Source organism: Streptomyces sp. NPDC041968, from assembly GCF_055589025.1.
Window position 1 is genome coordinate 482,762 of record NZ_JBVJCB010000003.1, and the last position, 56,015, is coordinate 538,776.

At 71.1% G+C, this 56,015-nt stretch carries 51 protein-coding genes, 1 tRNA gene and 1 pseudogene (2 of these 53 running past the window's edge); 31 read left to right on the plus strand and 22 right to left on the minus strand.

Features of this window, described 5'->3' with window-relative positions:
- From ACZ6EG_RS10300 to ACZ6EG_RS10320, 5 genes are all read right to left on the minus strand, one after another.
- Positions 1-767: the 5' end (the start) of a relaxase/mobilization nuclease domain-containing protein gene (locus ACZ6EG_RS10300; RefSeq protein ID WP_469603296.1), read on the minus strand. Its footprint begins 970 nt before the window's first position; 767 of the gene's 1,737 nt are visible here — the first part of the coding sequence; it begins with the start codon at positions 765-767; the stop codon falls past the left edge of the window.
- Positions 764-1,156: a plasmid mobilization protein gene (locus ACZ6EG_RS10305; RefSeq protein ID WP_469603299.1), complete on the minus strand. Its 393-nt coding sequence runs from the start codon at positions 1,154-1,156 to the stop codon at positions 764-766. The genes ACZ6EG_RS10300 and ACZ6EG_RS10305 overlap by 4 nt, the downstream gene beginning before the upstream one ends.
- Positions 1,157-1,474: 318 nt before the next feature.
- Complete coding sequence (locus tag ACZ6EG_RS10310; protein ID WP_469603546.1) at positions 1,475-2,761, minus strand: hypothetical protein; 1,287 nt, start codon at positions 2,759-2,761, stop codon at positions 1,475-1,477.
- Positions 2,762-2,960: 199 nt separating this feature from the next.
- Positions 2,961-3,662 carry an ATP-binding protein gene (locus tag ACZ6EG_RS10315; protein WP_469603548.1) on the minus strand — a complete coding sequence of 234 codons (702 nt, stop codon included), beginning with the start codon at positions 3,660-3,662 and terminating at the stop codon, positions 2,961-2,963.
- Positions 3,659-4,591, minus strand: coding sequence for a hypothetical protein (locus ACZ6EG_RS10320; protein WP_469603302.1), 933 nt, complete (start codon positions 4,589-4,591; stop codon positions 3,659-3,661). The genes ACZ6EG_RS10315 and ACZ6EG_RS10320 overlap by 4 nt, the downstream gene beginning before the upstream one ends.
- A 510-nt stretch (positions 4,592-5,101) precedes the next feature.
- On the opposite strand from ACZ6EG_RS10320, the pseudogene ACZ6EG_RS10325 reads away from it, so the two are divergent.
- The 5 genes and pseudogenes from ACZ6EG_RS10325 to ACZ6EG_RS10345 all read left to right on the plus strand — a co-directional run bounded on the left by ACZ6EG_RS10325 (position 5,102) and on the right by ACZ6EG_RS10345 (position 8,781).
- A pseudogene (locus ACZ6EG_RS10325) lies at positions 5,102-5,359 on the plus strand (helix-turn-helix domain-containing protein).
- 45 nt (positions 5,360-5,404) lie between these two features.
- Complete coding sequence (locus ACZ6EG_RS10330; RefSeq protein WP_469603304.1) at positions 5,405-5,785, plus strand: helix-turn-helix domain-containing protein; 381 nt, start codon at positions 5,405-5,407, stop codon at positions 5,783-5,785.
- Positions 5,786-5,835: 50 nt separating this feature from the next.
- Positions 5,836-7,353: a LacI family DNA-binding transcriptional regulator gene (locus ACZ6EG_RS10335; RefSeq protein WP_469603306.1), complete on the plus strand. Its 1,518-nt coding sequence runs from the start codon at positions 5,836-5,838 to the stop codon at positions 7,351-7,353.
- 340 nt (positions 7,354-7,693) lie between these two features.
- Positions 7,694-8,155, plus strand: coding sequence for a hypothetical protein (locus tag ACZ6EG_RS10340; protein WP_469603307.1), 462 nt, complete (start codon positions 7,694-7,696; stop codon positions 8,153-8,155).
- A gap of 263 nt (positions 8,156-8,418) precedes the next feature.
- Entirely contained in the window at positions 8,419-8,781 is a 363-nt protein-coding gene (locus ACZ6EG_RS10345) for a hypothetical protein (RefSeq protein ID WP_469603310.1), read from the plus strand.
- A 163-nt stretch (positions 8,782-8,944) separates the two neighbouring features.
- Here ACZ6EG_RS10345 and ACZ6EG_RS10350 read toward each other — a convergent pair whose 3' ends face one another.
- Positions 8,945-9,970, minus strand: a complete 1,026-nt coding sequence (locus tag ACZ6EG_RS10350) for a helix-turn-helix domain-containing protein (protein ID WP_469603313.1) — start codon at positions 9,968-9,970, stop codon at positions 8,945-8,947.
- 156 nt (positions 9,971-10,126) lie between these two features.
- Here ACZ6EG_RS10350 and ACZ6EG_RS10355 point away from each other — a divergent pair, with 156 nt between their 5' ends.
- From ACZ6EG_RS10355 to ACZ6EG_RS10365, 3 genes are read left to right on the plus strand one after another with little or no spacing between them, the layout of a single operon-like run.
- The gene (locus tag ACZ6EG_RS10355) at positions 10,127-11,134 is read left to right on the plus strand and encodes a CBASS cGAMP-activated phospholipase (protein WP_469603316.1); all 1,008 of its coding nucleotides are present in this window, start codon (positions 10,127-10,129) and stop codon (positions 11,132-11,134) included.
- 1 nt (position 11,135) lies between these two features.
- Positions 11,136-12,272, plus strand: a complete 1,137-nt coding sequence (locus ACZ6EG_RS10360; protein WP_469603319.1) for a cyclic GMP-AMP synthase DncV-like nucleotidyltransferase — start codon at positions 11,136-11,138, stop codon at positions 12,270-12,272.
- Complete coding sequence (locus ACZ6EG_RS10365; protein ID WP_469603322.1) at positions 12,244-12,717, plus strand: type II CBASS E2 protein; 474 nt, start codon at positions 12,244-12,246, stop codon at positions 12,715-12,717. Before ACZ6EG_RS10360 ends, ACZ6EG_RS10365 begins: the two co-directional genes overlap by 29 nt.
- A 130-nt stretch (positions 12,718-12,847) precedes the next feature.
- Here the strand turns inward: ACZ6EG_RS10365 and ACZ6EG_RS10370 are convergent.
- From ACZ6EG_RS10370 to ACZ6EG_RS10380, 3 genes are all read right to left on the minus strand, one after another.
- Positions 12,848-12,921: transfer RNA gene (locus tag ACZ6EG_RS10370), tRNA-Pro, on the minus strand.
- Positions 12,922-12,988: 67 nt separating this feature from the next.
- Positions 12,989-13,741, minus strand: coding sequence for a Pr6Pr family membrane protein (locus ACZ6EG_RS10375; RefSeq protein ID WP_469603325.1), 753 nt, complete (start codon positions 13,739-13,741; stop codon positions 12,989-12,991).
- Between the two features lie 132 nt (positions 13,742-13,873).
- Positions 13,874-14,803 (minus strand): metallophosphoesterase, encoded by a 930-nt coding sequence (locus ACZ6EG_RS10380; protein WP_391970734.1) that lies wholly within the window; start codon positions 14,801-14,803, stop codon positions 13,874-13,876.
- Between the two features lie 203 nt (positions 14,804-15,006).
- Between ACZ6EG_RS10380 and ACZ6EG_RS10385 the strand changes: the two genes are divergently transcribed.
- Positions 15,007-15,471, plus strand: coding sequence for a GatB/YqeY domain-containing protein (locus ACZ6EG_RS10385; protein WP_391970733.1), 465 nt, complete (start codon positions 15,007-15,009; stop codon positions 15,469-15,471).
- Positions 15,472-15,579: 108 nt separating this feature from the next.
- On the opposite strand, the gene ACZ6EG_RS10390 is transcribed toward ACZ6EG_RS10385, so the two are convergent.
- Complete coding sequence (locus ACZ6EG_RS10390) at positions 15,580-17,784, minus strand: transglycosylase domain-containing protein (protein ID WP_469603329.1); 2,205 nt, start codon at positions 17,782-17,784, stop codon at positions 15,580-15,582.
- A gap of 460 nt (positions 17,785-18,244) precedes the next feature.
- On the opposite strand from ACZ6EG_RS10390, the gene wblA reads away from it, so the two are divergent.
- Positions 18,245-18,583 (plus strand): transcriptional regulator WblA, encoded by a 339-nt coding sequence (gene wblA / locus ACZ6EG_RS10395; protein WP_356602240.1) that lies wholly within the window; start codon positions 18,245-18,247, stop codon positions 18,581-18,583.
- Positions 18,584-18,857: 274 nt separating this feature from the next.
- On the opposite strand, the gene bagB is transcribed toward wblA, so the two are convergent.
- Entirely contained in the window at positions 18,858-20,282 is a 1,425-nt protein-coding gene (bagB, locus tag ACZ6EG_RS10400; RefSeq protein WP_391970731.1) for an ATPase BagB, read from the minus strand.
- A complete protein-coding gene (bagA, locus tag ACZ6EG_RS10405) occupies positions 20,279-21,256 on the minus strand; it encodes an ATPase BagA (RefSeq protein WP_391970730.1) in 978 nt (325 codons plus the stop codon). The genes bagB and bagA overlap by 4 nt, the downstream gene beginning before the upstream one ends.
- Before the next feature lie 106 nt (positions 21,257-21,362).
- Between bagA and ACZ6EG_RS10410 the strand changes: the two genes are divergently transcribed.
- From ACZ6EG_RS10410 to ACZ6EG_RS10430, 5 genes are all read left to right on the plus strand, one after another.
- On the plus strand, positions 21,363-21,524 hold the full coding sequence (locus ACZ6EG_RS10410) for a DUF4177 domain-containing protein (protein ID WP_003975360.1): 162 nt from the start codon (positions 21,363-21,365) through the stop codon (positions 21,522-21,524).
- Positions 21,521-21,988: a RidA family protein gene (locus ACZ6EG_RS10415; protein ID WP_356602234.1), complete on the plus strand. Its 468-nt coding sequence runs from the start codon at positions 21,521-21,523 to the stop codon at positions 21,986-21,988. Before ACZ6EG_RS10410 ends, ACZ6EG_RS10415 begins: the two co-directional genes overlap by 4 nt.
- Positions 21,989-22,239: 251 nt before the next feature.
- Positions 22,240-23,253, plus strand: coding sequence for an alpha/beta fold hydrolase (locus ACZ6EG_RS10420; RefSeq protein WP_469603335.1), 1,014 nt, complete (start codon positions 22,240-22,242; stop codon positions 23,251-23,253).
- 69 nt (positions 23,254-23,322) lie between these two features.
- Positions 23,323-24,303, plus strand: a complete 981-nt coding sequence (locus ACZ6EG_RS10425) for an NUDIX hydrolase (RefSeq protein ID WP_391970728.1) — start codon at positions 23,323-23,325, stop codon at positions 24,301-24,303.
- Positions 24,300-25,142: an MBL fold metallo-hydrolase gene (locus ACZ6EG_RS10430; protein ID WP_391970727.1), complete on the plus strand. Its 843-nt coding sequence runs from the start codon at positions 24,300-24,302 to the stop codon at positions 25,140-25,142. The genes ACZ6EG_RS10425 and ACZ6EG_RS10430 overlap by 4 nt, the downstream gene beginning before the upstream one ends.
- 6 nt (positions 25,143-25,148) lie before the next feature.
- Here the strand turns inward: ACZ6EG_RS10430 and ACZ6EG_RS10435 are convergent, their stop codons facing one another.
- Positions 25,149-25,823: a Crp/Fnr family transcriptional regulator gene (locus ACZ6EG_RS10435; RefSeq protein WP_003975365.1), complete on the minus strand. Its 675-nt coding sequence runs from the start codon at positions 25,821-25,823 to the stop codon at positions 25,149-25,151.
- Between the two features lie 396 nt (positions 25,824-26,219).
- On the opposite strand from ACZ6EG_RS10435, the gene nth reads away from it, so the two are divergent.
- From nth to ACZ6EG_RS10450, 3 genes are read left to right on the plus strand one after another with little or no spacing between them, the layout of a single operon-like run.
- Positions 26,220-27,326, plus strand: coding sequence for an endonuclease III (nth, locus tag ACZ6EG_RS10440; RefSeq protein WP_469603551.1), 1,107 nt, complete (start codon positions 26,220-26,222; stop codon positions 27,324-27,326).
- 52 nt (positions 27,327-27,378) lie between these two features.
- Positions 27,379-28,137 (plus strand): NUDIX hydrolase, encoded by a 759-nt coding sequence (locus ACZ6EG_RS10445; RefSeq protein WP_469603340.1) that lies wholly within the window; start codon positions 27,379-27,381, stop codon positions 28,135-28,137.
- 47 nt (positions 28,138-28,184) lie between these two features.
- A complete protein-coding gene (locus ACZ6EG_RS10450; RefSeq protein ID WP_361011872.1) occupies positions 28,185-29,384 on the plus strand; it encodes a MarP family serine protease in 1,200 nt (399 codons plus the stop codon).
- Positions 29,385-29,459: 75 nt separating this feature from the next.
- Here the strand turns inward: ACZ6EG_RS10450 and ACZ6EG_RS10455 are convergent, their stop codons facing one another.
- The 6 genes from ACZ6EG_RS10455 to ACZ6EG_RS10480 form a co-directional block, all read right to left on the minus strand.
- Positions 29,460-29,645, minus strand: coding sequence for a hypothetical protein (locus ACZ6EG_RS10455; protein WP_356602224.1), 186 nt, complete (start codon positions 29,643-29,645; stop codon positions 29,460-29,462).
- A 127-nt stretch (positions 29,646-29,772) separates the two neighbouring features.
- On the minus strand, positions 29,773-30,726 hold the full coding sequence (locus tag ACZ6EG_RS10460; protein WP_391970725.1) for an alpha/beta fold hydrolase: 954 nt from the start codon (positions 30,724-30,726) through the stop codon (positions 29,773-29,775).
- Positions 30,723-31,211 (minus strand): phage holin family protein, encoded by a 489-nt coding sequence (locus ACZ6EG_RS10465; RefSeq protein WP_384690297.1) that lies wholly within the window; start codon positions 31,209-31,211, stop codon positions 30,723-30,725. The genes ACZ6EG_RS10460 and ACZ6EG_RS10465 overlap by 4 nt, the downstream gene beginning before the upstream one ends.
- 136 nt (positions 31,212-31,347) lie before the next feature.
- A complete protein-coding gene (gene nhaA / locus ACZ6EG_RS10470) occupies positions 31,348-32,772 on the minus strand; it encodes a Na+/H+ antiporter NhaA (protein WP_469603345.1) in 1,425 nt (474 codons plus the stop codon).
- Positions 32,773-32,999: 227 nt separating this feature from the next.
- Complete coding sequence (gene acs, locus ACZ6EG_RS10475) at positions 33,000-34,955, minus strand: acetate--CoA ligase (protein WP_469603348.1); 1,956 nt, start codon at positions 34,953-34,955, stop codon at positions 33,000-33,002.
- A 240-nt stretch (positions 34,956-35,195) separates the two neighbouring features.
- The gene (locus tag ACZ6EG_RS10480) at positions 35,196-37,724 is read right to left on the minus strand and encodes a bifunctional SulP family inorganic anion transporter/carbonic anhydrase (RefSeq protein WP_391970723.1); all 2,529 of its coding nucleotides are present in this window, start codon (positions 37,722-37,724) and stop codon (positions 35,196-35,198) included.
- A gap of 378 nt (positions 37,725-38,102) precedes the next feature.
- Between ACZ6EG_RS10480 and ACZ6EG_RS10485 the strand changes: the two genes are divergently transcribed.
- The gene (locus ACZ6EG_RS10485; RefSeq protein WP_366766456.1) at positions 38,103-39,386 is read left to right on the plus strand and encodes a polysaccharide deacetylase family protein; all 1,284 of its coding nucleotides are present in this window, start codon (positions 38,103-38,105) and stop codon (positions 39,384-39,386) included.
- 28 nt (positions 39,387-39,414) lie between these two features.
- Here the strand turns inward: ACZ6EG_RS10485 and ACZ6EG_RS10490 are convergent, their stop codons facing one another.
- On the minus strand, positions 39,415-40,395 hold the full coding sequence (locus ACZ6EG_RS10490; protein ID WP_469603352.1) for an ATP-binding protein: 981 nt from the start codon (positions 40,393-40,395) through the stop codon (positions 39,415-39,417).
- 111 nt (positions 40,396-40,506) lie between these two features.
- Between ACZ6EG_RS10490 and ACZ6EG_RS10495 the strand changes: the two genes are divergently transcribed.
- Complete coding sequence (locus tag ACZ6EG_RS10495) at positions 40,507-41,331, plus strand: Fic family protein (RefSeq protein WP_469603355.1); 825 nt, start codon at positions 40,507-40,509, stop codon at positions 41,329-41,331.
- Between the two features lie 429 nt (positions 41,332-41,760).
- On the opposite strand, the gene ACZ6EG_RS10500 is transcribed toward ACZ6EG_RS10495, so the two are convergent.
- Positions 41,761-42,606 carry an HAD family hydrolase gene (locus tag ACZ6EG_RS10500; RefSeq protein WP_469603358.1) on the minus strand — a complete coding sequence of 282 codons (846 nt, stop codon included), beginning with the start codon at positions 42,604-42,606 and terminating at the stop codon, positions 41,761-41,763.
- Positions 42,607-43,313: 707 nt separating this feature from the next.
- On the opposite strand from ACZ6EG_RS10500, the gene ssd reads away from it, so the two are divergent.
- The 7 genes from ssd (at position 43,314) to ACZ6EG_RS10535 (ending at position 49,244) form a co-directional block, all read left to right on the plus strand.
- A complete protein-coding gene (ssd, locus tag ACZ6EG_RS10505; RefSeq protein ID WP_469603361.1) occupies positions 43,314-44,450 on the plus strand; it encodes a septum site-determining protein Ssd in 1,137 nt (378 codons plus the stop codon).
- A 554-nt stretch (positions 44,451-45,004) separates the two neighbouring features.
- Positions 45,005-46,174, plus strand: coding sequence for a TadA family conjugal transfer-associated ATPase (locus ACZ6EG_RS10510; protein WP_469603364.1), 1,170 nt, complete (start codon positions 45,005-45,007; stop codon positions 46,172-46,174).
- On the plus strand, positions 46,171-47,061 hold the full coding sequence (locus ACZ6EG_RS10515) for a type II secretion system F family protein (protein WP_469603367.1): 891 nt from the start codon (positions 46,171-46,173) through the stop codon (positions 47,059-47,061). Before ACZ6EG_RS10510 ends, ACZ6EG_RS10515 begins: the two co-directional genes overlap by 4 nt.
- Entirely contained in the window at positions 47,058-47,858 is an 801-nt protein-coding gene (locus ACZ6EG_RS10520; protein WP_469603370.1) for a type II secretion system F family protein, read from the plus strand. Before ACZ6EG_RS10515 ends, ACZ6EG_RS10520 begins: the two co-directional genes overlap by 4 nt.
- A 147-nt stretch (positions 47,859-48,005) precedes the next feature.
- Complete coding sequence (locus tag ACZ6EG_RS10525; RefSeq protein WP_356602199.1) at positions 48,006-48,233, plus strand: DUF4244 domain-containing protein; 228 nt, start codon at positions 48,006-48,008, stop codon at positions 48,231-48,233.
- On the plus strand, positions 48,220-48,657 hold the full coding sequence (locus ACZ6EG_RS10530; RefSeq protein WP_469603374.1) for a TadE family type IV pilus minor pilin: 438 nt from the start codon (positions 48,220-48,222) through the stop codon (positions 48,655-48,657). Before ACZ6EG_RS10525 ends, ACZ6EG_RS10530 begins: the two co-directional genes overlap by 14 nt.
- Before the next feature lie 23 nt (positions 48,658-48,680).
- Entirely contained in the window at positions 48,681-49,244 is a 564-nt protein-coding gene (locus tag ACZ6EG_RS10535) for an Rv3654c family TadE-like protein (protein ID WP_469603555.1), read from the plus strand.
- Positions 49,245-49,417: 173 nt separating this feature from the next.
- Here ACZ6EG_RS10535 and ACZ6EG_RS10540 read toward each other — a convergent pair whose 3' ends face one another.
- On the minus strand, positions 49,418-51,892 hold the full coding sequence (locus tag ACZ6EG_RS10540; RefSeq protein WP_469603377.1) for a DEAD/DEAH box helicase: 2,475 nt from the start codon (positions 51,890-51,892) through the stop codon (positions 49,418-49,420).
- Between the two features lie 81 nt (positions 51,893-51,973).
- Here ACZ6EG_RS10540 and bldG point away from each other — a divergent pair, with 81 nt between their 5' ends.
- From bldG to ACZ6EG_RS10560, 4 genes are all read left to right on the plus strand, one after another.
- Positions 51,974-52,315: an anti-sigma factor antagonist BldG gene (gene bldG, locus ACZ6EG_RS10545; RefSeq protein ID WP_003975386.1), complete on the plus strand. Its 342-nt coding sequence runs from the start codon at positions 51,974-51,976 to the stop codon at positions 52,313-52,315.
- Positions 52,316-52,420: 105 nt separating this feature from the next.
- Positions 52,421-52,852 (plus strand): ATP-binding protein, encoded by a 432-nt coding sequence (locus tag ACZ6EG_RS10550; protein ID WP_391970714.1) that lies wholly within the window; start codon positions 52,421-52,423, stop codon positions 52,850-52,852.
- Between the two features lie 349 nt (positions 52,853-53,201).
- Positions 53,202-55,607 carry a sodium-translocating pyrophosphatase gene (locus tag ACZ6EG_RS10555; protein WP_391970713.1) on the plus strand — a complete coding sequence of 802 codons (2,406 nt, stop codon included), beginning with the start codon at positions 53,202-53,204 and terminating at the stop codon, positions 55,605-55,607.
- 184 nt (positions 55,608-55,791) lie between these two features.
- Positions 55,792-56,015 carry the 5' end (the start) of a nucleoside/nucleotide kinase family protein gene (locus ACZ6EG_RS10560; protein ID WP_391970712.1) on the plus strand. The gene runs 388 nt beyond the window's last position, so 224 of the gene's 612 nt are visible here — the first part of the coding sequence; the start codon lies at positions 55,792-55,794; the stop codon falls past the right edge of the window.

Consider the following 56,015-nt stretch of genomic DNA (forward strand, 5'->3'; position numbering starts at 1 on the left):
ACCGGCTCACCGTCCTTGTTGCGGTCGTCGGGCAGGGCGACCTTGTATCCGAGCAGGTCGCCGGAGGGCGCGACGCGCTTGCGGATCAGCAGACCGGCGGCGGCCAGGCGGTCGAAGAACTCCTCCGTGGACGCGGTGCCGGCGACGGCGCGGCGCACGGTCTCGCGCAGTTCCTCACGCGCAGTGCGCTTGCGGCCTTCCCGTTGGGCTTTGTGGCGTTCGGCGCTGGTGGGCCGCTGGGCGGCGGTGCCGTCGCCGGTGTGGAGGCGGCGCAGCCCATAGTCGGTCTCGATCTTGCGGGCTTCGGCCTGGGAGCGTCTGCCGTCCTGGCGGAGACGGGCTTGGCGGCCGTCCTCGCGGACGATGGTGGCGATGATGTGGATGTGGTCGTCGGCGTGCCGGACGGCCGCCCAGCGGCAGGCGGCGTCGTCGCCGTCGGGGGCGATACCGGTGGCGGCGACCATCCTGCGCGCTATCTCGCCCCACTGCTCGTCCGACAGGATCGGGTCTTCCGGTGCGGCGCGTACCGACAGGTGCCACACGTGCTCGGCGGGCCGCCGGCTCTCGGGCAGGGCCATGACCGGCTGGTCGAGCAGCCGCTGGAGATCGCCGTACGTGGCGTCGGGGTCTCGGCCGGGGTCGGGGGCAAGGCCATCCCAGGCGGCCACCAGGTGCGGGTCGATGTGCTCCTCGTGCGTGCCGGGCCCGTACAGGTAGTGGAGCAGACCGATGGTGCGCGTGCCCGTGGTGTGGACACGCGGGATCACGCAGCCGCCTGGTTGTCCAGGTGCTGCTGGGTGAAGGCGTCGACCCGCTTGGCGGCACGCTGGACGGCGGCGAGGACGGCCGCGGCCTGCGGGGCGTCGGCTCCGGAGTTCAGCGCTTTGGCTACCTGGTTGAGGTTGTTGCCGATCTGCCCGAGGTGCCGCCGCAGCGCGAACAGCTCTTGCAGCATCTCTTTCTCATCCGCGATGTTCGCGGCGGTGCGGTTGAGGTCGCGGGCAGCGTTGAGAGCCGCGCGGGCAAGGAACCCGGCGACGCTCATACGGCACTCGGCGGCTGCGCGGACGAGGAGTTGGTACTCGTCGTGGTTCATGCGGCAGCTGGGCTGGCGCACACGCTTCTTCTCGTCGCGCAGACGCTCACGCTGCTGCACACGGGGCTTCGGCGAAGAGGCGTGAGCACAGTCGGTGCTGTGGCACGTGCGCGGTTCTTCCCTCTCAGGATGCGATCCGCCCTCGGTCGCATCCTCAACGATCGGCGTCTCCCGGTGCCGATCCGCTACTGCCACTCCCGGGGCGGGAGAGGCAGGAGCATTGCTCCCGACGGGAGCAATGCTCCTGCACCAACTTGCTCCCAATGGGGCAAGGGTGATCAGTAGGGATTCCTCGTGGGGCATGGGGTCTTCGTGGTGCGGGGCGTGCATGGGGCCCTTCGGGTCGGGGTCTGGTTGGGAGTGCTGGTGCTGTGGGGATCAGCGGGGTGGATGGCCGGCTGCGGCTTTGAGCTGGGCCTTGAACTCGCGGACGACTCGTCCGACGCCGTCGCTGGAGGCGGTGTAGCCGGCGGCGCGCAGGGCGTCCTCGACCCGGTCGCGTCCGACGCTGCCGGTCTCCTCGTGGATGCGGCGAGCGTGCTTGAGGATGACCTTGTCGGAGGCACGGGCTTTGCCGGCGTCGCGCTTCTTCCGGGCAGCCGGTTTTCGCTCGTGCCTGCCCGAAGGGCTGCCCGGGTGGTTGCCCGTGAGCGCCCGGCTGTCTTCAGTTTCTGCCCGTGCGGGCAGCCTGGGCTCCGGGCGGGCAGGCTGCGGGCGGGCAGCCGGAGGGACCTCGTCGTCACCCGGTGACGGGTGTGGTCGGGCAGTTTCCTCTGCCCGCGGCAGTGCTTCCGGGCGTGCGGAGCGAGGGCGGCTTTGCCCGGATGAACGGACGGGCTTGGAGGCCGGGACCTCCCAGCGCGGCGGCAGCGTGATGGAGGCGAGACCGAGGGCCTGCTTGCGGGTGGCGAGCTTGCGCAGCAGCAGCTCGTCCTGGAGCGGATCCCCGTCGACGCCGGCCCGCTCCAGGGCCTCGTGCAGGCGTTCTGCCAGGCGTCGTTGCCGCCGCTTGCCGCGCTGCTGGTCGGTTATCGACTCGGCGCGCAGGATGAGGGCGACGGCTTCGCTCAGCGCGCGCTCGCGGATGAGGCGGGCGGCGTCGGCGTCCTGGTCGGCGATGCCGAGGCGAGCCAGGAGGCGTTCGCGTGCCTGGCGGACGAGGACGGCGGCCAGGCCGCGTGAGGCGGCGTCGGGGGCGCGGTGGCGCAGCTCGATGCCCATGGCCAGGTGCCACAGCATCGCGGCCATGACCGGGCCGACGAAGGCTCGCACGCTACCACCGACCGGCCCGGACTCGGCGTAGGCGGGCAGGATCTGCACTGCGGTGATGACCCAGGTGAGGGTGCCGGGCAGGCCGGGTGCCTGCTTCGGGCCCTTGAGGTTCTGCCGGGCCATCAGGGCGGTGGCGAACAGGGCCAGCTCGGCGGCGGCGAACATCGCGACGCGCTCGGCGGTGCCGCCCATGTCGAGGTAGTCGGCGGCGAACCGCCAGCTGGTGTCCGCGCTGTAGGCGGTGCAGCCGAGCGCGGCCATGGCCGCGACGGGCACCGCGACGGTCCCGCGCCAGCGTTTGCTGCCGGGCGGCCGGCGGCGCTGCTGGCGAATCAGCCATCCGGCGAGCAGGCCCAGCAGCACGAGAGAGATGAGGAGCGCCAGGGTCGTCACCGGGGAGGTGACCCAGTCCGGGCGGAGCGGCGTGCCGCTGTTCCGGGTGGCCAGGGAAACGAGGGTCAGAGAAGGCAGGAGGGCCTCCAAGGTGTAGAGGAACCGGGGAGGGCCGGACGATCACGGCGGAGCGTTGAGCGGTCCTGCCGCGCGGGCCGGCGCAGGCCAGGCGTGAGCGCGCGCGGCGCGGGGAGGCCGGTCAGGCGGAGGGCGCGGTGCGGCGTCGTCGGTCGGGGCCTTTGAGGATGACGCGCTCGGTCATCTCGGCGAGGCGGGAGGCGACGCGGTCACCGAGGGCGACGCGTAGCTGCTCCGTCGGGAGGTTGGTGGTGATGAGGGTGGGGAGCATGTGCTTGTACCGGTGATTGATGAGCCGGTAGGTGAGCTCCTCGGTCCACTCGCTGGTCTTGGCCGCACCGAGGTCGTCCAGGCACAGCAGCGGGCAGCGTGCCAGGGTCTGCAGTTCACGTTCGGCGTCATGGCCGGCGCGTGGACGCAGGCGAGCGTGGAAGTCGGCGGTGGTGGTCGCCTCCCAGCGCAGGCGGACGCCACGGGCGAGCAGGGTGCGGATGGCGCCGTACGCCTGGTACGTCTTGCCCGTGCCCGTGGGGCCGGCGATCAGCAGCGACGGGCCTTCGGCGATGCCCGGCCCCCCAGGGCCGGGGCGTCCGGCGCGGGCGATCTCGTCGGCCCAGGCGGTGACCTTCGGGTGGTCGGCCAGGGCTCGGCGGTATCGGGCGGGGATCCTGGCGTCGGCGAGTTCCAGCGCGGTGACGGGCTCGGCGTGCCCTTCCTCGACGGCGGCGGTGGCGAGGTCGATGCCGCGACTGGCAAGGATGCCGTTGAGCCGGTCGGCGAGCGGGCCGACCCGGTGGGGCTCGCGGGTGAGGGCGGCGGTCAGAGGTCACCTCCGTAGGCGGCTTCGACATCGACGGGGTTTGTCCACGCCCTGTGGACAACCGGCGCGGCGGGGGCCGCTTTCATGGCTTCGTGCACGAGGCTCGGCAACGTGCTGGGGTGTAGGCCCTTGGCGCGGTGCAGTCCGAGTCCGGCCCGGATGTGATCGGGGACTATGCCCTCGTCGAGCAGCTTGCGCACCTGCTGGCCGAGATGGCCCAGGACGTCCTTGGGTGGCCGGTGTGTGCAAGCGGCGGCGTACTCGGCGATGAGCTGGTTGGCCGAGACGGTGCGAGGTGCGGGGGCGCTCGCGCCCCCCGAAGGGGTATCTCCTAGATCCATGATCCTAGGTCCTAGATCCGGACCGTGAGGCGTCACCGCTCCCGCACCGAGCCCTCCCTGCTTCCTCACGGAGGACTCCGTGAAATCGTCCTGGCCTGCAGGTTCGCCATTCGGAGCGGGATTCACCGCAGGGTTGCGTACTTGCCCGGAGCCCTCACGGAGGGCTCCGGGAGACAGCGGTGCGGGCTCCGTGACGCCAGCCCCCGCAGTCGGCGCATCAACGCCGGGCGCGGTGCGAGCCGGCGTGTCGTGGTGCGGGCAGGCTGGAAGGCGGCTCGCGCTGGGGCGGTTGATCTTCTGATGCTGCCGCCAGGTGACGATGTGCAGGTAGCGCTTGTCATCCGTGCCCTTGTAGCGGCATATCAGCCCGGCGTCGGCGAGCTGGGCGAGGTCCTGCTCGACGGCGGAGGGCGTGTGTTCCGGGCGCAGGACCCACAGTTGCCCGGCGATGATCGCGGCGTGGTCGCGGTGGCGGCCCTGGTCGTCAGCCTGGGTGAGTAGGCCGAAGAAGGTGCGCTCGGCGGTCAGGGAGACGGCGGCCAGGGACTCGGAGACGAAGGCTTCGGGCTTGATGGTGCGGATTCGTGCCAAGAGGGGCGGTCCTCACTCGGTGGCCGGTGGGATGGGTGCCCACGGTTCACCGTCGGTCGGGGGCGGGGACGGGTGTGAAGGGCGGGAATGTACGGCCGTTGACGCGGGAGCGTTGATGGCCGCTCGCGCTTTCCGGGGTGTCGTCAACATAGCCACACCCACGGCGCGCAAGTCCAGCCCTATCCGGCGCAATCTCTCACGGCAGAAATGCCGCTGGAAATCGAAGCGGCGAGGGCGGTGCGAAAACGGTAGGGCACGATCGGCGGTTGACCAAATAGTTGCCCCGCACCCCGAGCCAGAAGGATCACATCGGGAAGCCGTTGACGTCCTGCGAGCGACGAAGCTACAACACAACACCCCACGTCAGAGAGGGTCTCTGGTGTTGGGACCCGTTCGGGGATCCGGCCTTGCGCAGCACCCCGACCGCCTCGCTCACCGATTGAGTGCGGCGCAACATAGCCGACGATCGCCGGTTAACCAAACCGGCGAATGCACGCTACAACTGGAGCCATGGCAGCACGATCTCTGGAAATAGGGCCCGCAGGAATGCTGGCGGCTCGCACCATCGAAATCCTCCGTACGGAACGCGGCCTTGGGCAGCGCCAACTCGCCGCATGGTGAACCGCTTTGGGCCGTCCTATGTCCAACACGATGCTGTCCCGCATCGAACTCGCCAAGCGGCGATGCGATATCGACGACCTCGTCGCCATCGCCGAAGCCCTGCAGGTATCGCCCCTCGCCCTCCTCCAGGGCCCGGGCGCCACCTGAGCCGCCCACGCATCCCCGCCGCCCTCGCGACCAGGAGCCGCCCCCTTGCACCGACCCACGCCCGCGCCCGTCCCCCACAGGCCGTCCGACACCCCTCCACCCCGCCTCTACCGCCCCGAGGAGATCGCCGACACCCTCGGCTGCTCGGCCTGGTGGGTCAAGGACCGCGCGCGACGGCGCCTGATACCGCACACCCGGGTCGGCCGCGCCTACCGCTTCACCGCCGAGCACCTCGCCGAGATCATCCGCCTCTACGAGGAGCGGCCGGCACAGCCCGCGCAGACAGCCGCCCGGGCGACCGAGCCGCTCTCCGAGCCCGGTACGCAGACCGACTCCGCGCAACGTCGCTGCCCCGCCGTGGCGCCGGCGACTCGCCTGCGGGCCCGCCCGCCGCGTCGACAACAGCAGTACAGCACTGTCGCGTGACCCGATCGCATCTGCCGTAGCTGAGGACAACCAAGAGGGGACAACGGGACTTGGGTTTCGCGGAGAAGCGCGGAAACTACTGGCGCGGCCGGTACAAGGTCGCGCCCGGCAAGCACAACACGGTCGTCGACGAGAACGGCAAGGCGATCAGGTTCGCCACCAAGGGCGAGGCCCAACGGGCAGCGGCCGAGGCCGAGAACAAGTACCGTCGCGGCGACTGGCGCGACCCGGCCCTCGGCCAGGAGACCTTCGGCGAGTACGCGAACCGCTGGTACGAGGCCCAGGACCTGGCCGCCTCGACCATGCAGAACTACAAGCGCCACATCGAGGAGCACCTGCTCCCCGAGTTCGAGGACAAGGCGCTCGCCGGCATCCTGCGCACGGACGTCGACCTGTGGGAGAAGAAGGAGAAGGCCCTCTACGCGGCCTCCAGCGTCAAGACCTGGCGCTCGACGCTCCACCTGATCTTCGAGGACGCGATCGACGAGGGCCTGATCACGTCCAACCCGGCCGCTCGCAGGCGCGGACGCGGCAAGCGCGCCGGCCGCTCCCGAGACCGTGGTCCGGAGAAGGTGGTCACCGACGCGCTCGGCATCCTGCTGACCGCCGAGCGCGCCGCCCTGCTCTCCGGCCGTGACGACGAGTTCGTCGCCGTGGTCCTCAAGGGGTACACCGGCATGCGCTGGGGCGAGATCGTCGGCCTGGAGACCGCGTTCGTCCGCCCTGGAGCCGTCCGGGTCGAGTGGCAGCTGTACGAACTCGACACGGGGGAGCTGGTGCGCTGCCCGCCCAAGGACGACAGCTACCGCACCATCGACTCGATGGACTGGCTGTCCGCGCTGGTCGCCAACCACATCGCCCGCACGAAGCCCAAGCCGTGCCCCTGTCACGGCAAGACCTACGTCTTCCGAGGACAGGGCGCGGCGCGAACCGGGGGCCACCAGGGCGCGAAGCTCGTCGACGTCGCCCGTCGTGTCGGCGTCTCGACGGGCACGGTGTCCAACGTCCTCAACCACCCCGAACGCGTCACCGAGGCCACGCGCGCGAAGGTCGAGCAGGCTATCGAGGACCTCGGATTCGTGCGGGGCGGCGTCGTGCCGGAGCATGCCGCCCACTGGCGCAGGAACGGTTTCGCAACCTGGCTGTTCACGCCGGCGGTCTCCGGCTGGTACCCGAAGAAGGCACCGCAGGAGCCACGGCCGGTGCCCTTGCTCGGCGAGCCGTGGCCCGGCGTCCCGGCACGGGGGCGTGGTGCCAGCGATCGGGCCGACGCCTGCTGGCTCCCGATAGCCAAGGGGCTCACGCCCCACGGCCTTCGCCACACCCACCGGACGATGATGGAGGACCTGGGAACCGAGAAGGTGCTCATGGACGAACGCATGGGCCACATCGACGGCTCGGCATCGGCACGCTACGCCCACGTCACCCCGGGCATGCGGCAGCGCCTCAAGCTCGAGTTGACCGAGCAATGGGAGTCGGCGCTCGACGCCCGACTGGCGCTGTCTCCGGCGTCGCCGGTGCGCGTGCTCAACGATCTCCTACGCGCTCGCGCGGTCGCCGTTCGGTAGGTCTACGTTTGCCCCGTAGCGTGCCTACGGTGCAGTGTCATTGCCGCTGGGAGCGGCTTCGGGTCCGGTACCTGCGTCTTAGCTCTTGACCTTCCGGGCTCGCTGCCGGGATACATGGCATCGGCGCGGTGATCCCCGTCAAGGCTCGCCCTTATGAGCCGCTTCCCCGTAGTGCTAGCTGTGCGGCTGGACGGCAAGGGCGGCCTGCTAGGGCACAGCGCTGCTCGAAGTCCGGCGGCAGCCAGCCACGGCTGAGCAGGCGTGGATGTGCGGGAAACGCGGTGATCGCGGCGAGCGCGAAGGCGAGCGATGCCCACGGTGTCTGCACACGAACGGTGGTATGAGCGCCCTGCGTGTTCACGAAACTCGTCTGGAAAACATCAGCAGCTACGAGTTCGATCGACCCCAACGCGCGCCATTCAAGGTCCAGTTCACAGGCGTGGTTGGCGAAGTGCAGCCTTTGAAGGGTAAGGGTCACTTCGCCGGCCCCGTCCAGTACCCACCGGGGCTGGGCATCGTGGGCTGCTTGGCGACGGCGAGCGGCATTGCCAATCGCATTCGCTGCGAGGGTTCCGAGCACCACTCCAGGGTTGCCGAAGGCGAAGACATCGTTGCGCCTGTAGCGTCCATTGCCGAGAGCCCGCCAGGTCAGACGCTGTCCAGGTCCAACAGCGACGGCCCGGTCGCCGTGATGCAGTCGCGCCATCGTGGCTACAACCGGCCGTCGGGCCACTTGCCCTTCGAGAATGTCGGCGAGGATGTCGCAGGTGTGCCAGAGGTACTCGTCCAGCGGAGACCATAAAGGCTGACCGGAGATCTCTGGCGGCGGCGCAAAGGGGTTGACCACTGCTGCTCCAACCTCCCATCGAGGGCAGGGGCATGATTCGCGATCAAGCCTACTCAGGCCGCTCTGGGGCGACCGCAGAATCGATAGACGGGGGAGGCGGTTCTGAGTCGATCGCGGTTGCTGCCCCTAGCTCCTGTACCGCCTCTAGCCGTACTGGGCCGGTGTCCGGCCGGTACGATGCGCAGGCTGGGCAGTGGCCACGCGATGGGGGAGGGACAATGAGGATCAAGGACCCGGAGTACCCGGCAGCGGTCGAAGCGGCCGTGGAGATCCTGCGCAAGCGAGCCAGGCAGGGGCAGACCATCACGTACGGGGAGCTGAGCGCCGAATTGGCGGCACAGGGCTTCGACTCCATCCCGCCTCACCGCGGAGTCATGACCTACCTGCTCAAGGATGTCTGCCTTCATCGCAACGAATACGGACGAGCACCGATGCTCTCGGCGATCGTGGTCAACAAGGCCAGCCGGGAGCCATCCGACCAGTTTTCCGACCTTGCCAGAAGCCTACCCTTCTCTCGGTCGGCGAACTGGAGCTGGCGGGAAGAGCAACAGCAGGTATTCGCTCAGCATCGCGAGGAATGACGTCGGCCCTGGTCACTGGCTGAACCTCCCGCCGACCTCCAGCACCGTTGCCAGTGTCGTCGCCCAGAGCGAGCTCCAACGGTCGGCCGAGTTCGGGGCACGGGAGCACTCGAATTGGCCAAGGACCGGCGTACCCATGACCCCGTTCCACAACAATGGACCGCTATGCCGCTGACGAGACCTCGATACTCTCTACGATCCGCGGCGGCAGGACGGCACGTGCAGCGCCGCTTTCAGGGGAGGCGAGGTACTGCAAAAGCCCTACTGGCTGTTCCGGCCGGCCTAGGGGAACGGGTTCGACACGGCGCCACCCCCTGGCGGACGCCGCCTTGATTGCCGTCAAGTATGTGCTCTCGCTCATGCGGCCCAGCGTCCGGGCACGCATCAGCAGGGCAGCCAGAGACACCTGCCAACGCCTCTTCAGTTCGAACAGGGTTGGCCACTCGACCGTGGTCGGCAGCTGGTCGTAGATGTCCTCGGCGGGCATAAGGAAGGCTGCCGCGAACTGGTGGGCCTGCGTCTCGACCTCTTTGACGCCCCAGATCTGCTCACCATGCAGTACGAGGTGGGCGAGTTCGTGTGCGGCGTCAAACCGGGATCGGGCACGGTCGTCCTTGTCAGTGCCCAGAACGACGACAGGGTGGTCGGCAAAGGGCAGAGAGAAGGCATCGACATCTGCGCTATCGAGGGGAAGACGGATCACGGCAACCCCATGTGCTTCCAATAGCTCAACAACATTCCCGACCGGGCCTGAGGGAAGCCCCCATAGGGACCTGACGCGGGCGGCGGTCTGCTCGATCTCGGCTGCAGGGACCTCCAGCCCGCTCACGGGGATCACGGGCACGTCGCTTACGCAGAACCGTTGTGCGGCCGAGGCCCGGACGGCCAAGTCATGTGCGACATGAGCGATCGCTCGGGCGCGGCGGCGGTCGACCACCGACGTTCGGCGCAGCGACCGGAAGAAGCCCTCGTGGCTCTCGGCCATCGCCTCGTGGAAGAACGCGGGGGGCACCGCGAGGACCTCGGCCAGGGTGCCGACAGACTCTGGGCTCGGGCGTGCTGCCCCGCTCTCGAACTGACTGATCGCGGCAGGTGTGAGGCCGGCCTCTCGGGCCAGCTGTGCCTGGGTTAGCCCGGCCAGCTCGCGGGCTGTTCGAAGTCGAGTGCGCTCGAACGCCTGCGTGCTCATCTCTCCCCTTGTCTGTCCTTGCTTGATCTCGGTCCCCCATCTTGGCGGATCGCGGAAGCCGCGCACGCCCCAGGGGGCGCCACCGGCATAAGCACTACGATCTGAGTGTAGAAGGCCGCACGGAAAGTCACGCCGTGATATTAAGTACTCTCGATAGTGAAGATCCGGCTCGGCGGGCCGGATCTTCTGGGAGCCGTGGCGCCGGGGGCGGTTGAACTGACAGAGCGTTTCCAGATCTTGGCCTTGGACGGCGGCGGATTTCGCGGCATGTTCTCCGCAGCGGTCCTGGCCCGCTTGGAGGAAGACCTCGGCACCCGGATCGTCGATCACTTCGACCTGATCGCGGGCACCTCGACGGGTGGCATCATCGCGCTGGGTCTCGGCCTCGGGCTGTCGCCCCGAGAGATCCTCACCTTCTACACCGGCCACGGCCCGCGGATCTTCCGGGATCGCAGCCGGATGCGCGGTATCCGGCACCTGGTGCGGGCGAAGTACGGCGCCGAGCCTTTGAAGGCAGCGCTCACCGAGGTGTTCGGTGACCGAACCTTCGGGGAGAGCACCAAACGACTCGTGATCACCTCGTACAACGTCGCCGCCGATGACGTTTACCTGTTCCGGACCTCGCATCTGCCCACCCTGAAGCGGGACTGGCGCGAGAAGGCTGTGAACGTCGCACTCGCCACCTCTGCCGCACCGACCTACCTGCCCGGGATGCCGTTGGACGGAGCGCGCCTCATCGACGGCGGCGTGTGGGCGAACAACCCGACCATGGTCGCGCTCACCGAGGCGGTGGGGCCGCTCTCTGTTCCGCTCAATGCGATCCGGGTGTTCAGCCTGGGGACCACGATCGATGTCCGCAGCCGCCATCGCCGTTTGGACCGTGGCGGCATGCTCCCATGGGCTCGCGACGCCGTGGAGGTGCTTATGCGGGCACAGAGCGAGAGCGCCGCCAAACAGGTGAAGCACTTCGTCGGGAAGGCCAACGTGCTCCGCCTCAATCCGACGGTACCGACCGGCGCCGTCGCGCTGGACAAGGTCGAGACCGACACCCTCTACGGGCTCGCCGGCCATGTCAGCCGCGACGCTTCGCCCACCGTCCATCGCATGTTCTGCGATCACCGCGCTCCGGTGTTCGCGCCCTTCTACCCCGCACGTGAGGAATGACGTGGACTCGCTCGATGAGATGCTGTCGATGCTGCTCGACGGCGCGGTGGAGGTGCTCGACATCTCCCCCGAACTGCATGACAACGCTGTTGAACGCTACGAGGAGGTCGGCACCTGGCTCGCCGAGAACGGCAGCCCGGGGTGGCAGATTTATCCCCAGGGTTCCTTTCGCCTGGGCACCGTGGTTCGCCCAGGCACACCCGGTGGTGAGTACGACATCGACTTGGTCTGCCGCCTGCCCTTGCGCCCGGAGAGCACTACGCAAGAGCGGCTCAAGCAGCGGGTCGGCGATCAGCTGACTGCCTACCGTAAGTGGAAGCAGGACCGAGGCCACACCGACGGCCCGGAATCCATCGAGTCTCGCCGCCGCTGCTGGACCCTGGGATATCCGGGGTTCCACCTCGATGTCCTGCCCGCCATCCCGGACGAGGACCGCCCGCCCACCGGCATCCGCCTGACGGACAAAGATCTCTGGCAGTGGCAGCGCAGTAACCCCATCGGATACGCGGACTGGTTCCGGCATCGATCGGAACTGTCCCGCCAAATTCTGGAGAAGCGGCACGCCAACGTCGCGGACGTTCCCACCTGGCCAGTTCGCAGTCCGCTGCAACGCGTCGTGCAGATCCTCAAGTGGCACTGCATGATCATATTCGCGGAGGACATCGACAACCGGCCGCCGTCGATCCTCATCACCACGCTCGCCGGACACGCGTACAGCGGCGAGGATGATCTGTTCACTGCCGTGCGCAGCGTGCTTGACAACATGCTGACCTTCATCGAGAGGCGCGACGGCCAGTGGTGGGTGCCCAACCCGGCGCACAAGGCAGAGAACTTCACCGACAAGTGGAACGAGTACCCCGAGCGCCGGAAGGCTTTTCACGCCTGGTACGACGAGATCGCCACGACCGTGAGCGAACTCGCCGGCATGGAGACCAAGGGCCTGGACGCAGTCTTCGAGCGACTCGCAAAGTCCTTCGAGCCCGACCCCGTACGCCGGTCCTACGAGCGCTATGCCGCCCGCGTGAGTACATCCACCAACAACCGAATGGGCCCCACCGGACTGCTCTCCCCGACCACGGCCGGCCGCCGCAAGCCGAAGAACACCTTCTATGGCCAGCATTCCTCACCGCGCAATTAACCTCGGTCGGCAACTGGCCGCGATCAAGGCCGCCCTTCCTGAGGCTAAGGGAACCGTACGGAGCGGTGAGCTCGTCTGCACGGTCTTCCTCCAACCCACCCCTGCCAGCAGGCGCTACACGGTACGGATCACCTACCGGCACCGACACCGACCGCGCGTGATGGTCATCGACCCGCCTCTGGCCCTGCACCCTCGTGCCACCGCCTTGCCGCATGTCTATGCCGACGGCGACCTGTGCCTGCATCTGCCTGGGGAGTGGAGGGAGGACATGCTCCTTTCACGCACGATCCTGCCGTGGGCCTCCGAGTGGCTCCTGCACTACGAGGTGTGGCGGGTCGTGGGGCGCTGGACTGGCAGCGGCCACGACTATGCCGTGCCGCCGCCCGCTGAGCCCGACGATGGGGAGCAGCCGACCGTCGGGCGGCGTGAGCCGACCAGCTCCTGATCTCGAAGAGTGGCCGCCAGCGGAGCCGCATTCCGAAGTCGGCTCCCAAATGGCTCCCAAAATGGCCCCCGGAACCACTCAGGGGCCCGACCCGCTGAGCGGATCAGGCCCCTGACCTGGTACTTCACTGTCGGGGTGGCGGGATTTGAACCCACGACCTCTTCGTCCCGAACGAAGCGCGCTACCAAGCTGCGCCACACCCCGATTGTCGCTGCTCGTCGCGGCGACTTCGTTTACTTTAGCCCACCGGGGGCCGGAGGCGAAATCCGGATTACCAGCGGCGACGGAGGGGGTTCGGGCGGATGTGGTCCAGGGCCACGAGGAGGACGCCCAGGGCGTAGAGGGCGAGGCCGAGGAGGAGGGCGTTGCCGAGGACGCCCTTGTAGCCGTGCTGGTCGACGTCGAGGAAGGGGTAGAGGTAGTGCCCCTCGGTGCCGGGGAGCAGGAGCTCGCCGCGGGCCAGGGAGAAGGCCAGGTAGGCCAGGGGATAGAGGATCCACGCGGCGGCCTGGCGCAGGTGCAGGCGGCCGGGGGTGCTGAGAAGCAGCCAGTCCAGGGCCGCGGCGACGGGGACGGCCGTGTGCAGGAGGTGGGCGGCGACCGTGTGCCAGCCGCCGGCGCCCGTGGTGTCCGGCGCGGCGAAGGGGCTCGCCGCGTTGGCCAGGAGCAGGTGGTGGACGAGGCCGGCGGCGGTGACGTAGAGCAGTGCCGCGCCGGTGAGGGCGCCCGGCAGGGGGCGGCGGGCGGACCAGGCGCGGCGGGCGGAGGCGAGCATGACCAGGGCCAGCAGGATGCTGCTCTGCACCGTGAAGTGGCTCAGGGTCCGGGTCACCGGGCCGCCCAGGAGGAGCTGGGCCGTCACGCCCGTCAGCGCGAGCGCCGCGGTGACGAGGCGGAAGGCGGCGACCAGCGGTCGGCGTACGGGGGTCACGACGGCCGTCGCCGGGACGGGGGAGGGCAGCAGCTTGGGCGGGCCCGGGACCGCGGGGAGGTCCGGGATGTCCCTGGGTATCGAGGCTGTCATGGCCTCAAGCTAGGCATACCGGACATGACGGGCTATGCGGGGTGGGCCGTGTGGGTTACCCGGCCCAGCGCGCGGACGTCGGCCGTCCCGTGCCGAGGCGCCGACTCCCCGGCCCCTCGGCTCCGCCCCCGATCACCGCTCCCGGCCCACCAGCGTCAGCAGCGTCGCCTCCGGGGGGCAGGCGAAGCGGACCGGGGTGTAGCGGTTGGTGCCGCAGCCCGCCGAGACGTGGAGGTAGGCCGTACGGCCCTCCGCCGTGTGCGTGGACAGGCCCTTCACGCGGTCCGTGTCCAGGTCGCAGTTGGTGACCAGGGCGCCGTAGAAGGGGATGCACAGCTGGCCGCCGTGGGTGTGGCCGGCGAGGACCAGGGGGTAGCCGTCGGCCGTGTAGGAGTCGAGGACGCGCAGGTACGGCGCGTGGACCACGCCCATCGAGAAGTCCGCCGCGCCAGAGGGGCCGCCGGCCACCTCCGCGTACCGGTCCCGCTTGATGTGCGGGTCGTCCAGTCCCGTCAGCTCGACGGACACGCCCTCGATCTTGAGCGTGCCGCGCGTGTTGGTGAGGTTCTGCCAGCCGGCGGCGTCGAAGCCGTCGCGGAGGTCCTCCCACGGGTTGTGGACGACGTTCTGGGCGGGCGCGTTGCCGTTCAGGCCGTGCCGGCCCTGGGCCTTCTCCAGCAGGTACCGGGCGGGGTTGCGCAGCTTGGGGCCGTAGTAGTCGTTGGAGCCGAAGACGTAGGCGCCCGGGAACTCCATCAGGGGGCCCAGGGAGTCCAGGACCTCGGGGACACCGTCCGGGTCGGACAGGTTGTCGCCGGTGTTGATCACGAAGTCGGGGCGCAGGCCGGCCAGCGAGCGCAGCCAGCGCTGCTTCTTGCGCTGGCCGCCGACCATGTGGATGTCGGAGACCTGGAGCACGCGCAGCGGGCGCATCCCGGAGGGCAGGACGGGGATCGTCACCCGTCGCAGGCGGAACGAGCGGGCCTCGAAACCCGCCGCGTAGACCAGACCGGCGGCGCCAACCGCCGTGATTCCCAGGGGTACTCCGTATCGCGCACGCATACGTCCATCGTGTCAGAAGCCGTCCGGATGCGAGTGGCCGCGACCGTCCCGCTACGAGCAGCCGCGACCGTCCTGAAGCGAGCGGCCGCCGACCGCACGGAAGCCACTTGGCGGCGGCGGGTTCACCGAAGCCGGACCGGGATACGCGAGCGGCCCCGAAATGGGCAGGCGTCCCTCCTCCCGCACCTGCGACAATCACCTGCATGACCACGCTCAAGTCGAAGCTGCACGACGACCTCAATGCCGCGATCAAGGAGCGTGACGAGCTGCGCTCCTCGACGCTCCGGCTGACGCTCGCCGCGATCACCAAGGAGGAGGTCGCCGGCAAGGAGAAGCGCGAGCTCTCCGACGACGAGGTGCAGAAGGTGATCACCCGCGAGGCGAAGAAGCGGCGCGAGGCCGCGGACGCCTTCGCGCAGGGCGGCCGGCCCGAGAGCGCAGAGCGGGAGAAGGCGGAGGGCGAGGTGCTCGCCGCCTACCTGCCGAAGCAGCTGTCGGACGACGAGCTGAACGCGATCGTCGCGCAGGCCGTCGAGGAGGCGAAGGCGGCCGGTGCGGAGGGCCCGCGGGCCATGGGCGCCGTCATGAAGATCGTGAACCCGAAGGTGGCCGGGCAGGCCGAGGGCGGCCGGGTCGCCGCCGCGGTGAAGAAGCGGCTGGCCGGCTGACCCGGTAGCCGGGTACGAGCGGAGAAGGCCGGTGGCCCGCACCGAGAGGTGCGGGCCACCGGCCTTCCTGCGTCCGTACGCGTACGGCGGGGCGGGGCGGGGACGGACTCAGTCGCGCCGCCCGCCGATGCCGCCGTTGCCCTGTCCCTGGAAGATGTTGCCGGGGAAGCCGCCGCCGTCATTGCCGCCGTCGTCCCGGCCGCCACCGCCGTCGTTGCCGCGGCCCTCGTCCTTGTCGGCGGAGTCGGGGATGTCCACGGTGTTGAACTGCTCCACCGGCTCGCCCTCCAGCGCGCCCGACATCATGTCCCGCCAGATCGGTCCGGGGACCGCGCCACCGAAGACCTTGTCGTGCGGGACGCCCCCGATGGTGATGTTGACCATCTTCCGCTCGTGCTTCGGGTCACCGACCCACACGGCACCGGCCAGGTTGGGGGTGTAGCCCACGAACCAGGCCGCGTAGCGTTCGTCGGTCGTACCGGTCTTGCCCGCGCTGGGACGGCTGTCGAGACCGGCCTGCGTACCCGTGCCGTCCTCGACGACGCCCTTGAGGAGCGTGCTGATGGTGTCGGCCGTGGTCTCCGACATGGCCCGCGAGCACGTGGACTTCGGCACCTCGAGCGACTTGCTCTTGTTGCCGATCCGCTGGCTGATCGACTCGATGGCGACCGGGGTGCAGTACATGCCGCGCGAGGCGAAGGTCGCGTAGGCGCTCGCCATGGTCAGCGGGGACACCTCGGTGACACCGAGGGCGATGGACGGGGTCTGCTCCAGCTTGTTGCCGTTGGCGCGCTCGACGCCCATCTTCTGGGCCATCTGCGTCACCGGGCAGATGCCGATGTCACTGATCATCTGCACGTAGTAGGTGTTGACCGACTTGGCGGTCGCCTCCCGCATGTCGTACGGGCCGACCTCGGTCTCGTTCTCGTTGGCGAGCTCGGCGCCCTCGTTGTTCACCCAGTTCTTGCCGTCGCAGGCCGCGACCGGGCTCGGGTACTCCATCTCGTACGGCGAGGAGTACGACTTCGTCGCCGGCATACCGCCCTCGATGGCGGCGGCGGCCACGATCGGCTTGAACGTCGAACCGGGCTGGTAGCCCGCGCCGCCGCCCATGGCGTTGTTGACCGACAGGTTGAGGGTCGTCTCGCCGTTCTTGATGTCGACGCCGTACGGGCGGGACTGGCCCATCGCGACGATCTTGCCGGTGCCGGGCTCGACGATGGTGGCCGCGGTCGCCACGTCGTCCTTCTTGTAGACGTGGTCCTTGACCGACTGCTGCACCGACTCCTGCGCCTGCGGGCTCATGGTCGTGCGGATCGTCAGACCGCCCTGGTTCCAGATCTTGGCCCGGTCCTCCTTGGTCTTGCCGAAGACCGGGTCGCTCAGGAACACCGCGCGGACGTAGTCGCAGAAGAAGCCCGCGCCCTTGACGGCCGTGATGCAGCCGTTCTTGGGCCGGCTGACCTTCAGCCCGAGCGGCGCCTCCTTCGCCTCGGCGGCCTCCGCCTCGGAGATGTCACCGACCTGCGCCATGCGGGTCAGCACCACATTGCGCCGCTTGACGGCCTCGGCCTCGTCGTTGACCGGGTCGTACCGGCTGGGTGACTGGACGATGCCGGCCAGGAGGGCGGACTCCTGGACGTTGAGGTCCTTGGCGGACTTGGAGAAGTACCGCTGGGCGGCCGCCTCGATGCCGTAGGCCTGCTGGCCGAAGAACGTGATGTTCAGGTAGTTCTCGAGGATCTTCTTCTTGCCCAGCTCCTCCTCGACCTGGATCGCGAGCTTCAGCTCCTGGATCTTGCGGCCGAGGGTCTGCTGGGTGGCCTGGGCGACCTTCGTCGGGTCGTCGCCGGCCTCCTCCACGAAGACGTTCTTGACGTACTGCTGCGTGAGGGTGGACGCGCCCTCGGAGACCTCGCCGCTGCGCGCGTTCTTGTTCAGCGCCCGCAGGACGCCCTTGAGGTCGATCGCGCCGTGCTGGTAGAAGCGCGAGTCCTCGATCGCGACGATCGCCTTCTGCATGTACGGCGAGATGTCCTTCAGGGCGACCACCGTGCGGTCGCGGGAGTAGACCGTGGCGATGGTGCCGCCCTCGGCGTCGAGGATGGCGGTGCGCTGGCTCAGCGGGGGAGTCTTCAGGTTGGCCGGGAGAGCGTCGAAGCTCTCCACCGACCCCTTGGCCGCCAGCCCCAGCGCGCCCACGGCGGGCAACGCGATGCCGGCCAGCACTGCTCCCGCGAGCACACTGACACCGAGGAACTTGGCGGCCTGCTGCGTTGGCGACAGACCACCGCCCGAGCGCTTCTTTGGCATGGAGGCAGCCTACGTTCTCATTCGCCGGACACGCGTATATGCCTTGGCCTAAGCTGCACTCAACTGTCACAGCAGTGAGGCCACGTATCAATACGTCCGGCGACCCCGAATCGTTCCGGATCCGCTCGAGTTTTTTCCGAGAGGCCCCCCTGGGGGGCGTGTTGGTGTGTACGGGCGCGTGCCACAGCGTGTGGGATGCGTGTCCGAAACCGCCTTGTGTGTCAATTGGTGTCCGTTGTGGCGCAACTGAAACGATCCGAATGCCGGGATCGTCGCGTATGTCGCCAGCTCACTCCCCCGGGTGATCTGCCGCTTACCCATAGTCCGTTCGGGCCATTCAAGATTGGGCCCGACGGGGGTGTTGCGCTGTGCCCACCTTCCGTAACGTCCTCAACTGGCGGCGGTGAATATGCCGCTGCCGCCGTGGGGGAGCCTCGATTCGGGAGAGGACGGCGCCGGTATGGGCTGGGTAACCGACTGGAGTGCGCAGGCTGCCTGCCGCACTACCGATCCGGACGAACTGTTCGTTCAGGGAGCAGCGCAGAACAGGGCCAAGGCGGTGTGCACCGGATGTCCGGTGCGGACCGAGTGCCTGGCCGACGCGCTCGACAACCGCGTCGAGTTCGGCGTGTGGGGAGGCATGACGGAACGGGAGCGCCGCGCACTGCTGCGCCGGCGACCCACCGTGACCTCCTGGCGCCGACTGCTGGAGACGGCGCGGACGGAGTACGAGCGAGGGGCCGGCATCGTGCCTCTCGACGACGACGAGGTCTACGAGAACTTCGCGGCCGTGGTCTGAGACGGCCGTGGTCTGAGGAGATCGTGGTCGGAGGCGGCCTTGGGGTGAGACGGCCGTGGTCTGGCGCGGCCGGGGCTTCCCAGGCACGGACACCTCGCTGCGCGCCCCCGTGGCGCGCCCCCTCGTGGCGAGTGAGCCTTGGGACGCGTACCCCTCGGACCACGCACACCTCGGACCACGCCCACCTCGGGTGCGTGCGTCCCCGGGGCACAAGGGCCCTCGGACATGAGGGCCCCGGGGCATGAGGGCTCCAGGCGCAAGGCCCTCGGGCCGGTCAGGCGCCGGGCTCGGGAAGCTCGGGGCGGCTCGTCGCGAGACGGTCCCCGATGTCCCGCAACCCCGCGAGGTCGTGCACGTCGCCGGGCAGCGCGGCCACTTCGGTGACCGCCACCTCGGGATGGCGCGCGGTGAAACGGTCGCGCGTGCGCTGCTCACGGGCGAGCAGGTGCATCCGGTCGGCGTGCAGCCTCAGCAGGCCCGCCGTGAGCTGGTCGACGGACCGCTCCGGCGTGTCCGAAGCCGCGTCGGAGGTCTCGGAGGCCTCGGAAGGGTCATGGGCAGAGGAGCGGGGCGCGGAGGCGGGGCCGGTCTCGGAGTCGTGCTCGGTCTCGGGTACGAGGTCGGTCTCGGGTGAGGGAGCGGTCTCGGGGGCGTCTGAACTGCCGTGCGCGTCGGGAGAGTTACGAACTCCAGCTTTCCCGCCGTCCTGATCCACAATGCGACGGTCCTCAAGATTTTCCGCGGCGGCGAGCGCCCGCTCGGCCGACAGCCGGTCGGCGCTGCTGCCGTGCACCCGGTTGAGCACCAGACCGGCCAGCGGCATGTCCTCGGCAGCCAGCCGCTCCACGAAGTAGGCGGCCTCGCGCAGCGCGTCCCGCTCCGGGGCCGCGACCACCAGGAACGCCGTCCCGGGCGCCTGGAGCAGCTTGTACGTCGCGTCCGCGCGGGTGCGGAAGCCGCCGAACATCGAGTCCATCGCGGCCACGAAGGTCTGCACGTCCTTCAGGAACTGCCCGCCCAGCACCTTTCCCAGGACGCCCGTCATCATCGACATCCCGACGTTCAGGAACTTCATGCCGGCCCGGCCGCCGACCTTCGCCGGGGCCAGCAGGACGCGGATCAGCTTGCCGTCCAGGAAGGACCCGAGGCGCTTGGGGGCGTCCAGGAAGTCCAGTGCCGAGCGGGACGGCGGCGTGTCGACGACGATGAGGTCCCACTCGTCCCTCGCGCGGAGCTGCCCCAGCTTCTCCATCGCCATGTACTCCTGCGTGCCCGCGAAGCCCGCCGAGAGCGACTGGTAGAAGGGGTTGCCCAGGATCGCCGCCGCCCGGCCGGGGTCCGCGTGCGCCTCGACGATCTCGTCGAAGGTGCGCTTCATGTCGAGCATCATGGCGTGCAGTTCGCCGCCCGCCGAGTCGTCGACCCCCTTCACCCGGCGCGGGGTGTTGTCGAGGGAGTCGATGCCCATGGACTGGGCGAGCCGCCGGGCCGGGTCGATGGTGAGGACGACCACCTTGCGGCCCCGCTCGGCCGCGCGCAGGCCGAGAGCCGCCGCGGTCGTCGTCTTGCCGACACCGCCCGAGCCGCAGCACACCACGATGCGGGTCTTCGGGTCCTCCAGCAACGGGTCGACGTCCAGCACGCGCGCGGGACGCAGCCGCCGCACGCCCTCCTGGGGCCGGGCCGGGTCCGGACTCATGCGATCCCCTGCTTCCGCAGCTCGGTGGCCAGTTCGTACAGCCCCGCCAGGTCCATGCCCTCGGCCAGCAGCGGGAGTTCCAGCAGGGGCAGGTCGAGGTCGCCCAGGACGGCCCGCTGCTCCTGCTCCAGGGCGTACCGCTCGGCGTACTCCTCGGCCTGCCCCAGCAGCGGGTCCACCAGCCGCTCGGCGTGCCCGCCCCGCCGCGCCCCGCCGAGCCCGGCCCCGGAGAGGGACCGAGCGAGCGCCGTACGCGGTGTGCTCCGTACGAGGTCCAGACCGGTCGCGTCCAGCACCGCGGGACGGACCATGTTGACGATGATCCGCCCCACCGGGAGCCGCGCCGACCGCAGCTCCGCGATGCCGTCCGCGGTCTCCTGGACGGGCATCTCCTCCAGCAGCGTCACCAGGTGCACGGCCGTCTCGCGCGACTTCAGCACCCGCATCACCGCCTGCGCCTGATTGTGTATCGGGCCGACCTTCGCGAGGCCGGCCACCTCGTCGTTCACGTTGAGGAAGCGCGCGATGCGGCCGGTCGGCGGGGCGTCCATGACGACGTAGTCGTAGGTGAAACGTCCGCTCTTGTCCTTGCGTCGCACCGCCTCGCACGCCTTGCCGGTCAGCAGGACGTCCCTGACACCGGGCGCGATCGTGGTCGCGAAGTCGATCGCGCCGAGCTTCTTCAGGGCCCGTCCCGCGCTCCCCAGTTTGTAGAACATCTGGAGGTAGTCGAGAAGGGCCCGTTCGGCATCGATGGCGAGGGCGTACACCTCCCCGCCCCCGGGAGCGACGGCGATCTTCCGCTCCTCATAAGGCAGCGCTTCGGTTTCGAAGAGCTGCGCGATGCCCTGGCGACCCTCGACCTCGACGAGAAGCGCGCGCTTCCCCTCGGTGGCCAGGGCCAGCGCGAGGGCCGCGGCCACCGTGGTCTTGCCGGTACCGCCCTTGCCGCTGACGACCTGGAGCCTGCTCACGTATTCGAGCGTAACCAGTTCGCGCGCCGAGTACGCGGGAGGCTGTGGACAACGTCGCCGCGGTCGGCCTCCGGAGGCGCGTCGGGCAGCGGCTAGAGTCGGCCACATGACCAAGTGGGAATACGCAACCGTGCCGCTGCTCGTCCACGCCACGAAGCAGATCCTGGACACCTGGGGCGAGGACGGCTGGGAGCTCGTCCAGGTCGTGCCCGGGCCGAACAACCCCGAGCAGCTCGTGGCCTATCTGAAGCGCGAGAAGCAGGCGTGAGCGCCGTCGAGGCGAAGCTGGCCGAGCTCGGGCTGACGCTGCCCGAGGTCGTCCCGCCGCTGGCCGCCTACCAGCCGGCCGTGCAGTCCGGTCCGTATGTCTACACCTCCGGGCAGCTGCCGATGGTGGAGGGCAAGCTTCCGGTCACCGGGAAGGTGGGTGGCGAGGTCACGCCGGAGGAGGCGAAGGAACTCGCCCGCACCTGCGCGCTGAACGCCCTGGCCGCCGTGAAGTCCGTCGCCGGTGACCTCGACCGCGTCGCGCGCGTGGTGAAGGTCGTCGGCTTCGTCGCGTCCGCGCCCGACTTCACCGGCCAGCCCGGCGTGATCAACGGCGCCAGCGAGCTGCTCGGCGAGGTCCTGGGCGACAAGGGCGTCCACGCCCGCAGCGCGGTCGGGGTGGCGGTGCTGCCGCTGGACGCGCCGGTGGAGGTCGAGGTCCAGGTGGAGCTCGTCCAGGCGTAGCGCCACGGCCCTGCGAACGCGTGCGGGGCCGTACGTACGGCCGGGTGACGTGCGGCTCCGTCGGGCCGCGTGCTGCGTCGCCCGCCGCGCGGTCGTTGCCGGGCCGGCAACAGAGCTGGCCTGCGCCGTGGCGCCGCAGCAGGATCGCTGTCGGTGCCCCGCACGGAGCGGAGGCCGGCCGTCCTGGGCGGGTCCCGGCCCCGGCGCGTGTGCCCCCGGCACCGGTCCGACCGCACGTGCCAGGAGGAGCCATGCCGCAGCTGCCCGCGACCGACCACCACCGCCCCGTCCACCGCCTCGTGCCCTCGCCGGCCGGCCGGATCCACCTGGTGGAGCAGGGCAGCGGGCCCCTGGTCCTGCTCGTCCACGGCTTCCCCGAGTCCTGGTACTCCTGGCGCCGCCAGCTGCCCGCGCTGGCCTCCGCCGGCTTCCGCGCCGCCGCGATCGACGTGCGCGGCTACGGACGCTCCTCACGGCCCGACGCCGTCGAGGCGTACCGGATGCTCGACCTCGTGGCGGACAACGTCGCCGTGGTGGAGGCCCTGGGCGAACGCTCGGCCGTGATCGTCGGGCACGACTGGGGCGCGACCGTCGCCGCGCACTCGGCGCTCCTGCGGCCCGACGTCTTCCGCGCGGTGGGCCTGCTGAGCGTGCCGTACACCCCGCCGGGCGGCCCGAGGCCCAGCGAGGCCTTCGCCGCGCTGAGCGAGCCCGCCGGTCCCTTCGCCGGCCAGGAGTTCTACGTCTCCTACTTCCAGGAGCCCGGTCGGGCCGAGGCGGAGATCGAGCCGGACGTACGCGGCTGGCTCGCCGGTTTCTACGCCGCCCTGTCCGCCGACACGATGCCCCCGCCCGAGGCACCGGACCCGCACTTCGTCGCCGCCGGCGGCAGGCTGCGCGACCGGTTCCCGGCCGACGGGCGGCTGCCCTCCTGGCTCACCGAGGAGGAGCTGGACGTCTACGCCGGGGAGTTCGAGCGGACCGGCCTGACCGGCGCCCTGAACCGCTACCGGAACATGGACCGCGACTGGGCCGACCTGGCCGCCCACCGCGGTGCCCCGATCACCCAGCCGTCGCTGTTCCTCGGCGGCGGCCGGGACGCCTCCACCACCTGGCTGTCCGACGCGATCGAGGCCTACCCCGCCACCCTGCCCGGCCTGAGCGCCGCGCACCTCCTCGACGGCTGCGGGCACTGGCTCCAGCAGGAGCGGCCCGAGGAGACGAACCGGCTGCTCACCGACTGGCTGGCCGCCCTCCCCGGCTGACCGCGCCGCGGGCCCCGTCCGACCCGGGGGCCACTCGAACATCCGCCCGTCACCGGATAGCCTCCGGCCATGGCGAATGGTCAGTGGTATCCCCCGGAGTGGCCGGACCGCATCCGCGCGCTGGCGGCCGGCACCCTCACGCCGGTCACGCCGAAGCGCGCGGCCACCGTCATGCTCCTGAAGGACACCGGGGCCGGCCCCGCCGTCCACATGCTGCGCCGGAGCACGTCCATGGCGTTCGCCGGGGGCGCGTACGCCTATCCGGGCGGCGGGGTCGACCCGCGCGACGACGACCGCGCCATCGGCTGGGCGGGCCCCACGCGCGCGTGGTGGGCGAACCGGCTCGGCGTCGACGAGGCGGCGGCCCAGGCGATCGTCTGCGCGGCCGTACGGGAGACGTACGAGGAGGCAGGCGTCCTGCTGGCCGGGCCCACCGGCGACGCGGTGGTCGGCGACACCACGGGCGCGGACTGGGAGGACGACCGGGCCGCCCTGGTCGCCCGTGAGCTGTCCTTCGCGGAGTTCCTGGACCGCCGGGGCCTCGTCCTGCGGTCCGACCTGCTGGGCGCCTGGGCGCGCTGGATCACCCCGGAGTTCGAGTCCCGGCGCTACGACACGTGGTTCTTCGTCGCCGTCCTCCCCGAGGGACAGCGCACCCGCAACGCCTCCACGGAGGCCGACCGCACGGTGTGGATCACCCCGGCGGAGGCGACCGCCGGGTACGACAAGGGCGAGCTGCTGATGATGCCGCCGACCGTCGCGACGCTGCGCGCGGTGTCGGCGTGCGGTACGGCGGCCGAGGCGCTCGCGTCGGCTCCGGGCCGCGACATGACGCCGGTACTGGCCGAGGCACGGCTGGCCGGTGACGAGATCGTGCTCTCCTGGCCGGGGCACGACGAGTTCACGAAGCACGTCTCGCCGACGGCGTCGCCCGCCGGCCCGAAGGTACCCGGCGGTCCGGCGGAGGCCGGGGGTCCGGAGGCCCCCGCCGTCCCCGGCCGCCCGGCACCGGCCACACCTTCCGACCCGACCGGGGGAGCCCCCGCATGACGGACGCAGCAGCACTGCCCGGCCAGCCGAGGGGCGGTGTCCTCTCGGGACCCGCCACCCCGCGCGCGGTCAACGTCCTGGCGCCCAACGCCTCCGCGATGACCCTGGACGGGACGAACACCTGGATCCTCGCCGAGCCCGACTCCGACCTGGCCGTCGTGGTCGACCCGGGCCCGCTGGACGACACCCACCTGCGGCACGTCGTCGACACGGCCGAGCGGGCGGGCAAGCGGGTCGCCCTCACCCTGCTGACGCACGGTCACCCGGACCACGCGGAGGGCGCCGCGCGCTTCGCCGAGCTGACGCGGACGAACGTACGGGCCCTGGACCCGGCGCTGCGGCTGGGCGAGGAGGGGCTGGCCGCCAGTGACGTGATCGAGGTCGGCGGCCTGGAGCTGAGGGTCGTACCGACCCCGGGGCACACGGCCGACTCGCTGTGCTTCCATCTCCCGGCCGACGGGGCGGTCCTGACGGGCGACACGGTCCTGGGCCGCGGTACGACGGTGGTGGCCCATCCCGACGGGCGTCTCGGCGACTACCTGGACTCACTGCGCAGGCTCAGGTCGCTCACCGCCGACGACGGGGTGCACACGGTGCTCCCGGGTCACGGCCCGGTCCTGGACGACGCCCAGGGCGCCGTCGAGTACTACCTCGCGCACCGCGCCCACCGCCTCGCCCAGGTCGAGACGGCAGTGGAGGACGGCCACCGGACGCCTGGCGAGGTCGTCGCCCGCGTGTACGCGGACGTCGACCGCTCACTGTGGCCGGCGGCGGAGCTGTCGGTGCGGGCGCAGCTGGAGTACCTGGGTGAGCACGGGCTCATCCAACTGCCCGACTGACGTCGGTCAGCGGGAGCGCTTGGCGAGCCGCTCCACGTCCAGCAGGATCACCGCGCGGGCCTCCAGCCGGAGCCAGCCGCGCTGGGCGAAGTCCGCCAGTGCCTTGTTGACCGTCTCGCGGGACGCGCCGACCAGCTGGGCCAGCTCCTCCTGCGTCAGGTCGTGCACGACGTGGATGCCCTCCTCGGACTGCACGCCGAAACGGCGGGACAGGTCCAGCAGGGCGCGCGCGACACGGCCGGGCACGTCCGAGAAGACGAGGTCGGACATGGCGTCGTTGGTCTTGCGCAGGCGGCGCGCGACGGCACGCAGCAGGGCGGTGGCGACCTCGGGACGGACGTTCAGCCAGGGCTGGAGGTCGCCGTGGCCGAGGGCGAGCAGCTTGACCTCGGTCAGCGCGGTGCCGGTCGCCGTGCGCGGACCCGGGTCGAAGAGCGACAGCTCACCGATCAGCTCGCTGGGGCCGACGACGGCCAGCATGTTCTCGCGCCCGTCGGGGGAGGTGCGGTGGAGCTTGACCTTGCCCTCCGTGACCACATAGAGGCGGTCTCCGGGGTCCCCCTCGTGGAACAGCGTGTCGCCGCGGGCGAGGGTCACCTCACTCATGGAGGCGCGGAGCTCCGCGGATTGCTCGTCGTCGAGCGCCGCGAAGAGCGGGTTGCGCCGCAGAACGTCGTCCACGAGTTCTCTCCTTGTCGACCGGCTCAGAGGATCTTGTTCCCCCGGTGTACCAGGGGTCCGTGGTGCCCATTTTGCCGGACAGTCCAAACAGTGTGATCTGTCACAAGGATGCCGCACTGGTGTCCTGGGGTACGCGGCAGGGGTCCAATTGGGCGCCGATCTTCGGGGTCCGGGGCGGATGTCGGTACCGGGCCGTAGGCTGGCCGGGTGTCCAAAACGCCGGTGAGAGCACAGGCCGAGGGGGCTGCGCGGGTGGGTGTACGTCGTGATTCCGCTGTGGGCGAACAGGGCCCCGATGGCGGTAGGGAAACGGCGAAAGCGACAAAGAGGGCGGCGCCTGCCAAGAGGGTGACCGCGGAGAAGGGTGCCGTGAAGAAGAACGCCGACAACGACCCGGTGCCCGCCGACGACACGCCGGCCTCCGCGCGGCGGGCGGCGCCCGGGAAGACCTCGACCGCCGCGAAGACCCCGGCCGCCGCGCGGAAGGCGACCCCCGCGAAGAAGGCCGCGACCGGGAAGACCGCGGGTACGGCGAAGACCGTGGGTACCGCGAAGAAGGCCGCCCCCGCGCAGACCGCAGCCCCCGCGAAGAAGGCCGCCCCCAAGAAGAAGGCGGCCCCCGTCAGGAGGCAGGCCCCCGCCAAGAAGCCCGACGTCGCCCCCAAGAAGGCCACCGCCGCCGTCAAGGGCGTCGCCCCGGCGAAGACCGTCGCCGCGAAGTCGCCGCGCGCGGAGTCCCGCACCGCCCTGGTCCGCCGGGCCCGCCGTATCGACCGCGAGCTCGCGGAGGTCTACCCGTACGCCCACCCGGAGCTGGACTTCGAGAACCCGTTCCAGCTCGTCGTGGCCACCGTGCTGTCCGCCCAGACCACCGACCTGCGCGTCAACCAGACGACGCCCGCCCTCTTCGCGAAGTACCCCACCCCCGAGGACCTGGCCGCCGCCGTCCCCGAGGAGGTCGAGGAGATCCTGCGTCCGACCGGCTTCTTCCGGGCCAAGACCAGGTCGGTCATAGGGCTCTCCAAGGCCCTGGCGGAGGACTTCGGCGGCGAGGTCCCCGGCCGCCTCGCGGACCTCGTCAGACTGCCCGGTGTCGGCCGCAAGACCGCCTTCGTCGTGCTGGGCAACGCCTTCGGCCGCCCGGGCATCACCGTGGACACCCACTTCCAGCGCCTGGTGCGCCGCTGGCAGTGGACCGACGAGACCGACCCGGACAAGATCGAGGCCGCGGTCGGCGCGCTCTTCCCCAAGAGCGACTGGACCGACCTCTCCCACCACGTCATCTGGCACGGCCGCCGGATCTGCCACGCCCGCAAGCCCGCCTGCGGCGCCTGCCCCATCGCCCCGCTCTGCCCGGCCTACGGAGAGGGCGAGACCGACCCGGAGAAGGCGACGAAGCTGCTGAAGTACGAGAAGGGCGGCTTCCCCGGCCAGCGACTGAACCCCCCGCAGGCCTACCTGGACGCGGGCGGCACCCCGGCGCCCCCGTTGGGGGCCGGGTGACGGAACGATGTCGGGGGCGTCGGGCGTTGGAGTCGGCAGGACGGGGGTGGAGATGACACGGGCGAGCGACACACAGGGCCACACTCGGAGTTCGATGCTCAGCGAGGAGGGCCTGCCCGGCTGGCTGGACCCGGTGGCGCGGGCCGCCGAGACGGTGCGGCCCCGGCAGCTGAGCCGTTTCCTGCCGCCGGAGGACGGCGCCGGCCGTCAGTCCGCCGTGCTGATCCTGTTCGGCGGGGGCGAGGGCCAAGGCGAGGGCGGGGGCGAGGGCGCCGCGCAGGACGGGCGCGGCGGGGCGGTCCGCGGGCCCGAGCTGCTGCTCATGGAGCGGGCGGGCACGCTGCGCTCCCACGCCGGCCAGCCGGCCTTCCCGGGCGGCGCGCTCGATCCCGAGGACGGTGATCCCCAGGGCGAGGGGCCGCTGCGGGCCGCCCTGCGCGAGGCCGAGGAGGAGACCGGCCTCGACCCGGCCGGCGTGCAGCTCTTCGGTGTCCTGCCGAGGCTGTACATCCCGGTGAGCGGCTTCGTCGTCACACCGGTCCTGGCCTGGTGGCGCGAGCCCTCCCCCGTCGGCGCCGTCGATCCGAACGAGACGGCGCGGGTCTTCACCGTCCCCGTGGCGGATCTCACGGACCCCGCCAACAGGGTCACCACCGTCCACCCCAGCGGCCACCGTGGCCCGGCATTCCTGGTCGAATCGACGCTCGTCTGGGGCTTCACCGCCGGTGTCATCGACCGGCTGCTGCACTTCGCGGGCTGGGAGCGGCCCTGGGACAGGGAGAAGCAGGTCCCGTTGGACTGGCGGTCATGACAGGGTGACTCGTGTGAGCGTAGGACGACGAGGCGGGGCCTGAATCGGTGAACGTGCTGGACATCCTGTTGCTGCTGGCCGCCGTCTGGTTCGCGATCGTCGGATACCGCCAGGGCTTCGTCGTCGGCATCCTGTCGGTGGTCGGTTTCCTCGGCGGCGGTCTCGTCGCCGTCTCCCTGTTGCCGGTCGTCTGGGACGCCCTGACGGACAACGCCGAGGTGAGCACGACCGCCGCCGTCGTCGCGGTCGTCGTGGTGATCGTCTGCGCCTCCGTCGGCCAGGCCCTGACCACCCACCTCGGCAACAAGCTGCGCCGCTACATCACCTGGTCCCCGGCCCGCGCCCTGGACGCCACCGGCGGCGCCCTGGTCAACGTCGTCGCGATGCTCCTGGTCGCCTGGCTGATCGGCTCCGCGCTCGCGCAGACGACGATGCCGACGATCGGCAAGGAGGTGCGGCAGTCGCAGGTGCTGCTGGGCGTGCAGGAGGCACTGCCCGAGCAGGCCGACACCTGGTTCGACGACTTCACCTCCGTCCTCGCGAGGAACGGCTTCCCGCAGGTCTTCAGCCCGTTCGCCAACGAGCCGATCACCGAGGTCCAGCCGCCCGACCCGGCCCTGGCGAACAGCCCGGTCGCCACCCGTGCCAAGCGCTCCATCGTCAAGGTCATGGGCACCGCCCCCGACTGCGGTAAGGTCCTGGAGGGCACCGGCTTCGTCTTCGCCGACCGCCGGGTCATGACCAACGCGCACGTGGTGGGCGGCGTCGACGAACCCACGGTGCAGATAGGCGGCGAGGGCAGGAAGTACGACGCGACGGTCGTCCTCTACGACTGGCGGCGCGACATCGCCGTACTGGACGTGCCGGAGCTGAGCGCGCCCGCCCTGCGGTTCACGGACGAGGACGCCGCCCGTGACGACGGGGCGATCGTCGCCGGCTTCCCGGAGAACGGGGCGTACGACGTCCGCGCGGCACGCGTGCGCGGGCGCATCACGGCCAGCGGTCCGGACATCTACCACCGCGACAGCGTCCGCCGCGACGTCTACTCGCTCTTCGCGACCGTCCGTCAGGGCAACTCGGGTGGCCCGCTGCTGACCCCCGAGGGCGAGGTCTACGGCGTGGTCTTCGCCAAGTCCCTGGACGACGCCGAGACCGGGTACGCGCTCACCGTGGACGAGATCCGCGAGGACATCGCCCAGGGCCGCACCGCCAACCAGCAGGTGGACAGCGACAGCTGCGCGCTCTAGAAGCCGGTCAGCCGTATGCCCGGCGCCGTGCGGTGGCCGGGCGCTCGGCCCGCGGGAGGGGACGCGGCCCGGTGCTCAGCCGCGTGGATGGCGAAGTCGTACGGAGACCCAGCGGGCCCGGCGGCGCAGGATGCGCGGAATGCCCACCCGCGGGTCCGCACCCGCCAGTTGCGGGGTGCCGCCTCGTCGGTGGGTGCTGCTCACGCCGCTCGTGGAGCGGCCGTCGCGTGCTACGTCACTGTAGTCGTGCGTCCAGCCCATACACCGACGTGTGCCCCCGCCCCAAGGTCGATAACCGTTCTCGGGGCGCCCAATTGGCCTATGCGCCGGGCAAGTGGCCGTTCATGCGACAAGCGTTCCCGTTCGGGTACCGGGCGCGTTCGTTCGGTCACCGATCGGGTTCGGGATCCTTCAGCCAATTGATCAGTTCGGTGGAGAAGGCGACCGGGTCCTCCTCGTGGGGGAAGTGCCCGAGCCCGTCGAACAGCCGCCAGCGGTAGGGCGCTTCGACGTACTGCCCGGACCCGGCGGCGCTCCGCGTCCGCATCACGGGGTCCAGCGACCCGTGCAGGTGCAGCGTCGGCACCCGCACCGGCCGCTTCATGCGGCGGTAGAACTGGATGCCGTCGGGACGCGCCAGGGAGCGCACCATCCAGCGGTACGGCTCGACGGAGCAGTGCGCCGTGGAGGGGATGCACATGGCGCGCCGGTAGGCGTCGATCGCGTCCTCGTCCAACGGGCGCGGTCCCGACCAGTCGTGGATCAGCCGCCCTACCAGCGCGCCGTCGTCGGCGGTGAGTTGACGCTCCGGGATCCAGGGGCGCTGGAAGCCCCAGATGTAGGAGCCCGCCCGGGTCTGCCGGACGTCCCCGAGCATGGCCGAGCGCCAGCGCCGGGGGTGCGGCATCGAGGAGACCGCGAGCCGCCGCACCAGCTTGGGCCGCATCGCGGCGGCCGTCCAGGCCAGGTAGCCGCCCAGGTCGTGCCCGACCAGCGCGGCGTCCGGCTCGCCGAGCGAGCGCACCACGCCGGTGATGTCCAGGGCGAGGCCCGCCGGGTCGTAGCCGCGCGGGGTGCGGTCGCTGCCGCCGACGCCGCGCAGGTCCATGGCGACGGCACGGAAGCCCGCGTCCGCCAGCGCCACCAGCTGGTGCCGCCAGGTCCACCAGAACTGCGGGAAGCCGTGCAGCAGCAGCACCAGCGGTCCGTCGCCCAGCTCCGCGATGTGGAAGCGGGCGCCGTTGGCGGCGACGTCCCGATGGATCACCTCGTGACCCCCGGGGATGCCGAGGCGTACGACCGAGGTGGGGTTCTGCGCCGGTGGAGTGGCGGGATCCGTCATGAGGACGAGCGTGCCACAGCCTCGATGGCTTCGGGGGACCGGTCCGCGGGCAGCTCCGGCCGCGGGTGCGGCTTGGCGTTCTGCAGGACGCCCGCCGACTGCTTCACGGACGCGGCGACCTTCTGCGGGCCCTTGCCCTTCTTGGCCTTCTTGGCGAAGACGATGCCGATCAGCGCGAGGGCGGCCGCGACCAGGACGTTCGCCGCGAAGGACAGCAGGAAGCAGACCGCCATGTTCCAGCCGCTCCAGGTCCGGATGCCGTAGGCGAGCGCGAAGCTCAGCATCGGCAGCGAGAACAGGAGGACCGCCCCGGCCGCCGAGAACGCGCCGCCGCTCGTCGCCCCGCGCTTGACGTCCTGCCTCAGCTGCGCCTTGGCCAGCGCGATCTCGTCGTGCACGAGCGCCGACAAGTCGGTGGTCGCCGAGGCGAACAGCTGGCCGATGCTGCGTTCGGTGCCGACCGGGCTGCCGTCGGGTGCGCTCATCGCGGTCTCCCTCTTCTGCTGACTCATCTGCGTACGTTCTGCCGGCTGTCTGCGGACGGTTTCCGTGGCCCGGCGCGCGCTGCCCGTCCACTGCGGCACGACCGCGTACGGTCCGTCTTTGTACCGTCTCGTCAGATCATGCCGGACCGCTGCCCTCATCGCCTGCCCCGCCCGGTACTTCGGCAAGCCGCGCCGACTCCATCTCCTCGGCGATCCGGCGGTGCTCGGCCGCCTTCCGCTCGTAGATCGCGGCCACGCGCAGGTGGTACGCGGGGTCGTCCTGCTCGTAGACGTCCGGCACGCCGCTGGCGTCCTCGTCGCGCTCCTCGGCCTCCGTCAGGCGCCGGTACCTGGCGTTCCGTACCTTCAGCAGCACCGTGGCCAGGAGCGCCGCGACGACGGAACCCGCCAGGACCGCCGCCTTGACCTCGGCGGTCAGTGCTGCGTCGCCCTCGAAGGCCAGCTCCCCGATGAGCAGGGAGACGGTGAACCCGATGCCGGCCAGGGTCGCCACCGCGAACACGTCGGCCCACGCGAGGTCGTCACTGAGCGAGGCCCTGGTGAAACGCGCCGTCAGCCAGGTGCCGCCGAAGATGCCGAGCGTCTTGCCGACCACGAGCCCGAGCACCACCCCGAGGGTCTCCGGCCGGGTGAACACGTCGGCCAGCGCACCGCCCGACAGCGAGACACCCGCGCTGAACAGCGCGAACAGCGGCACCGCCAGGCCCGCCGACAGGGGGCGTACGAGGTGCTCGATGTGCTCGCCGGGGGAGTGTCGCTCGCCCTCGCGGGTGTGGCAGCGCAGCATCAGGCCCATCGCGACGCCGGCGATGGTGGCGTGGACGCCGCTGTTGTACATCAGCGCCCAGATCACCAGGCCGACCGGGACGTACACGTACCAGCCGCGCACGCCCTTGCGCAGCAGCAGCCAGAAGACGGCGAGGCCGACGACCGCGCCGCCGAGCGCGGCGAAGTCGAGGTTCTCGGTGAAGAAGACGGCGATGATCAGGATCGCGAACAGGTCGTCGACGACGGCGAGCGTCAGCAGGAAGGCGCGCAGGGCGCTCGGCAGTGACGTGCCGATGACGGCGAGCACGGCGAGCGCGAAGGCGATGTCGGTGGCGGTGGGCACGGCCCAGCCGGCCAGGGAGCCGCCGCCGGCGGTGCTGGTGATCGTGTACACCACCGCGGGGACGACCATGCCGCACAGGGCCGCCACCACCGGCAGCGCGGCCGCCTTCGGGTCCTTCAGGTCACCGGCGACCAGCTCGCGCTTCAGCTCGATGCCGGCGACGAAGAAGAAGATCGCGAGCAGTCCGTCGGCGGCCCAGTGCGCGACCGACAGGTTCAGACCGAGGGCCTCGGGGCCGAAGTGGAAGTGGCTGACGCTCTCGTAGCTGTCCTGGAGCGCCGGTATGTTCGCCCAGGCCAGCGCGGCGACGGCCGCGACGAGCAGCAGGACACCGCCGACCGTCTCGGTGCGCAGCGCGTCGGTGACGTAGGTCCGCTCGGGGAGGGACAGCCGTCCGAAGGCCTTGTGGGGGGTGCGGGACGCGGTCACGGGATGGGTCTCCGGTCTGTGGGCAGCACTGGAACACTTGCCGACCAGACTTCCCGGCGCACCTTGAGGATCTCGTTGTTCTCTTACGTCTTCTTTAGCCTACCTAACCTGTGGCGAGCGTGCCGGGCGGCCTCCGTGACGGCGGGTTCAGGGGCTGGCGGGTACTGGGCTGCGCATGCGAAGGGCACCCGGCGGATCAGTCGCCGGGTGCCCTGGCAGCCGGTGGTTCAGTCCTCGCTGGGTGCCGCCGGGAGCTTCGTCTGGATGAGGTCCATGACGGTGGAGTCGGTCAGGGTGGTGACGTCCCCGAGCTGGCGGTTCTCCGCGACGTCGCGCAGGAGGCGGCGCATGATCTTGCCGGAGCGGGTCTTGGGCAGCTCGGCCACCGGGAGGACCCGCTTGGGCTTGGCGATCGGGCCGAGGGTGGCGCCGACGTGGTTGCGCAGGTCGGCGACGAGGTCCTCGGTCTCCGCGGCCGTGCCGCGCAGGATCACGAAGGCGACGATGGCCTGGCCGGTCGTCTCGTCCGCCGCGCCGACCACGGCCGCCTCGGCGACCGAGGGGTGGGAGACGAGGGCCGACTCGACCTCGGTGGTGGAGATGTTGTGGCCGGAGACCAGCATCACGTCGTCCACGCGGCCGAGCAGCCAGATGTCGCCGTCGTCGTCCTTCTTGGCGCCGTCCCCGGCGAAGTACTTGCCCTCGAAACGCGACCAGTACGTGTCGATGAACCGCTGGTCGTCGCCCCAGATGGTGCGCAGCATGGACGGCCACGGCTCGGTGAGGACCAGGTAGCCGCCCCCGCCGTTCGGCACCTCGTTGGCCTCGTCGTCGACGACGGTGGCGGAGATGCCGGGCAGCGCGCGCTGGGCGGAGCCGGGTTTGGCCTCGGTGACGCCCGGCAGCGGCGTGATCATCATCGCGCCGGTCTCGGTCTGCCACCAGGTGTCGACGACCGGGGTGGCGTCCGCGCCGATGTTCCTGCGGTACCAGATCCACGCCTCGGGGTTGATCGGCTCACCGACCGAGCCGAGGACCCGAAGCGAGGACAGGTCGAACTTCGCGGGGATGTCGTCGCCCCACTTCATGAACGTGCGGATCGCGGTGGGCGCCGTGTAGAGGATCGTCACGCCGTACTTCTGGACGATCTCCCAGAAGCGGCCCTGGTGCGGGGTGTCGGGGGTGCCCTCGTACATGACCTGCGTCGCGCCGTTGGCGAGCGGCCCGTAGACGATGTAGGAGTGCCCGGTGACCCAGCCGACGTCGGCGGTGCACCAGTAGACGTCGGTCTCCGGCTTGAGGTCGAAGACGGCCCAGTGCGTGTACGCCGCCTGCGTGAGGTAGCCGCCGGAGGTGTGCAGGATGCCCTTGGGCTTGCCCGTGGTGCCGGAGGTGTAGAGGATGAACAACGGGTTCTCGGCGTCGAACGCCTCGGGCGTGTGCTCCGCGGACTGGCGGTCGACGGTCTCGTGCCACCACTTGTCGCGCGCGTCGTCCCAGGCGACGTCCTGGCCGGTGCGGCGCACGACGAGGACGTGCTCGACGGTGCCGGCGCGCTCGACGGCCTCGTCGACGGCGGGCTTGAGCGCGGACGGCTTGCCGCGCCGGTAGCCGCCGTCGGAGGTGATGACGACGCGGGCGTCGGCGTCCTGGATGCGGGTCGCGAGCGCGTCCGCGGAGAAGCCGCCGAAGACCACCGAGTGGGCGGCGCCGATCCGCGCGCAGGCCAGCATCGCGATCGCCGTCTCCGGGATCATCGGCATGTAGACGGCGACCCGGTCGCCCTTGCGGACGCCCAGCTCCAGCAGGGCGTTGGCGGCCTTGGAGACCTCGTCCTTCAACTCGGCGTAGGTGACGGCGCGGCTGTCGCCGGGCTCGCCCTCGAAGTGGATGGCCACACGGTCGCCGTGACCGGCCTCCACGTGCCGGTCGACGCAGTTGTACGCGACGTTGAGCCGGCCGTCCTGGAACCACTTGGCGAACGGCGGGTTCGACCAGTCCAGCGTCTCGGTCGGCTCCTGCGCCCAGGTCAGCCGGCGGGCCTGCTCGGCCCAGAAGCCGAGCCTGTCAGCCTTGGCCTGTTCGTACGCCTCAGCCGTGACGTTGGCGTTCGCGGCCAGGTCAGCGGGCGGCGCGAAGCGTCGCTCCTCCTTCAAGAGGTTGGCCAGGCTTTCGTTGCTCACGACATCTCCCGTTCGCAGGGTTGTCCGTTGTGTCCCAGGCCACACCTCATCAGACCCGGGGGGCCGATGACAAGGGTCGACGGGCAATTGGTTTAGACCTGTCTGGTGATCACCCGTCTTCGTGACCAGTGGTCATTCGTACCCACGGATGCCGACGGCGCGGGGTTCAGCGTCTGTAACGACGCTCACACTCCCGCGCCTCGGCGGCCCGTGCCCACAAGGCGGCCAGGACGGCACTCGTCAGGCGGTCAGGTCGGTCTCCAGCACCCGCTCGAACACGCCGTTCCCGGCCTCCTCGGCGAGCAGATACGCCTGGGCCTCGCCCACGTGGAAGTACATGCCGTGCAGTTCCAGGTCTCCCGCGCCCAGCGCCCGGGCGACCGTGTCGTGGGCACGCAGGTGCTCCAACTGCTGGACCACGTTGGCCAGGCAGAGCTGCTCGGCCGCGTCGGCGGGACGGCGGCCGGCCAGCCGGGGCCGGGCGTCCTCGTCCTCGGGGATGCGCTCCAGGCTCGGCAGCCCGTGCCGCAGCCACCGCTTGAGCGGGGTCTGCGCGCCTCCCGGCTCGGCGCTGAGCAGCGCCTGCATGGCCCCGCACCCGGAGTGCCCGCACACCGTGATGGACCGCACCTTCAGCACGTCCACCGCGTACTCGATCGCGGCGGCCACCGAGTCGTCGCCGCTCTCCACACCGGGCATCGGCACGAGGTTGCCCACATTGCGCACGACGAAGAGGTCGCCGGGGCCACTGGAGGTGATCATCGAGGTGACCACCCGTGAGTCGGCGCAGGTCAGGAAGAGCTGGGAGGGCTGCTGCCCCTCACGGGCCAGTCGGGCCAGCTCCGGGCGCATCAAGGGGGCGGTGTTCCGCTGGAAGGCGCTGATGCCACGGGCCAGTTCGCGTCCGCTGGGGCCGCTCGGGCCACTGGGTCTGCCGGATCCGTCGGGCCTGGCGGGTGCCTCGGGTCGGCCGTCCGGTCCACCCGGGGCATCGGAACCGATCGGTCCACCGGGGCCGTTCGGGCCGTTCGGTCCACTCACCCCGTTCGGTCTGTTCAGTCCATCCGGTCCGCTCGCCGGGTTGGTGGTGCCGGTGGTGCCGGCGGCGGTGCCCTGTCGGCCGGAGCCGTCGGGCGACGTCACCCGCTGGGGGCGCTCGCACTGGTGGTTGCGCCAGGGTGTCCAGGGGCGGCAACGGCAGCCCTCGGCATCGGCCGGTTCGGAGATGCGGGTGCCGGGCCGACGGCCGGTGATGTCGACCGTTCCCCCCTGGGCGGTGTGCGTCTTCTGCCAGTCCTGCAAGGTCTCGAACGCCGCGTGGTCCATGAAGGAACCGTCCAGCTCCACCACGGCACTCGCCCCGTGGGGCACCTGGTGCAGAACGCGGGTGAGCCGAGGCACCGCGAGGAACGTCAACTGGCCCCGGACGTGTACGTGGTGGACGCCCTCCGTCTCGTCGTGTGTGATCCGTGTGCGGGTCAGGCGGTGCAGGGCGACACCGACGGCCACGGCGATGCCCAGCGCGACACCCTCCAGGACGCCGAGGAACACCACGCCGCCGGTGGTGACGGCGTAGACCAGCACCTCACGGTGGCGCGTCACCGTGCGGATGTGGTTCAGCGACACCATCTTGAGGCCGACGGCCATGACCAGGGAGGCGAGCGCGGCGAGCGGGATGAGCTCAAGGGCCGGGACCATCAGCAGTGTGGCGATCACTACGAGAACGCCGTGCAGCATCGTGGAGTTCCGGCTGACGGCACCCGCCGCCACGTTCGCAGAACTCCGTACGGCCACACCGGCGATGGGCAGCCCGCCGAGTGACCCGGAGACGATGTTGGCGGCGCCCTGCCCGAGCAGCTCCCGGTCGAGGTCGGAGCGCTTGACGCGGCCGGTCAGGCCCGGTCGGGCGGCGGCCAGCTTGTCCACGGCGACCGCGCCGAGCAGGGACTGCACACTGCACACCAGCGTGGTGGTGAGGACGGCGGCCAGCAGGCCAAGCACCGGCCCCTCGGGCAGCGTGGCCAGCGCGTGGCTGCTCCAGGACGGCAGGTCGACCTTGGGCAGGCGCAGCCCCGCGAAGGCCGCGACCGCGGTGGCCCCCGCGACGGCGATCAGGGCGGCGGGGAGTCTGCCCAGGAGCCGCCCGGCGCGGCCGGGCACCCGCGGCCAGAGCAGCAGCAGGCTCAGCGTCAGTGCGCTCACCGCGACGTCGGCGGGGCGCAGGTTCGCCAACTGGGCGGGCAGGGCGACCAGGTTGGCGGGGACGGAGCTCTGCGGGGTGCCGCCGAGGACGATGTGCAACTGGGCGACGGCGATGGTGACGCCGATGCCGGCGAGCATGCCGTGCACGATGGCGGGGCTGACGGCCAGCGCGGAGCGAGCCACGCGCAGGCAGCCGAGACCGAGCTGGGCGAGCCCGGCGAGCACCGTGATGGCGCAGGTCGTACGCCATCCGTAGCGCTGGATGAGGTCGGCGGTGACCACGGTGAGGCCGGCGGCGGGGCCGCTGACCTGCAAGGGGCATCCGCCGAGCCACCCGGCGACGATCCCGCCCACCGCGGCCGCGACGAGGCCGGCCTGGAGGGGGGCGCCGGTGGCGAGGGCGATGCCCAGGGAGAGGGGCAGGGCGATCAGGAAGACCGCGATCGAGGCCGACAGGTCGGCGCCCGCGACGCGAAAGCGCCGGGGTCCGCCGGGCGGCGGGCTGTGCGGTGGGTGGACGTGTTCGGTCCGGGGTGAATCGGCTCGGGCGGGGACGCAGGCTGACATGTTTCCCGTCTCCTCCGGGGCTGCGCGGTCGCGGTCATGGACGGTCCCCCGCGGACGGGGGCGGGTCGCGGCCGTTTGTCACGGCGTACAGCGGCGGGATGCCGGGCGCTCGGTGAGTACTCGGCGGGTATCGATGAGCACCTGGTGATAGCGCTCAGTAAACAGATCGTAATTCAGAGTAAAGAGGAGGCATAGACTTTTCGCGCAAATGGAGTATTCGGCCGCTCTACCGGGTGAATCGCGCATTTCATCGGCTTGTCGTATTAATTCCTTCTCGGTCTCGTGCCACCTTGACGGCGCTGACGGCACGTCCCGGCTCAGCACCCGATATCGCCCTCGTCGGCGTGGGCCCGAGAGAAGGAAGAAGGTGGGCGGAACATGGCCGCCACCCACAGGATCGCCGCGCGCACCGCGATCGCGGCCGCGGTCTGCGCCGCGTCGCTCGCCGGTTGCGCGATCGGCAGCGGCACCGGTTCCGGTGAAGGGACGAACGGTCCGCACAAGGAGAAGGGAGAGCCGGCGCCCGCGCCGAAGAACGTGGTCCGGCTGATCGGCGACGGCTCCACCGCGTACACCGGAGCCCAGCCGCACCTGCCGCGGCCCGAACGCCTCAAGCCCGGTCAGAAGCCCCCGCAGTTCGTGGTGTTCTCCTGGGACGGCGCGGGCGAGGACAGCCAGCGGCTGTTCTCCCACTTCCGCGAAGTGGCCAAGGAGAACAACGCGACGATGACCTACTTCCTGAGCGGCGTGTACCTGCTGCCCCAGGAGGAGCGGGACCTCTACCGGCCGCCGCAGCACTCTCCGGGCCGCTCCGACATCGGCTTCAACGACGAGCAGGGCATCGCCGACACCGTCAAGCAGCTACGGCTCGCCTGGCAGGAGGGCAACGAGATCGGCACCCACTTCAACGGGCACTTCTGCGGCAGCGGCGGCGGGGTCGGCGAGTGGTCCGTCGAGGAGTGGAAGGACGAGATCGGCCAGGCCAAGCAGTTCGTCAAGTCCTGGAAGACCAACACGGGCATGAAGAACGCCGCGCCCCTCCCCTTCGACTACGACAAGGAGCTGATCGGCGCCCGGACCCCCTGTCTGGAGGGCCAGGAGAACTTCGTGAAGGCCGCGGGCGAGATGGGCTTCCGCTACGACAGCAGCGGCGTCAACAACCAGGTCTGGCCGAAGAAGAAGCAGGGCCTGTGGGACGTGTCGATGCAGCTCGTGCCGTTCCCCGGCCACACCTTCGAGCAGCTCACCATGGACTACAACTTCATGGTCAACCAGTCGGGCACCACCACCCAGGGGGATCCTGCCAAGCACGAGTTCTGGGGCGACCAGATGCGCGACGGCCTGCTCCAGGGCTTCCAGCGGGCCTACGACGGCAACCGCGCGCCCCTGATCATCGGAAACCACTTCGAGTCGTGGAACGGCGGCACCTACATGCGTGCCATCGAGGAGGTCATCGAAGGGGTGTGCACGAAGGACGAGGTCCGCTGCGTCTCCTTCCGGCAGCTCGTGGACTGGCTGGACGCCCAGGACCCGAAGGTCCTGAAGAAGCTGCGCACACTGGGCGTCGGTGAGGCTCCCGAGAAGGGCTGGGCCTCCTTCCTGTCGGCCGGTCCCGCGCCGGCGCCGAAGGGCGTGCCCGGGGCGCCGGCCGACCGGCGGTAGCCGACCGGCGGACCCGGCGAGGGAGTCGTCACGCGGGAGCGACGACTCCCTCGCCGAGGACGAACCCGGGATCGACCTGCGCCGCCAGGTCGGCCCCGGTCCGCTCGTTGCCCCAGCTCCGGGCGTTCTTCAGATGGAAGTGGATCATCTGCTGCGTATAGCGCTCCCGGTCCCGCAGCCCGTACGCCGCCGCCACCGCCGAGTGCAGAGTGCGCAGCGCCCGCCGGTTGGCGTCCTCCAGGAGCTCGAACCGGGGCGGCCGGCCCTTCTCCATCGCACGCACCCAGTCCGAGTGCCCGACGGTCGTCAGCAGGTCCTCTCCGACCTGCTCGTGCAGGAAGTCGAGGTCGTCGGGCCCCTGGACCTTGTTGCCGACGACCTTCAGGGCGACGCCGAAGTCGCGGGCGTACTCCTTGTACTGGCGATAGACGGAGACCCCCTTCCGGGTCGGCTCGGCGACCAGGAACGTGATGTCGAAGCGGGTGAACATGCCGGAGGCGAAGGAGTCCGAGCCCGCGGTCATGTCGACCACGACGAACTCGTCGGGTCCGTCGATCAGGTGGTTCAGGCACAGCTCCACCGCTCCGGTCTTGGAGTGGTAGCAGGCGACTCCCAGGTCGGCGTCCGTGAAGGACCCGGTGACCATCAAACGGACGGCTTCGCCGTCGAGTTCCACCGGCCGGGCGCAGGCGTCGTAGACCGGGTTGTCCTCGCGCACCCGCAGCAGACGCGAGCCCTCTCCGGGGGGCGTCGTCTTGATCATCTTCTCTGACGAGGCGATGCGCGGGTTCGTGCCGCGCAGGTAGTCCTTGATCAGCGGCAGGTGCTCGCCCATCGCGGGCAGTCCGGCCGCGGCCGGCTCGTCGAGGCCCAGCGCGGCGCCCAGGTGCTGGTTGATGTCGGCGTCGATCGCGACGACGGGCGCACCTGTGGCGGCGAGGTGGCGGATGAACAGGGAGGACAGGGTCGTCTTGCCGCTGCCGCCCTTCCCGACGAAAGCAATTTTCATGTTCACCAAGGGTAGTGGAGCGATAGCTGTACGTGGCACGAGAGCCTGCCCCTACGTGAAGAAGACCACTCATTCGTGGGGCGCGGCGCCGGGGTGCGTAGGGTCGTACCCATGAGTACGACAGGCGCGACCGCCGATCCGCTCGCGGCCCTGGGCGCACTGCCCGGCGTGGCCGAGTCCGTGGAGTCCGTGCGCAAGGCCGTGGACCGGGTCTACGGTCACCGGATCATGCGGCGCCGCAGTCATGCCGTCACCTCCGAAGCGGCCCTGCGCGGTGCCCGGGGCTCGGCGGCGCTGTCGGGGGCGGACTGGGCCCTGGAGGAGGTCCGCAGGCGCTCCGACTTCAGTGGCGACGAGGAGGCGCGCGCGGTGGGTGCGGCCCTTCGGCTGACCGCCGAGGCCGGGCAGTTGCTGTCCATCTGGCGTCAGTCGCCGCTGCGGGTGCTGGCCCGGCTGCACCTGGTGGCGTCCGCGGACCACGGTGACCAGGTGGGGCGGCCCCGGCAGGCGGGCGAGCCGGTGGACGAGCCGCTCGTCGAGCTGCCGCTGCCGGACGCCGAGGAGGCGCACGGCCGCCTGGAGGGGCTCGCCGGGCTGGTCAGGGCGGGTGGCTCCGCGCCGGCGCTGGTGACGGCCGCCGTCGTGCACGGTGAGTTGATGGCGCTGCGTCCCTTCACGACCAGCAACGGCCTGGTCGCGCGCGCGGCCGAGCGCATCGTGCTGATCAACAGCGGGCTGGACCCGAAATCGGTCTGCCCGGCCGAGGTCGGTCATGCGGAGCTGGGCCGCGCGGCCTACCTGGCGGCGCTGGACGGCTACGTCTCCGGCACCCCGGACGGCATGGCCGCCTGGATCGCCCACTGCGGCCGGGCGGTCGAACTGGGGGCGCGTGAGTCGACGGCGGTGTGCGAGGCGCTCCAGCGCGGGGCGGCGTGACCTCGGGACGCACAGAAATGCGGCGGTACGAGGATTCGTACCGCCGCTGGCATGTCCACCGGGTTACCAAGCGTCCTCGATATGTGCCCATCAGGTCGGGTACTTCGCCCGTGCCCTGGTGCGGCTGGCCCGTAATCGACGGGTCGACGTCGCGTGGGTGCCCGGTGTCCATGCTCGGTCCGTGGGGCCAGATGCGTTCTTAAGGTGATCCTTTCGGATGTCCTTGGTCTCGCGGGCCGTTGAGTCCTTTGTACTCCTGAGCGGGAGCAGGCGGAAGTGGTGCCCGCACTTCTTTACTTTTGCGCTCATACACGGGTGAAAGAGGCGGGACGGCTCGTGCGCGGGAAAGCGGCCGACGGGTGAGGCCGCTGGGGGCGGGGCGGCCCGCCGGGGGCGGGTCAGGCCACGGGACAGGCCGCCGGGAACGGGTCAGGCCGCCGGGGACCGCCGTCGGCTCGCGTACCAGACGAGCCCCGCGGTGGCCGCCGCTGCCCCGATCGCGGCGGCGGCGACGAGCGCCGGACGCGGTGGCACGGAGAAGCCCCGGACCCGCTGCTTGAGCCGTACCGGACGATGGAAGTCGAGAATCGGCCACTCGCGCGCGAGCGCCTCACGGCGCAGCGTCCGGTCCGGGTTCACCGCGTGGGGGTGGCCGACGGACTCCAGCATCGGCAGGTCCGTCGCCGAGTCGCTGTACGCGTAGCAGCGCTTCAGGTCGTAGCCCTCGGACTCGGCCAGCTCCCGGATCGCCTCCGCCTTGGTGGGACCGTACGCGTAGTACTCCACCTCGCCGGTGAAACAACCGTCGTGCCCCACGATCATGCGGGTCGCCACCACGCGGTCCGCGCCGAGCAGCTCACCGATCGGCTCGACCACCTCGGCACCCGAGGTGGAGACGATCACGACGTCGCGGCCGGCGGCGTGGTGCTCCTCGATCAGCGAGGCGGCCTCGTCGTAGATGATCGGATCGATCAGGTCGTGCAGGGTCTCGGCGACGAGTTCCTTGACCAGTTGGACGTTCCAGCCGCGGCACAGTGCGGAGAGGTACTCGCGCATCCGCTCCATCTGGTCGTGGTCGGCTCCGCCGGCGAGGAAGACGAACTGGGCATACGCGGTACGCAGGACGGCCCTGCGGTTGATCAGCCCGCCTTGGTAGAAGGACTTGCTGAACGTGAGTGCGCTCGACTTCGCAATGACCGTCTTGTCCAGGTCAAAGAAGGCCGCTGTGCGAGGCATGGAGTGGGGCAAGGAGTGGTTTTCCACGACCCTGAGCATAGGCGCAGCCCATTCGGCGTAAGGTGGGGCGCGTGGGTTTGCCTGAGAAGCCTCTCGGGTACACCATGGAAGTCACGGATCGTTCGCGACCGTGCTAACCCGGTCCGACTCCTCCCCCCCCGAGTCGGCCGTGGAGACGACCCCCGCTCTCCCCCCCGGCGGGGGTCGTCGCATGTCCGGACGCGTTTTCCCGTCCTTCTTCTGCTTCTGGCACCGCGTGATGACGAGATCATCAGGGGTTTTGTCATGGGCATGAGATATGACGCTGGGTAGTCGGCGGACTGCTCTGCGGAAGTCGTGCAGGGGGTCGAGCGGGGGTGGTCGGGCTCACTGGTTTGAGTGATGGCGATATTCACAACAGTCGGGTTGTCCACAGTTTTTGACCAAGATCCACACGATTTCCCGGATCACTGCACCGTGATTCCCATGCGTCCGGGCCGTGCCGAGTTCCACGGCCGGTTCCGTTTGCCGGACGCGTATGGCCGGGTTCGACCGACGTTCAAGTCGACGTCCATGTCGACGTTCGAGTGGATTGTTCAAGTCGGGCGTTCAAGTGGGGCGTTGAAGTCGGGCGTCGCGTCGGCCGTTCGGGTGGGGCCGATCACCGGTTTCCACCCGGCTGGGACCGCGGGGCCGCAGGGGCCGCACGAGAGACCACGAGATGTCGGACGCGACCGCGGAAGTCGCGACGACGGGGGACGCACACCATGACCGGAACCATCACCCACGACCCGCCGCACCCCGCCGGAGGGCGGCAGAGCGGGCCACTGATCGTCACCGAGGACACCGCGCTCCTCGACGACCTGCTGCGCCTGTGCGCGGCGGCGGGCGCCACGCCGGAGGTGCACCACTCGGTGCCGACGACGCCCGCGACCCCCTCGGCGTCCGGACCGTGGGGCAGCTGGGAGGCCGCGCCTCTGGTCCTCGTCGGCGACGACGCCGCACGGCGCGTATGCGGAGCGGTGCGGAGGCGGGGAGTGGTCCTCGTGGGCCGTGACCAGGACGACTCGGGGGTCTGGCAGCGGGCCGTCGAGATCGGCGCCGACCACGTCCTGATGCTGCCCGACGGTGAGCAGTGGCTGGTCGACCGCATCGCCGACGTCGCCGAGGGCGTCGGACGGCCCGCTCTCACCATCGGCGTCATCGGCGGCCGGGGCGGTGCCGGGGCGTCCACGCTGGCCTGCGCGCTCGCCGTCACCTCGGCCAGGGAGGGGCTGCGCAGCCTCCTGGTGGACGCCGATCCGCTGGGCGGCGGCCTGGACGTCCTCCTCGGCGGCGAGACGGCCGAGGGGCTGAGGTGGCCCGCGTTCGCGTCCTCACGCGGGCGGGTCGGCGGTGGCGCCCTGGAGGAGTCGCTGCCCGAGCTGCACTCGCTGCGGGTGCTGAGCTGGGACCGGGGGGACTGCGTGACGGTGCCTCCCCAGGCCGTACGGGCGGTGCTGGCCGCTGCCCGGCGCAGGGGCGGCACCGTCGTCGTCGACCTGCCGCGTCGCGTCGACGACACGGTTGCCGAGGTCCTCGCCCAGCTCGACGTCGGGCTCCTGGTCGTCCCGGCCGAACTCCGGGCCGTCGCCGCGGCCGGCCGGGTGGCCGCCACGGTCGGGATGGTCCTGCCCGACCTCCGCGTCGCGGTGCGCGGACCGTACGACTCCGGACTCGACGACCGCGAGGTGGCCGGGCTGCTCGGACTGCCCCTGGCCGGCGAGGTCCCGGTCGAACCCGGTCTCCTGCGCGCCACCGACCACAGGCGTCCTCCGGGCACGTCCGCGCGCGGACCGCTGGCGCGCTTCTGCCGGGAGTTCTGGGAGCGGGCGCTGGTGGAGACGGGCGGTGGGACGGCATGAGGGGGGCGGCGGAGGTGCTCGGTGGAGGGCAGCGCGGGGTCGGGCGGAGGGCCGGCGGGATCGGTGGAGGGGAGTGCGGAGTCGGGCGGGAGGCTGGTGGGAGCGGCCCGGGGACGTGCGGGGTGACGGCGCTGGGGCCTGGCGGCCTGCGGCCGTCGGGCGGTGGTCCGGCGAGCCCCGGGGACCGGGCGGCGGGCGGAGGCTCGGGCGGTCCGGCCGCCGAACCGCCCCAGGGGCGGCCGACGGCGCACGCGGTCCCGCGGTGGGTCTCAGGGCCGGCGTCCGCTGGAACGGGGCCCGTGCGGGCTGCGGCGGCGGTGTCCGGGTCGGTTGTCCGGCGGGGCGGCTCGGGGGCGGATGCTGGGCGGGGCGCGGATCGAGACCTTGTATCGGTTGTCTCGGTTGTCGGGCCGGGCGCGGGTGCGGACGCCGGCGCTGGCGCGGGGATGGACGGCGGGTGGGCGGCGGGATCGGTCTTCGCGCGGCCTCGGACATCGGCGTCCGGGCGGTCCGCGGCGGAGGCCTTCGCGAGCGGCCCGGGGCCTGCCCCGGGGATGCTCGACGGCGTGCGGCGGTGGCTGGCCGAGAGCGGGGCGGACCCGACGCCCGCACGGGTGGCGCAGGCCCTGCGTGAACAGGGGCGGGTGCTCGGGGACGCGGAGATCCTCGGTGCCGCCGAACGACTGAGGTCGGAACTCGTCGGCAGCGGGCCGCTGGAGCCGTTGCTCGCCGACCCGTCGGTGACCGACGTCCTCGTCTCCGCACCGGACCGGGTGTGGGTGGACCGGGGCGGCGGTCTCCAACTGACAACGGTCGCCTTCCCGGACGCCGGTGCGGTGCGACGGCTCGCGCAGCGCCTCGCCACGGTCGCCGGTCGCCGGCTCGACGACGCCCGCCCCTGGGTGGACGCCCGGCTGCCCGACGGCACCCGGCTGCACGCGGTGCTGCCCCCGGTCGCCGTCGGCTGCACGTGCCTGTCGCTGCGAGTCGTACGGCCGCGCGCGTTCACGCTCGACGAACTGGCGGCGGCGGGCACCGTACCGCCCGACGGTGACCGCGTCCTGCGGGCGTTGCTGCGGGCCCGGCTGTCCTTCCTCGTCAGCGGCGGCACCGGCAGCGGCAAGACGACACTGCTGAGCGCGCTGCTCGGCCTCGTCGGTCCGGACGAACGCATCGTGCTCGCCGAGGACTCGGCGGAGCTGAGGCCCGACCATCCACACGTCGTCGGTCTGGAGACCAGACCCGCCAATCAGGAGGCCGCGGGCCTGGTCACCCTGGAGGACCTGGTGCGGCAGGCGCTGCGCATGCGACCGGACCGGCTGGTGGTCGGCGAGGTCCGCGGCCCCGAGGTGGTCCATCTGCTGGCGGCGCTGAACACCGGTCACAGCGGTTGCGGAACGGTGCACGCCAACGCCGCCGCCGACGTACCGGCCCGGCTGGAGGCGCTCGGCACCGCCGCAGGTCTTGACCGGGCGGCCCTGCACAGTCAGCTCGCGGCCGCCTTGTCGGTGGTCCTGCATCTGGTGCGGGACCGGGCGGGACGGCGCCGGATCGCCGAGGTCCACGTACTGGAGCGCGACCCCTCGGGGCTCGTGCGGACGGTTCCGGCGCTGCGGTGGGGCGCGGAGGCCTTCGTGGCCGAGCGCGGCTGGGAGCGGCTGCGGGAGCTGCTGCGGGGTGGCGGACTCGAGACGCGAGCTCAGGGTGAGGAGGCCCGAGGATGACGGGGACGGGGATGGGAACGGGTGGACTGTCGACCGGCGTGGCCCTGGTCTGTCTGGCCGCGGCGGCCGCGCTGGCGGGCAGCCGATGGCATGCCGGGACGCGGCGTGCGCGGCTGGTGCTCGCCGCCGACGGCGGGGCGGTCGGGGCCGGACCACCGTCGCTGCGCCGGATGACGGACGGGTTGCGGCGCCTTCGCGGCCGGCTGAGGCCCGAGTGGTGGTCGCTGGCGGCCGGGTTGGTGCTGGCGGCGCTGGGCGACTCCGTGCTGCCGGTCGTCGCGGGGGCGGCCGGAGTGCCGGTACTGCGGCGGACACGGCGGGCGGCAAGGGCGAGGCGGGCCAGGGAGGACCGCCAGGACGCGGTGATCGCGCTGTGCGGAGTGCTCGCCGGGGAGGTCCGTACGGGGCGGCAGCCGGGTGAGGCGCTGCTGTGCGCCGCACACGACTCCGGAGGACTCGGTGAGGCCCGGGCGGCGGTGCTGGCGGCGGCCCGCTTCGGCGGGGACGTCCCGGGGGCGCTCGCGGCGGCGGCGCGGCAACCGGGCGCCGAAGGTCTGCGAGGGCTCGCGGCGTGCTGGCGGGTCGCGGTCGACCAGGGCGCCGGACTCGCGGCCGGCCTCGACCGGCTGGAAGGCGCCCTGCGCGCCGAACGGGACCAGCGCTCCGATCTGCGGGCCCAGTTGGCCGGCGCCCGCGCCACGGCGGTGATGCTCGCGGGCCTGCCGGTCCTCGGTCTGCTGCTCGGTGTGGCCCTCGGTTCCGACCCGCTGCACGTCCTGCTGCACACGGGACCCGGGCTGGGCTGCCTGCTGGCCGGCGGAGTCCTGGAGTGCCTGGGCGTCTGGTGGGTGGCGCGGATCGTACGGGGAGCGGAGGCGACGTCGTGAACGGGGACGTCGTCCACGGGCTGGGGGCAGTGATGGGGACGGTGCTGGCCGCCGGGTGGCTCGCGCGCGGATTCGCGACCGGCCGACGGGAGCGAGCGGTACGCAGGCGACTGGCCGGGCTGTCGGCCACCCGGCCGGCCCGCGCCGCCCCACGAGGTGCCGCGGTACTGGGCGCCGTTCGCGACTGGCTCCCGGTGATGGGCACGGTGGGTGCCGGTTGGGCCCTGGTCGGGGGCGTCGCCGGCGTCGTGGTGGGCGTGGCCGGTGCGGCGGGGCTGTGGCGCTGGCGTACCCGACGGTCGGCCGGCGGTAGGGCCGAGGCGGAGACCGTTGCCGCTGAGGCCGCCGGGCAACTGCCTCTGGCGGCCGACCTCCTGGCCGCCTGCATCGCGGCGGGTGCCGGACCGGTGGCCGCGGCCCAGGCGGTGGGCGACGCCCTCGGTGGGCCCGTCGGAGATGCCTTGGGGCGCGGCGCCGCTGAGGTGCGGCTGGGCGGTGAACCGGAACTCGCCTGGCGCGCGTTGGCCGCGCTGCCGGGCTCCGGAGCCCTGGCGCGGTTGCTCGAACGGGCCGACGTGTCCGGTCTGCCCGCGGCCGGTCCGGTCGCCCGGCTCGCCGCCCAGGCACGCGCCGACCAGGCCCGTGCCATGACGACCCGGGCCCGCCGCGCGGCCGTCCTGGTGACCGCGCCGGTGGGGCTGTGCTTCCTGCCCGCCTTCATCGCGGTGGGTGTACTGCCGGTGGTGATCGGGCTCGCGGGCGGGGCGCTGGGCGACGGGGGAGGGGGTGGTGGCTGACGGAGCGGGACGGGGCGGGCCGCGGCGGGGCCGCCGGCGAGGAGCCGGCCCTCGTGACCGACGAACTCGCGAAGCACATACGGATCGACGAAGAGAACAACTGACCGGCGAAGAGAAACAACGGATCAGAACCTTACGGGGGTTGCGATGTATCAGGTGGTACGGGCACGGCTGAGTGTCCTGATGTGCGCGGTACGGACGACGTGGCTTCGGCGGGCCGGGCGCAGGGACGCCGGGATGGTCACTTCCGAGTACGCCATGGGGATCGTCGCGGCGGTCGCTTTCGCCGTGGTGCTCTACAAGGTGGTCACGAGCGGTGCGGTCAGCGCGGAGCTGCAGGGCATCGTGAAGCAGGCTCTCGATGCGCGGATGTGACCGGGCGGTGAGAACGGAATCACGCGGCGGCACTCGCGGCGATCCCGGCAGCCGGTCGGAGAGCGGTCCGGACGCGGGGTCCGACAGGGGGTTCGTCACGGCCGAGACGGCAGTGGTGCTTCCGGTGCTCGTGGTGTTCGCGATGGCGCTGGTGTGGGGGCTGCTCGTGGTGGCCGCGCAGATCCAGTGCGTGGACGCCGCCCGCACGGGCGCCCGAGCGGCCGCTCGTCAGGACTCGGCCGACGCGGTCGTGGAGGTCACCAGAGAGGCGGCTCCGCGCGGGGCGCGGGTCACCGTCAGCCGGGAGGCGGGCCGGGTGCGCGTGACCGTCGTCGCCGAACCGCCGGCCTTGCACGGCCTGCCCTTCGAAGTGCGGGAGGAAGCGGTGGCGTCGGTGGAGCAGACGGTGGGAGCGGAGCGGTGAAGGCCACCGCCGCGTTCCGGCGGATGACGAGCCGGAGACCATGCTCGGACCGGGCCCCTGATGCAGGCCTCCGCCTCGGCTCAGCTCGGGGTCCCGGTGGGTCCTGGGCCGGGGCCACCGGCACCGACCGGGGGGCCGCCACGGTGTGGAGCGTCGGCGCCATCGCCGTCCTGTGCCTGGTGTTCGGCATCGTGCTGGCCCTGGGGCAAGCCGTCGTGGCCCGGCATCGCGCGGCCGGCGGCGCCGACATGGCCGCGCTCGCGGCGGCGGACCACTGGGCTCAGGGCGGAGCCGCGGCCTGTGCCCGGGCGGAACGGGTCGCACGGGCCCAGGCCACGCGGCTGATGCGGTGCGTCCTCACCGGTCAGGTCTCGGACGTGACGGCGGCGTCGGGCCGGGGACCGTTCACGGTGGAGGTCCGGGCCAGGGCCGGCCCGGCGTCCGAGGCGGCTGCCCCCGTGCCGAGAGCCCCGGCGACGGATGACGCGGCGGCGGTTGACCCGCCGACGGATGACCCGGCGTCGGGGGATTCGCCTACGGATGATTCGCCTACGGGAGTAATACCGGCAGGGAGGCCAGAGGAGTGAAGCCCGGCGACGGTACCGCCTGAGCTAGAACGCCAAGGAGACAACGATGGCCGCGGCGAGGGCGGCGGCGGTGGCCATGGTGATGACCATGGCAGAGCGGTGGCGGCGGCAGCAGCGAGGGCGCCGGCTTTGGCGGGACGACGGTGGGGCCCCACGGCCCCCGCCGGCAGGCCTCACGGCCCCGCGCCCGCCGTCTCCGCCCGCTCCGCACCCCGCAGCAGCACCGTGAGCAGCCGCACGGCCCCGCGCTTGTGCAGTGGATCGTTGCCGTTGCCGCACTTGGGGGACTGGATGCAGGAGGGGCAGCCGGCGTCGCACTCGCAGGAGGCGATGGCCTCCCGGGTGGCCGTGAGCCAGTCGCGAGCCGTGTGGAAGGCGCGCTCGGCGAAGCCCGCGCCGCCGGGATGACCGTCGTACACGAAGACCGTCGGGAGCAGCGTGTCCGGGTGCAGGGGGACCGACACGCCGCCGATGTCCCAACGGTCGCAGGTCGCGAACAGGGGCAGCATGCCGATCGAGGCGTGCTCGGCGGCGTGCAGGGACCCGCCGAGGATCTCCGGGTTGATCCGGGCAGCGTCCAGCTGGTCCTCGGTGACCGTCCACCACACCGCGCGCGTGCGCAGGGTCCGGGGAGGGAGGTCGAGCTTCGTCTCGCCCAGCACTTCGCCGGTGATCAGACGCCGGCGCAGGAAGGAGACCACTTGGTTGGTGACCTCGACGGAGCCGTAGCACAGGCGACCGTCACCCCACGGGACCTCGGTGTCGGTCTCCAGGACGGAGATCGCCGTCGTGTCGCGGGCGACCGTGGAGTACGTCGGCGTGGCCTGTTCGACCAGGGCGACGGAGTCCTCCAGGTCGAGGGTGCGGACGAGGTACGTGCGGCCCTGGTGGAGGTGCACGGCGCCCTCGTGGACCGTCGTGTGGGCGGCGCCGGCGTCGACCGTGCCCAGCAGGCGGCCCGTCCCGGCCTCGACGACCTGGACCGGGCGGCCGCCCTCTCCGCGGATGTCGGTGAGGTCGGCGGCCCGTTCCCGGCGCGTCCAGTGCCAGGCGCGGGTCCGGCGGCGCAGCAGCCTGGCCTCCTCCAGCTGGGGGAGCAGCTCCTCGCAGGCGGGGCCGAACAGGGGCAGGTCCTCCTCGGTCAGGGGGAGCTCGGCCGCCGCCGCGCACAGATGGGGGGCGAGGACGTACGGGTTGTCGGGGTCGAGGACCGTGGACTCCACGGGCTGGTCGAACAGGGCTTCCGGGTGGTGGACGAGGAAGGTGTCCAGCGGGTCGTCGCGGGCGACCAGCACCGCGAGGGCCCCCTGCCCGGAGCGGCCCGCGCGGCCCGCCTGCTGCCACAGCGACGCCCGGGTGCCCGGATAGCCGGCGATCACCACCGCGTCCAGTCCGGAGATGTCCAGGCCCAGTTCGAGAGCGTTCGTGGCCGCGAGGCCGAGGAGGTCACCGGAGTGCAGGGCGCGTTCCAGGGCGCGGCGCTCCTCCGGGAGATAACCACCGCGGTACGCGGCCACCCGATGGGTCAGCGAGCGGTCGACCTCGGCGAGACGTTCCTGGGCGATCACCGAGATCAGCTCGGCGCCGCGCCGGGAACGTACGAAGGTGATCGACCGCAGGCCCTGCATGGTGAGGTCGGTGAGCAGGTCGGCGGCCTCGGCGGTGGCGGTGCGGCGGACCGGTGCGCCCTTCTCGCCCTCCATCTCGGTGAGCGGCGGCTCCCACAGGGCGAACACCAGTTCACCGCGTGGTGAGGCGTCGTCGGCGACCTCGACCACCGGGAGCCCGGTGAGCCGGCGGGCCGCCACCGAGGGCTCCGCCGCGGTGGCGGAGGCTAGCAGGAACACCGGCGACGCGCCGTAGCGGGCGCACAGACGGCGCAATCTGCGCAGCACCTGGGCGACATGCGAGCCGAAGACGCCGCGATAGGTGTGGCACTCGTCGATGACGACGTACTTCAGCGACTTCAGGAAGGAGGACCAGCGGGGGTGGGACGGCAGGATGCCGCGGTGCAGCATGTCCGGGTTGGTCAGCACGTACGTGCCGTACTGCCGGATCCACTCGCGTTCCTCGAACGGGGTGTCGCCGTCGTACACGGCGGCCCGAACGGATGTGCCCAGAGGTTGTGAAAGTTTCTTCACGGACCGGCACTGGTCGGCGGCCAGTGCCTTGGTCGGGGCCAGGTACAGGGCGGTGGCGCCACGCCCGTTCGGGGCCTCCGATCCGTCCAGCAGCGCCGACAGCACCGGCACCAGATACGACAGGGACTTGCCGGAGGCGGTACCGGTGGCCACGACCACCGAGTCGCCGTCCAGGGCGTGCTCGGCCGCCGTCGCCTGGTGGGCCCAGGGGTGTTCGATGCCCGCGGCCTGCACCGCGGCGACGACCTCGGGTCGAATCCGGTCCGGCCAGGCTGCATGACGCCCCGCACGCGGGGGCAAGTGCTCCGTATGAGTGATGCGCGCAGCCCGGCTCGGTCCCGCGGCGAGCCGGGCCAGGATCGTGCCTGGTTCGGGCCGGGAGCCGGGCCCGGCCGGGGATCGATCGGATCGGAGATTCTTGGCCATCGGCACCGAGTCTGTCACTGGCGTGACGGACAATGGGACCAAGGCGTCGTGCACGCCTGCCGGTAAGTGATTGAATGCCATCGCGGCTGGCGAATGTCCTGGGGGCTTCAAGCCGAGGTGTCCCGAAGGGCGACCGCTCGATAGCAAGGTGCTGGAGGATCCGTGGACCTGTCCCTGTCGACCCGTACCGTCGGCGATCGTACGGTCGTCGAGGTCGGTGGCGAAATTGACGTATACACCGCGCCCAAGCTGCGTGAGCAGCTGGTCGAGCTCGTGAACGACGGGAGTTTCCACCTCGTCGTCGACATGGAGGGCGTGGACTTCCTCGACTCCACCGGGCTCGGCGTGCTGGTCGGCGGACTGAAGCGGGTGCGCGCCCATGAGGGCTCGCTGCGCCTGGTCTGCAACCAGGAGCGCATTCTCAAGATCTTCCGTATCACCGGCCTCACCAAGGTGTTCCCCATTCACACCTCGGTCGAGGAAGCGGTGGCGGCCACCGACTGACGACCTGTTCCGGGCCGGTCGGCCCGGGGCGACTGAGTACAAGGGGGTCCGGGCCGGCAACGGTCCGGACCCTCGACAGCACGCCCGTAGTTCCGAGGGGGATGCATGGCCACCGTTGAACTCCGTTTCAGCGCGCTGCCCGAGCATGTCCGCACCGCCCGTCTGGTGGCGGCCGCGGTGGCACGCAGGGCCGGAGTGGACGAGGCCGTCCTCGACGAGGTCAGGCTCGCTGTCGGCGAGGCGTGCACCCGGGCCGTGGGCCTGCATCAGCACGTCGGCATCACGGCGCCGGTCAAGGTGTCGCTGATCGAGGAGGAGAAGCAGTTCTCCATCGAGGTCGGCGACGAGGCGCCGCACGCGGTGTCCGGGGCCGGAAACCCGGGCGCCGCCGGGGGCGACCCGGAGGCCGAGGAGGACGAGATGGGGCTCGCGGTGATCAGCGGGCTCGTCGACGACGTCGAGGTGACGGCCGGCGAGGACGGCGGTCTGATCCGCATGACCTGGCCGACCGCGCCTGCGGTGCTGCCGCCGGTCTGACCCCGCCGCGGCCCCCGTGGCCCGGTGAGTTCACCCGAAGGGCCCTACCTCGTAGGGCCCTTCGTCATGTGCGGGCGCAGATGCCCGCGCTTACAGTGGTGCCGAGCGCGCGCTGAGTGAATTCGTTCACGATCAATAGCACGGCAATCCGCGATCAACCCCGCGCGATCAATCGCGCGATCAATCCCGTGGGGAAGGATCACGGATTTAATGCCGGAAGGGCATTACTACTTCCATGCTCCTTGTGGTTGACAAGATATTTCCTTTTGTCGTGCACTGTTTTGATCAGGTTCCGGTACCTACAATCCCGTCCACATCTTGAGCTCAGCCCAAGCGTCAAGGAGGACGAATGGCGGAGCTTTCCACCTCTCATCAGTTGGGCGAAACCTCGACCCTCGCCGCCGCCGTACTGACCGACGGGAACCGCGTGCTGGTCGCGGTGATCGCGGTCGTGGCACTGGCGGCGCTGGTCCTCGCGGCGGTCCTGGTGCGCCAGGTGCTCGCGGCGGGCGAGGGTACCGACAGCATGAAGAAGATCGCGGCGGCCGTCCAGGAAGGCGCGAACGCCTACCTGGCACGACAGTTGCGCACGCTCGGCGTATTCGCCGTCGTCGTGTTCTTTCTGCTCATGCTGCTGCCCGCGGACGACTGGAATCAACGTGCCGGACGGTCGATCTTCTTCCTGATCGGCGCGGCGTTCTCCGCGGCCACCGGCTATATCGGCATGTGGCTCGCCGTGCGCAGCAATGTGCGTGTCGCGGCGGCGGCACGGGAAGCGACACCGGCCCCGGGTGAACCGGAAAAGGATCTCACCCTCGTCTCGCACAAGGCGACGAAGATCGCGTTTCGCACGGGTGGCGTGGTCGGCATGTTCACAGTGGGACTCGGCCTGCTGGGTGCCTGCTGCGTGGTGCTGGTGTACGCGGGCGACGCGCCGAAGGTCCTGGAAGGGTTCGGCCTCGGCGCGGCCCTGATCGCGATGTTCATGCGGGTCGGCGGCGGCATCTTCACCAAGGCCGCCGACGTCGGCGCCGACCTGGTCGGCAAGGTCGAGCAGGGCATTCCGGAGGACGATCCGCGCAACGCCGCGACCATCGCCGACAACGTGGGCGACAACGTCGGCGACTGCGCGGGCATGGCAGCCGACCTCTTCGAGTCGTACGCCGTGACCCTGGTGGCCGCGCTGATCCTCGGCAAGGTGGCCTTCGGCGACGCGGGGCTGGCCTTCCCGCTGCTGGTGCCGGCGATCGGCGTGCTCACCGCCATGATCGGCATCTTCGCGGTGGCGCCCCGGCGGTCCGACCGCAGCGGCATGAGCGCGATCAACCGGGGCTTCTTCATCTCCGCGGTGATCTCGCTGGTCCTGGTGGCGGTGGCCGTCTTCGTCTACCTGCCCGGGAAGTACTCGGAACTGGACGGTGTCACGGACGCGGCGATCGCGAGCCGGGGCGGCGACCCGCGGATCCTCGCGCTCGTCGCGGTGGCGATCGGCATCGTGCTCGCAGCCCTGATCCAGCAGCTGACCGGCTACTTCACCGAGACCACCCGACGCCCCGTCAGGGACATCGGCAAGACCTCGCTCACGGGGCCCGCCACCGTCGTCCTCGCCGGTATCTCGCTCGGTCTCGAATCCGCCGTCTACACGGCCCTGCTGATCGGCCTCGGCGTGTACGGGGCGTTCCTGCTCGGCGGTGCCTCGATCATGCTGGCGCTGTTCGCGGTGGCGCTGGCCGGCACCGGTCTGCTCACCACGGTCGGTGTGATCGTCGCCATGGACACCTTCGGGCCGGTCTCGGACAACGCGCAGGGCATCGCCGAGATGTCCGGTGACGTCGAGGGTGCCGGCGCCCAGGTGCTCACCGACCTGGACGCGGTCGGCAACACCACCAAGGCGATCACCAAGGGCATCGCCATCGCCACCGCGGTCCTCGCGGCGGCGGCCCTCTTCGGGTCGTACCGCGACGCCATCACCACCGGCGCCGCGGACGTGGGCGAGAAACTCAGCGGCGAGGGCGCACCGATGAGTCTGATGATGGACATCTCGCAGCCCAACAACCTCGTCGGGCTCATCGCGGGCGCGGCGGTCGTCTTCCTCTTCTCCGGGCTGGCGATCAACGCGGTGTCGCGGTCGGCGGGTGCCGTGGTCTACGAGGTGCGGCGGCAGTTCCGGGAGCGGCCCGGGATCATGGACTACAGCGAGAAACCCGAGTACGGCAAGGTCGTCGACATTTGCACCAGGGACGCCCTGCGGGAACTCGCCACGCCCGGGTTGCTCGCCGTGATGGCGCCCATCTTCATCGGGTTCACGCTCGGCGTGGGCCCGCTCGGCGCGTTCCTGGCGGGCGCGATCGGCGCGGGCACGCTGATGGCGGTGTTCCTCGCCAACTCCGGTGGCGCCTGGGACAACGCCAAGAAGCTCGTCGAGGACGGTCACCACGGCGGCAAGGGCAGCGAGGCCCACGCCGCCACCGTCATCGGCGACACGGTCGGCGACCCCTTCAAGGACACCGCGGGTCCGGCCATCAACCCCCTGCTCAAGGTCATGAACCTGGTGGCGCTGCTCATCGCGCCGGCGGTCATCAAGTTCTCCTACGGCGCCGACGAGAACATGACCGTGAGGGTGCTGATCGCGGTCGTCGCCTTCGCCGTGATCGCGACGGCGGTCTACGTGTCCAAGCGGCGCGGCATCGCCATGGGTGACGAGGACGATCCCGACCCGAATCCCAAGTCGGCCGATCCGGCGGTGGTTTCGTAGCCCCGACGCGGAGCCCCGCAGGGGGCGCAGGTCAAGAGACGGGCGGACGGCGCGTGGTGACGCGTCGTCCGCCCGTGACGTGTTCCGCGCCCCTGTGACCGTGAGCCTTATCTCTCTTGGTGCAAATGGCTTCAATACCGTCATAACGGATGTTCGTCCTGCGGATGTCCCCCATCCGGCGTGTATGTTCCGGGGCCGAGAGCCATGGGAAGGGACCAATCCGGTGAACAAGAAGCTCGCGGCCGCACTGTCCGGCGGTGCGGTACTGGTACTGGCGTTGACGGGATGCGGCGGCGGCGACGACAACGACAAGCTGGACGCCTGGGCGAAGGACGTCTGCGACGCCGTGCAACCGCAGGCCAAGAAGATCGAGTCGGCCAACGCCGCGATCCAGAAGGAGACCTCGGA

What these genes read in the sequence shown, in the direction of transcription:
- ACZ6EG_RS10340 (WP_469603307.1), top strand. Translation starts at nt 7,694, where the DNA reads ATGAGCGCCCTGCGTGTTCACGAAACTCGTCTGGAAAACATCAGCAGC.
- ACZ6EG_RS10345 (WP_469603310.1), top strand. Translation starts at nt 8,419, where the DNA reads ATGAGGATCAAGGACCCGGAGTACCCGGCAGCGGTCGAAGCGGCCGTG.
- ACZ6EG_RS10350 (WP_469603313.1), bottom strand. Translation starts at nt 9,970, where the DNA reads ATGAGCACGCAGGCGTTCGAGCGCACTCGACTTCGAACAGCCCGCGAG.
- ACZ6EG_RS10365 (WP_469603322.1), top strand. Translation starts at nt 12,244, where the DNA reads ATGGCCAGCATTCCTCACCGCGCAATTAACCTCGGTCGGCAACTGGCC.
- ACZ6EG_RS10375 (WP_469603325.1), bottom strand. Translation starts at nt 13,741, where the DNA reads ATGACAGCCTCGATACCCAGGGACATCCCGGACCTCCCCGCGGTCCCG.
- ACZ6EG_RS10380 (WP_391970734.1), bottom strand. Translation starts at nt 14,803, where the DNA reads ATGCGTGCGCGATACGGAGTACCCCTGGGAATCACGGCGGTTGGCGCC.
- ACZ6EG_RS10385 (WP_391970733.1), top strand. Translation starts at nt 15,007, where the DNA reads ATGACCACGCTCAAGTCGAAGCTGCACGACGACCTCAATGCCGCGATC.
- ACZ6EG_RS10390 (WP_469603329.1), bottom strand. Translation starts at nt 17,784, where the DNA reads ATGCCAAAGAAGCGCTCGGGCGGTGGTCTGTCGCCAACGCAGCAGGCC.
- wblA (WP_356602240.1), top strand. Translation starts at nt 18,245, where the DNA reads ATGGGCTGGGTAACCGACTGGAGTGCGCAGGCTGCCTGCCGCACTACC.
- bagB (WP_391970731.1), bottom strand. Translation starts at nt 20,282, where the DNA reads ATGAGTCCGGACCCGGCCCGGCCCCAGGAGGGCGTGCGGCGGCTGCGT.
- ACZ6EG_RS10410 (WP_003975360.1), top strand. Translation starts at nt 21,363, where the DNA reads ATGACCAAGTGGGAATACGCAACCGTGCCGCTGCTCGTCCACGCCACG.
- ACZ6EG_RS10420 (WP_469603335.1), top strand. Translation starts at nt 22,240, where the DNA reads ATGCCGCAGCTGCCCGCGACCGACCACCACCGCCCCGTCCACCGCCTC.
- ACZ6EG_RS10425 (WP_391970728.1), top strand. Translation starts at nt 23,323, where the DNA reads ATGGCGAATGGTCAGTGGTATCCCCCGGAGTGGCCGGACCGCATCCGC.
- ACZ6EG_RS10430 (WP_391970727.1), top strand. Translation starts at nt 24,300, where the DNA reads ATGACGGACGCAGCAGCACTGCCCGGCCAGCCGAGGGGCGGTGTCCTC.
- ACZ6EG_RS10445 (WP_469603340.1), top strand. Translation starts at nt 27,379, where the DNA reads ATGACACGGGCGAGCGACACACAGGGCCACACTCGGAGTTCGATGCTC.
- ACZ6EG_RS10455 (WP_356602224.1), bottom strand. Translation starts at nt 29,645, where the DNA reads ATGGGCTGGACGCACGACTACAGTGACGTAGCACGCGACGGCCGCTCC.
- ACZ6EG_RS10460 (WP_391970725.1), bottom strand. Translation starts at nt 30,726, where the DNA reads ATGACGGATCCCGCCACTCCACCGGCGCAGAACCCCACCTCGGTCGTA.
- ACZ6EG_RS10465 (WP_384690297.1), bottom strand. Translation starts at nt 31,211, where the DNA reads ATGAGCGCACCCGACGGCAGCCCGGTCGGCACCGAACGCAGCATCGGC.
- ACZ6EG_RS10480 (WP_391970723.1), bottom strand. Translation starts at nt 37,724, where the DNA reads ATGTCAGCCTGCGTCCCCGCCCGAGCCGATTCACCCCGGACCGAACAC.
- ACZ6EG_RS10485 (WP_366766456.1), top strand. Translation starts at nt 38,103, where the DNA reads ATGGCCGCCACCCACAGGATCGCCGCGCGCACCGCGATCGCGGCCGCG.
- ACZ6EG_RS10490 (WP_469603352.1), bottom strand. Translation starts at nt 40,395, where the DNA reads ATGAAAATTGCTTTCGTCGGGAAGGGCGGCAGCGGCAAGACGACCCTG.
- ACZ6EG_RS10495 (WP_469603355.1), top strand. Translation starts at nt 40,507, where the DNA reads ATGAGTACGACAGGCGCGACCGCCGATCCGCTCGCGGCCCTGGGCGCA.
- ACZ6EG_RS10500 (WP_469603358.1), bottom strand. Translation starts at nt 42,606, where the DNA reads ATGCTCAGGGTCGTGGAAAACCACTCCTTGCCCCACTCCATGCCTCGC.
- ssd (WP_469603361.1), top strand. Translation starts at nt 43,314, where the DNA reads ATGACCGGAACCATCACCCACGACCCGCCGCACCCCGCCGGAGGGCGG.
- ACZ6EG_RS10510 (WP_469603364.1), top strand. Translation starts at nt 45,005, where the DNA reads ATGCTCGACGGCGTGCGGCGGTGGCTGGCCGAGAGCGGGGCGGACCCG.
- ACZ6EG_RS10515 (WP_469603367.1), top strand. Translation starts at nt 46,171, where the DNA reads ATGACGGGGACGGGGATGGGAACGGGTGGACTGTCGACCGGCGTGGCC.
- ACZ6EG_RS10525 (WP_356602199.1), top strand. Translation starts at nt 48,006, where the DNA reads ATGTATCAGGTGGTACGGGCACGGCTGAGTGTCCTGATGTGCGCGGTA.
- ACZ6EG_RS10530 (WP_469603374.1), top strand. Translation starts at nt 48,220, where the DNA reads ATGCGCGGATGTGACCGGGCGGTGAGAACGGAATCACGCGGCGGCACT.
- ACZ6EG_RS10535 (WP_469603555.1), top strand. Translation starts at nt 48,681, where the DNA reads ATGACGAGCCGGAGACCATGCTCGGACCGGGCCCCTGATGCAGGCCTC.
- ACZ6EG_RS10540 (WP_469603377.1), bottom strand. Translation starts at nt 51,892, where the DNA reads ATGGCATTCAATCACTTACCGGCAGGCGTGCACGACGCCTTGGTCCCA.
- ACZ6EG_RS10550 (WP_391970714.1), top strand. Translation starts at nt 52,421, where the DNA reads ATGGCCACCGTTGAACTCCGTTTCAGCGCGCTGCCCGAGCATGTCCGC.
- ACZ6EG_RS10555 (WP_391970713.1), top strand. Translation starts at nt 53,202, where the DNA reads ATGGCGGAGCTTTCCACCTCTCATCAGTTGGGCGAAACCTCGACCCTC.